Source organism: Rhodococcus sp. 2H158 (assembly GCF_053764755.1).
The window spans coordinates 1-41943 of the sequence record NZ_JBSNCE010000042.1 but is presented as its reverse complement, the minus strand read 5'-3'; the positions used below and the strand labels follow the sequence as shown (position 1 = coordinate 41943).

Annotated in this window: 42 protein-coding genes and 1 pseudogene; 23 read left to right on the top strand and 20 right to left on the bottom strand. The window is 71.8% G+C overall.

Translation table 11 applies throughout. The features are described from left to right. Positions 1-184, bottom strand: a 184-nt coding sequence (locus ACWPOB_RS27025; protein WP_455402706.1) for a hypothetical protein, incomplete at its 3' end; no start/stop codon positions are given. A 107-nt stretch (positions 185-291) separates the two neighbouring features. On the opposite strand from ACWPOB_RS27025, the gene ACWPOB_RS27020 reads away from it, so the two are divergent. Both ACWPOB_RS27020 and guaA read left to right on the top strand, forming a co-directional pair. Continuing rightward, complete coding sequence (locus ACWPOB_RS27020) at positions 292-2025, top strand: FAD-dependent oxidoreductase (RefSeq protein ID WP_100058350.1); 1734 nt, start codon at positions 292-294, stop codon at positions 2023-2025. A 48-nt stretch (positions 2026-2073) separates the two neighbouring features. After that, a complete protein-coding gene (guaA, locus tag ACWPOB_RS27015) occupies positions 2074-3645 on the top strand; it encodes a glutamine-hydrolyzing GMP synthase (protein WP_100058351.1) in 1572 nt (523 codons plus the stop codon). A gap of 60 nt (positions 3646-3705) precedes the next feature. Here guaA and ACWPOB_RS27010 read toward each other — a convergent pair whose 3' ends face one another. Together ACWPOB_RS27010 and ACWPOB_RS27005 are read right to left on the bottom strand one after the other, a co-directional pair. Further along, positions 3706-3939: a hypothetical protein gene (locus ACWPOB_RS27010; protein ID WP_006934962.1), complete on the bottom strand. Its 234-nt coding sequence runs from the start codon at positions 3937-3939 to the stop codon at positions 3706-3708. Next, positions 3932-5251: a PspC domain-containing protein gene (locus tag ACWPOB_RS27005; RefSeq protein ID WP_455402704.1), complete on the bottom strand. Its 1320-nt coding sequence runs from the start codon at positions 5249-5251 to the stop codon at positions 3932-3934. Before ACWPOB_RS27005 ends, ACWPOB_RS27010 begins: the two co-directional genes overlap by 8 nt. A gap of 133 nt (positions 5252-5384) precedes the next feature. Between ACWPOB_RS27005 and ACWPOB_RS27000 the strand changes: the two genes are divergently transcribed. Then, positions 5385-6659: an ATP-binding protein gene (locus ACWPOB_RS27000; protein ID WP_455402703.1), complete on the top strand. Its 1275-nt coding sequence runs from the start codon at positions 5385-5387 to the stop codon at positions 6657-6659. Beyond that, positions 6656-7318, top strand: coding sequence for a response regulator (locus tag ACWPOB_RS26995; protein WP_006934956.1), 663 nt, complete (start codon positions 6656-6658; stop codon positions 7316-7318). Before ACWPOB_RS27000 ends, ACWPOB_RS26995 begins: the two co-directional genes overlap by 4 nt. Before the next feature lie 92 nt (positions 7319-7410). On the opposite strand, the gene ACWPOB_RS26990 is transcribed toward ACWPOB_RS26995, so the two are convergent. Further along, positions 7411-8472: a DNA polymerase III subunit beta family protein gene (locus tag ACWPOB_RS26990; RefSeq protein WP_455402702.1), complete on the bottom strand. Its 1062-nt coding sequence runs from the start codon at positions 8470-8472 to the stop codon at positions 7411-7413. 39 nt (positions 8473-8511) lie between these two features. Continuing rightward, a complete protein-coding gene (locus tag ACWPOB_RS26985; protein WP_455402701.1) occupies positions 8512-9702 on the bottom strand; it encodes a serine/threonine-protein kinase in 1191 nt (396 codons plus the stop codon). Between the two features lie 164 nt (positions 9703-9866). Between ACWPOB_RS26985 and ACWPOB_RS26980 the strand changes: the two genes are divergently transcribed. From ACWPOB_RS26980 to ACWPOB_RS26970, 3 genes are read left to right on the top strand one after another with little or no spacing between them, the layout of a single operon-like run. Continuing rightward, on the top strand, positions 9867-10655 hold the full coding sequence (locus ACWPOB_RS26980; RefSeq protein WP_455402700.1) for a hypothetical protein: 789 nt from the start codon (positions 9867-9869) through the stop codon (positions 10653-10655). After that, on the top strand, positions 10652-12220 hold the full coding sequence (locus ACWPOB_RS26975; RefSeq protein ID WP_455402699.1) for a DNA polymerase Y family protein: 1569 nt from the start codon (positions 10652-10654) through the stop codon (positions 12218-12220). The genes ACWPOB_RS26980 and ACWPOB_RS26975 overlap by 4 nt, the downstream gene beginning before the upstream one ends. A gap of 15 nt (positions 12221-12235) precedes the next feature. Then, on the top strand, positions 12236-12991 hold the full coding sequence (locus ACWPOB_RS26970) for an alpha/beta fold hydrolase (RefSeq protein ID WP_100058466.1): 756 nt from the start codon (positions 12236-12238) through the stop codon (positions 12989-12991). 89 nt (positions 12992-13080) lie between these two features. Here ACWPOB_RS26970 and ACWPOB_RS26965 read toward each other — a convergent pair whose 3' ends face one another. Continuing rightward, complete coding sequence (locus ACWPOB_RS26965; RefSeq protein WP_100058465.1) at positions 13081-13383, bottom strand: nucleoside triphosphate pyrophosphohydrolase; 303 nt, start codon at positions 13381-13383, stop codon at positions 13081-13083. 32 nt (positions 13384-13415) lie between these two features. Between ACWPOB_RS26965 and ACWPOB_RS26960 the strand changes: the two genes are divergently transcribed. The 5 genes from ACWPOB_RS26960 (at position 13416) to ACWPOB_RS26940 (ending at position 17297) form a co-directional block, all read left to right on the top strand. Beyond that, positions 13416-14522, top strand: a complete 1107-nt coding sequence (locus tag ACWPOB_RS26960) for an HNH endonuclease (protein ID WP_100058464.1) — start codon at positions 13416-13418, stop codon at positions 14520-14522. Between the two features lie 29 nt (positions 14523-14551). Continuing rightward, the gene (locus tag ACWPOB_RS26955) at positions 14552-15019 is read left to right on the top strand and encodes a DIP1984 family protein (protein ID WP_100058467.1); all 468 of its coding nucleotides are present in this window, start codon (positions 14552-14554) and stop codon (positions 15017-15019) included. 271 nt (positions 15020-15290) lie between these two features. Next, the gene (locus ACWPOB_RS26950; protein WP_455402698.1) at positions 15291-15812 is read left to right on the top strand and encodes a hypothetical protein; all 522 of its coding nucleotides are present in this window, start codon (positions 15291-15293) and stop codon (positions 15810-15812) included. Positions 15813-15814: 2 nt separating this feature from the next. Then, entirely contained in the window at positions 15815-16390 is a 576-nt protein-coding gene (locus tag ACWPOB_RS26945; protein WP_455402697.1) for a YdeI/OmpD-associated family protein, read from the top strand. Positions 16391-16412: 22 nt separating this feature from the next. Continuing rightward, entirely contained in the window at positions 16413-17297 is an 885-nt protein-coding gene (locus ACWPOB_RS26940) for a sucrase ferredoxin (protein ID WP_455402696.1), read from the top strand. A 60-nt stretch (positions 17298-17357) separates the two neighbouring features. Here ACWPOB_RS26940 and ACWPOB_RS26935 read toward each other — a convergent pair whose 3' ends face one another. The 5 genes from ACWPOB_RS26935 to ACWPOB_RS26915 are packed head-to-tail and all read right to left on the bottom strand — an operon-like array spanning position 17358 to position 25609. Beyond that, entirely contained in the window at positions 17358-19346 is a 1989-nt protein-coding gene (locus ACWPOB_RS26935) for an SDR family oxidoreductase (protein WP_455402695.1), read from the bottom strand. Positions 19347-19378: 32 nt separating this feature from the next. Further along, a complete protein-coding gene (locus ACWPOB_RS26930) occupies positions 19379-21502 on the bottom strand; it encodes an MMPL family transporter (RefSeq protein WP_455402694.1) in 2124 nt (707 codons plus the stop codon). 57 nt (positions 21503-21559) lie between these two features. Further along, positions 21560-23143, bottom strand: coding sequence for an ABC transporter permease (locus ACWPOB_RS26925; protein ID WP_455402693.1), 1584 nt, complete (start codon positions 23141-23143; stop codon positions 21560-21562). After that, positions 23140-24057 carry an ABC transporter ATP-binding protein gene (locus ACWPOB_RS26920; protein WP_050035508.1) on the bottom strand — a complete coding sequence of 306 codons (918 nt, stop codon included), beginning with the start codon at positions 24055-24057 and terminating at the stop codon, positions 23140-23142. The genes ACWPOB_RS26925 and ACWPOB_RS26920 overlap by 4 nt, the downstream gene beginning before the upstream one ends. A gap of 10 nt (positions 24058-24067) precedes the next feature. After that, complete coding sequence (locus ACWPOB_RS26915) at positions 24068-25609, bottom strand: multicopper oxidase family protein (RefSeq protein WP_455402692.1); 1542 nt, start codon at positions 25607-25609, stop codon at positions 24068-24070. 271 nt (positions 25610-25880) lie between these two features. Here ACWPOB_RS26915 and ACWPOB_RS26910 point away from each other — a divergent pair, with 271 nt between their 5' ends. Further along, the gene (locus tag ACWPOB_RS26910) at positions 25881-26477 is read left to right on the top strand and encodes a dihydrofolate reductase family protein (protein ID WP_455402691.1); all 597 of its coding nucleotides are present in this window, start codon (positions 25881-25883) and stop codon (positions 26475-26477) included. A 9-nt stretch (positions 26478-26486) separates the two neighbouring features. Here the strand turns inward: ACWPOB_RS26910 and ACWPOB_RS26905 are convergent, their stop codons facing one another. The 3 genes and pseudogenes from ACWPOB_RS26905 to ACWPOB_RS26895 all read right to left on the bottom strand — a co-directional run. After that, entirely contained in the window at positions 26487-27188 is a 702-nt protein-coding gene (locus ACWPOB_RS26905) for a ScbR family autoregulator-binding transcription factor (protein WP_455402690.1), read from the bottom strand. A 225-nt stretch (positions 27189-27413) separates the two neighbouring features. Further along, positions 27414-27944 (bottom strand): SRPBCC family protein, encoded by a 531-nt coding sequence (locus tag ACWPOB_RS26900; protein ID WP_455402705.1) that lies wholly within the window; start codon positions 27942-27944, stop codon positions 27414-27416. An 18-nt stretch (positions 27945-27962) separates the two neighbouring features. Further along, positions 27963-28262, bottom strand: a pseudogene (locus ACWPOB_RS26895) (ArsR/SmtB family transcription factor); the annotation flags it as partial. Between the two features lie 93 nt (positions 28263-28355). On the opposite strand from ACWPOB_RS26895, the gene ACWPOB_RS26890 reads away from it, so the two are divergent. The 7 genes from ACWPOB_RS26890 (at position 28356) to ACWPOB_RS26860 (ending at position 36132) form a co-directional block, all read left to right on the top strand. After that, positions 28356-28778 (top strand): ArsR/SmtB family transcription factor, encoded by a 423-nt coding sequence (locus tag ACWPOB_RS26890; protein ID WP_072635646.1) that lies wholly within the window; start codon positions 28356-28358, stop codon positions 28776-28778. Next, a complete protein-coding gene (locus ACWPOB_RS26885; protein WP_455402689.1) occupies positions 28775-29818 on the top strand; it encodes a cation diffusion facilitator family transporter in 1044 nt (347 codons plus the stop codon). Before ACWPOB_RS26890 ends, ACWPOB_RS26885 begins: the two co-directional genes overlap by 4 nt. Before the next feature lie 368 nt (positions 29819-30186). Continuing rightward, positions 30187-30765, top strand: coding sequence for a carboxymuconolactone decarboxylase family protein (locus ACWPOB_RS26880; RefSeq protein WP_029544755.1), 579 nt, complete (start codon positions 30187-30189; stop codon positions 30763-30765). After that, complete coding sequence (locus ACWPOB_RS26875) at positions 30762-31625, top strand: RNA polymerase sigma-70 factor (protein WP_455402688.1); 864 nt, start codon at positions 30762-30764, stop codon at positions 31623-31625. Before ACWPOB_RS26880 ends, ACWPOB_RS26875 begins: the two co-directional genes overlap by 4 nt. 82 nt (positions 31626-31707) lie before the next feature. After that, the gene (locus tag ACWPOB_RS26870) at positions 31708-34968 is read left to right on the top strand and encodes an error-prone DNA polymerase (protein WP_455402687.1); all 3261 of its coding nucleotides are present in this window, start codon (positions 31708-31710) and stop codon (positions 34966-34968) included. Between the two features lie 11 nt (positions 34969-34979). Continuing rightward, entirely contained in the window at positions 34980-35831 is an 852-nt protein-coding gene (locus ACWPOB_RS26865) for a DUF4349 domain-containing protein (protein ID WP_455402686.1), read from the top strand. Then, positions 35824-36132, top strand: coding sequence for a rhodanese-like domain-containing protein (locus tag ACWPOB_RS26860; RefSeq protein ID WP_006945846.1), 309 nt, complete (start codon positions 35824-35826; stop codon positions 36130-36132). Before ACWPOB_RS26865 ends, ACWPOB_RS26860 begins: the two co-directional genes overlap by 8 nt. A 22-nt stretch (positions 36133-36154) precedes the next feature. On the opposite strand, the gene ACWPOB_RS26855 is transcribed toward ACWPOB_RS26860, so the two are convergent. Next, positions 36155-37201 (bottom strand): DICT sensory domain-containing protein, encoded by a 1047-nt coding sequence (locus ACWPOB_RS26855; protein ID WP_455402685.1) that lies wholly within the window; start codon positions 37199-37201, stop codon positions 36155-36157. Positions 37202-37211: 10 nt separating this feature from the next. Further along, the gene (locus ACWPOB_RS26850; protein WP_455402684.1) at positions 37212-37412 is read right to left on the bottom strand and encodes a hypothetical protein; all 201 of its coding nucleotides are present in this window, start codon (positions 37410-37412) and stop codon (positions 37212-37214) included. A 225-nt stretch (positions 37413-37637) separates the two neighbouring features. On the opposite strand from ACWPOB_RS26850, the gene ACWPOB_RS26845 reads away from it, so the two are divergent. Continuing rightward, complete coding sequence (locus ACWPOB_RS26845) at positions 37638-38192, top strand: sigma factor (RefSeq protein ID WP_455402683.1); 555 nt, start codon at positions 37638-37640, stop codon at positions 38190-38192. Positions 38193-38196: 4 nt separating this feature from the next. On the opposite strand, the gene idi is transcribed toward ACWPOB_RS26845, so the two are convergent. Together idi and ACWPOB_RS26835 are read right to left on the bottom strand one after the other, a co-directional pair. Continuing rightward, positions 38197-38718: an isopentenyl-diphosphate Delta-isomerase gene (idi, locus tag ACWPOB_RS26840; protein WP_044476485.1), complete on the bottom strand. Its 522-nt coding sequence runs from the start codon at positions 38716-38718 to the stop codon at positions 38197-38199. Positions 38719-38843: 125 nt separating this feature from the next. Further along, positions 38844-39308 carry a tRNA (cytidine(34)-2'-O)-methyltransferase gene (locus ACWPOB_RS26835; protein ID WP_043802582.1) on the bottom strand — a complete coding sequence of 155 codons (465 nt, stop codon included), beginning with the start codon at positions 39306-39308 and terminating at the stop codon, positions 38844-38846. Between the two features lie 174 nt (positions 39309-39482). Between ACWPOB_RS26835 and ACWPOB_RS26830 the strand changes: the two genes are divergently transcribed. Together ACWPOB_RS26830 and ACWPOB_RS26825 are read left to right on the top strand one after the other, a co-directional pair. Further along, positions 39483-40337 (top strand): bifunctional methylenetetrahydrofolate dehydrogenase/methenyltetrahydrofolate cyclohydrolase, encoded by an 855-nt coding sequence (locus ACWPOB_RS26830; RefSeq protein ID WP_455402682.1) that lies wholly within the window; start codon positions 39483-39485, stop codon positions 40335-40337. A gap of 3 nt (positions 40338-40340) precedes the next feature. Further along, positions 40341-40643, top strand: a complete 303-nt coding sequence (locus tag ACWPOB_RS26825; protein WP_029544738.1) for a DUF3017 domain-containing protein — start codon at positions 40341-40343, stop codon at positions 40641-40643. A 36-nt stretch (positions 40644-40679) separates the two neighbouring features. On the opposite strand, the gene metX is transcribed toward ACWPOB_RS26825, so the two are convergent. Both metX and ACWPOB_RS26815 read right to left on the bottom strand, forming a co-directional pair. Beyond that, positions 40680-41807 (bottom strand): homoserine O-acetyltransferase MetX, encoded by a 1128-nt coding sequence (gene metX, locus ACWPOB_RS26820; RefSeq protein ID WP_455402681.1) that lies wholly within the window; start codon positions 41805-41807, stop codon positions 40680-40682. Beyond that, positions 41804-41943: PLP-dependent transferase (locus ACWPOB_RS26815; protein WP_202916636.1), on the bottom strand; the 140-nt coding region annotated here is incomplete at its 5' end. The genes ACWPOB_RS26815 and metX, both read right to left, overlap by 4 nt.

Sequence of the window (41943 nt, the reverse complement as noted above, 5' to 3'; positions counted from 1 at the left end):
CACCGCGGAAGGCAAAAGCACCCGCGAGATCATCCGCTGCCTCAAACGTGCCGTTGCCCGCGAAGTCTTCCGCCTGCTCACCACCACCGGAACCCCAAAACCCCTTGACGGAACATAGGAGCATCATCGCTTCGATCCGATCGACGTGATGTGACATTCGGCCACAGCCGTTTTCGGCGCCCACCTGCAGTTTCTGGAACCTGAGGTTACAGTTAGGGCACCCTTGTGGCAGTGGTCACAGCGAGTCTGTGCATACTGGTGAGTAACAACCAGCGTCATGGAGGTGTTTCGGTGGGTGAGCAGCGCGCGACGGACTACGACGTCCTCATCGTCGGATCGGGGTTCGGCGGAAGTGTGACGGCCCTGCGGCTCGTGGAGAAGGGGTACAAGGTCGGCATCCTCGAGGCCGGCCGGCGCTTCGCCGATGCGGACTTCGCCAAGACCAGCTGGGATCTCAAGCGCTTCCTGTGGGCGCCCAAGCTGGGGTGCTTCGGCATCCAGCGGATCCATCTGCTGCACGACGTCCTCATCCTCGCCGGCGCCGGGGTCGGCGGCGGATCCCTCAACTACGCCAACACTCTCTACAAGCCGCCTGCCCCGTTCTTCCAGGACAGCCAGTGGGCGCACATCACCGATTGGAACGACGAGCTCAGCCCGTTCTACGACCAGGCCCGTCGCATGCTCGGCGTGGTGCAGAACCCCCACATGACCCCCGCCGACGAAATCGTCAAGTCCGTCGCCGAGGACATGGGCGTCGGGGACACCTTCATCCAGACCCCGGTGGGCGTGTACTTCGGTGAGCCCGGCCGCACCGTCGCCGACCCGTACTTCGGTGGTGTCGGCCCCGACCGCACGGGCTGCATCGAATGCGGCGAGTGCATGACCGGTTGCCGGCACGGTGCCAAGAACACACTGCTGAAGAACTACCTCGGGCTCGCCGAACGCGCCGGCGCCGAGATCGTCCCCCTCACCACGGTCACCGGCCTGCGCCAGGCCGCCGACGGCACATGGGACGTCGATACCGAGCGCACCGGCGCATGGAAGCGGAAGAACCGTCGCACCTACACCGCCGGGCACGTGGTGCTGGCCGCCGGCACCTGGGGCACCCAGCACCTGCTGCACCACCTCAAGGACACCGGCGGCCTGCCGCAGCTGTCCGACCGGCTCGGGCACCTGACCCGCACCAACTCCGAATCGATCGTCGGTGCCGGCAAGATGCGCGTCGATCCGGAACTCGACCTCACCCGCGGGGTGGCGATCACCTCGTCGTTCCATCCCACCGCGGACACCCACATCGAACCCGTCCGCTACGGCAAGGGCTCCAACGCGATGGGGCTGCTGCAGACCCTGATGACCGACGGCGGCGGCCGCGTCCCGCGGTGGCTGAAGTTCCTCGGCCAGGCCGCGAAGAACCCCGTCCAGATGGGGAGGATGCTCAGCGTCAAGGACTGGAGCGAGCGCACCATCATCGCCCTGGTCATGCAGAACCTGGACAACTCGATCGTCACCTACACCAAGAAGGGCCTGCTCGGCCGCCGCAAGGTCACCAGCCGGCAGGGCCACGGGCACCCCAACCCGACGTGGATTCCCGTCGGCAACGAGGCCACCCGCCGCATCGCCGAGAAGATCGACGGCGTCCCCGGCGGCACCTGGGGGGAGATCTTCAACATCCCGCTCACCGCACACTTCCTCGGCGGCTGCGTGATCGGGACCGACCCCGAGCACGGCGTCATCGACCCGTACCACCGCGTGTACGGATACCCGACGCTGAGCGTCGTCGACGGAGCCGCCGTCTCGGCGAATCTCGGGGTCAACCCGTCGCTGACGATCGCCGCGCAGGCCGAGCGCGCGGCTGCGCTGTGGCCGAACAAGGGGGAGCAGGACCTGCGCCCCGCCCAGGGTGAAAGCTACCGTCGGCTGGACCCGATCGCCCCGAAGAAGCCGGTGGTGCCCGCGGGCGCTCCGGGCACGTTGTCGCTGCCGATCGTCGAGGTCCGCAGCGGCTCCACCTCCGGCGTCGCCTGACCCGAACCGCCGTTCGTTGGACGAGGACCGGGCCTCTAGACTGTTCGGGTGTCGCAAACCCAGCAGTCCAGGCCGGTCCTCGTCGTCGACTTCGGAGCCCAGTACGCGCAGCTGATCGCCCGCCGCGTCCGCGAAGCGAAGGTCTACTCCGAGGTCGTGCCGCACACCACGACGGTGGAGGAGATCGCGGCCCGTGAGCCGCTCGCCGTGGTGCTCTCCGGCGGCCCCTCCAGCGTTTACGCCGACGGGGCGCCGCAACTCGACCCGAAGCTGTTCGATCTGGACGTCCCGGTATTCGGCATCTGCTACGGCTTCCAGGCCATGGCCCAGGCGCTCGGCGGCACCGTCGCGCACACCGGCAACCGCGAGTACGGGCGCACCGAGATGTCCGTCACCGGCGGTGTCCTGCACGACGGCCTGCCCGCGACGCAGCCGGTGTGGATGAGCCACGGCGACGGGGTCACCGCCGCGCCGGCCGGCTTCGAGGTGACCGCCACCAGTGCCGGCGCTCCCGTCGCCGCGTTCGAGGACCGCGCGCGCCGTCTCGCCGGCGTGCAGTACCACCCCGAGGTGCTGCATTCCCCGCACGGCCAGCAGGTGCTCAGCCGGTTCCTGCACGACATCGCCGGAATCCCCGCCGCCTGGACGGCCGCGAACATCGCCGAGGCCCTGATCGAGCAGATCCGCGAGCAGGTCGGTGACGGCCGTGCCATCTGCGGCCTGTCCGGCGGGGTGGATTCCGCGGTGGCCGCGGCCCTGGTGCAGCGCGCCATCGGCGACCGCCTGACCTGTGTGTTCGTCGACCACGGCCTGATGCGCGAAGGTGAGCGGCAGCAGGTCGAGAAGGACTTCGTCGCCGCGACGGGGGCCCGGCTCGTCACGGTGGACGCCGCCGAGACCTTCCTGCGGGAACTGGCCGGCGTGACGGATCCGGAGACCAAGCGCAAGATCATCGGCCGCGAGTTCATCCGCAGCTTCGAGGGCGCCGTGTCGGAGGTGCTCGGCGAGAACGCCGCCCACGGCGAGACCGTCGAGTTCCTGGTCCAGGGCACCCTGTACCCGGACGTCGTCGAGTCCGGCGGCGGCACCGGCACCGCCAACATCAAGAGCCACCACAACGTCGGTGGTCTGCCCGAGGATCTGCAGTTCGCGCTGGTCGAGCCGCTGCGCCTGCTGTTCAAGGACGAGGTGCGGGCGGTGGGCCGCGAACTCGGCCTGCCCGAGGAGATCGTCGGCCGCCAGCCCTTCCCCGGACCGGGCCTGGGCATCCGCATCATCGGTGAGGTCACAGGCGAACGCCTCGCGATCCTGCGCCGCGCCGACTCCATCGCCCGAGAGGAACTCACGGCGGCCGGCCTCGACGGCCAGATCTGGCAGTGCCCGGTGGTGCTGCTCGCCGACGTGCGCAGCGTGGGCGTGCAGGGCGACGGCCGCACCTACGGCCACCCGATCGTGCTGCGCCCGGTCTCCAGCGAGGACGCGATGACCGCGGACTGGACCCGCCTGCCGTACGAGACCCTCGAGCGGATCTCCACCCGCATCACCAACGAGGTCCCCGACGTCAACCGTGTCGTCCTCGACGTCACGAGCAAGCCGCCGGGCACCATCGAGTGGGAGTGAGACGCGGCTGCGCCCTTCGGATCCGATCCGAAGGGCGCAGTGCGTTCCGGGGCAGGGGTGTCAGCGCTTCTTCTTGCCCGGCGCGAACACCAGGGCCGCGCCGACGACGACGGCGAGCGCGACGAGCAGCCAGCGGAATTCGACGTTCGCGAGCGGCTCGAGGGAGAACGGCCCGATCAGCGCCCACCCGCTGACCGCCAGCGCCGCGATCGCGGACAGCAGCATCAGGATCGACGGGCCCCGCCGGCGGGTGCCGGTCGTGGGGTCGGTGGGGTCGGTGTCGAAGTCAGCCACGGCGCACCTCCGAGTTGCCGAATGCGGTGTCGAGGTTCAGGGTCAGGACCGGTCCGCCGACGCCGTCGTCGCCGCCGTCGAGGCCCTGCATCGTGCACGGATTCGAGGCCCGCTCGGTGCAGACGACGTCGACGTCGAGGTTCTTCGGCAGCATGATCTCGGTGGCACCGAAGCGGGTCTCGACGGTGACGGTCTCGTCCTCGGTGAGTTCGAGCCCGCGCAGGTCCAGTTGCAGAGCGCCCATCTGCACCGCGTACGCCGGCTGCAGTTCCGCGGCGGTGCGGGGCGAGTACAGCTGTTCCCCCCACGACGAGGTGTCGATCGGCCCGACGAGCGAGGCCAGCACCACGAACCCGAGCAGCGGGCCCGTCACCACCAGCAGTCCGTAGCCGCGGTGCAGGAACGCCCCGAACAGCAGGCCGAGTCCGATCACTGCGAGCGCGATCGCGCCGATCCGCGCCGGTGTGAGCCAGGCGACCTCACCCGCGGAGGCCACCGCGCCGGCGGCCGCCGCGGCGAGCACCGCCAGGCCCAGCACCGTCGTGGTCAGCCGTGAGCGGGGCTGTTTCGCCGGCACGACCGACGGCGCGGGCGCCGGCTCGGGCAGGTCCCAGGCGAACGGTGCGACGCCGAGCGGATCCCAGGACGGCGGCGTCGGGCGCTGCAGCAACGGATCCTGCGGGGGCTCCGGGTTCGCCTCGGGGGACTCCGCGCCGGCGGCCCGGGGCGAGTCCGGTTCCGGCTTCGTCCAGAAGTTCGGATCCGCCGGCGCGGGCCCGGTGGCGGCGGTGTGCTGCGCGAAGGGTGCCTGCTGGTACTGGCTCTGCTGGAACGGGGCCTGGAAGGGGTTCTGTGGGAACAGCTGCGGCGCCCCGGGCAGCGCCGGGGGTTCGGGCCGGCGCTGGTACAGCAGCCACAGGCCGCCGAGCATCAGCACCATGCTCACGAACCCGGAACCGCCGACCCCGGGGCCCATCGGGCCGAAGGCGCTGGCCGCGACCGCCAGCACCACCAGCAGCACCACGGCCTTGGTGCTCGATTCGGAGCTGTGCCCCCGGCCGACGAGGGACTCGGCGGGGGAGACCTGATCGCCGTAGCGCGGCAGCAGCAGCCAGCACGCCAGATACAGCACCAGGCCGGCGCCGCCGAAGAACGTGGACACCACGAACGCCACGCGGATCAGCACCGGATCCACGTCGTACCGCACGCCGATGCCCGCGCACACCCCGGCGACGTGGCCCTGCCGTGGCAGCCGGACGGGACGGGTGCGCCACATGTCCGAGAGCTGCTCGGGGAAGCTTCGCGTGTTCATGCTGCACATCCTTCTCGACCGCCGCCCCGCCGCACATCAGGGACCGACCCTGAATTCTGCGGCTGCGCGCGGCCGTCGGCTCAGGGTTCGTCCCCGATGCCCGGGGCGGGGTGCGCGTGCCAGTATCGAAGGTATGCAGCCGGTTCCCTACCCGCACCTGCCCACCCCCCGCCTCGAGCGCCGGGTCGGCGGCCGGGTCGTGGGCGGCGTGGCCGGTGGTCTCGCCGACCACCTCGGGGTCGACGTGCTCAAGGTGCGGGTGGCGTTCACGGTCCTGGCGGCGCTCGCCGGCCTCGGCATCGTCGCCTACGGGTTGCTGTGGGCGCTCACGCCGCAGGGCTCGGACACCGAACCGCCGTCGCCCACCGAGCGGCGCCGGGCCCTGGGCCTGGCGGTCATCGGACTGGGCCTGGCCGTGGGGCTCTCGTGGCTGCTCAACGGCGGCGTGGGCTCGGTGATCGCGCCCGTCGTCGTGGTGGCGGTGGGCGCCGCGCTGGTCTGGCGCGAGTTCGACGCCGAGGGACCGCGTTCGGTGCTGGGCCTGCCCGCCCGGCCGACGGTGCTGACCTGGGCGCGGGTGGTCGGCGGCGCCTCGCTCATCGTGATCGGGCTCGGTGTCGTGATCCTCGCCCAGGTCGACGTGGCGGCCCTGCGCTCGTCGGTGCTGGCGGTGCTGGTGACGCTGGTCGGGGCCGGCCTGCTGTCGGTGCCGCTGTGGGTGCGGATGTGGCGCGCGCTCGAGGAGGAACGCGCCGCCCGCGTCCGCAACGAGGAACGCGAGGAGATCGCGTCGCACCTGCACGATTCGGTGCTGCAGACGCTCGCCCTGATCCAGAAGCAGGCCGACAACTCGCAGGAGGTGCTGCGCCTGGCGCGCAGCCAGGAACGCGAGCTGCGCCGCTGGCTGTTCGGCGGCGGCGAGACCCCGCACACCAGCCTGGCCGAGGCGCTGCGCACCATCGCCGGCGAGGTGGAGGACCAGTACGGGGTCTCGGTGGCGCCGGTGATCGTCGGCGACGTGGTGCCCGGCGACGACGAGGACCTGACCGCCGAGTCGTTCACCGCCCTGCTGGGCGCCACCCGGGAGGCACTGGTCAACGCGGCCAAGCACGCGCGGGTGGACAGCGTGGACCTGTTCGTCGAGGTCGAACCCGAGCAGGTGAGCGTCTTCGTCCGGGACCGTGGCGTCGGCTTCGACGAATCCGCGGTGCCGGAGGACCGGCAGGGCCTGGCCCGTTCGATCCGGGGTCGTGTGGAGCGTCGCGGCGGCCGGGTCGGTGTGCGCTCGAACCCGGGCAAGGGCACGGAGATCCGCATCCACATGCCCCGTGCCGGTGCCGGACCGGAGCGGACGACGACCCTAGAGTGGGAGGGCACCGACGCCCATCCAGAGGAGCAGCCCACTTGACGTCACTCGACGCCTCCCGCCGTTTCCGTGTGTTCCTGGTCGACGACCATGCCGTGTTCCGGTCGGGGGTGCGCGCCGAACTCGGCCGGGAGAGCGACATGGAGGTCGTCGGCGAGGCCGGCACCGTCGCGGAGGCGGTCGCGGGAATCGACGCCACCCGCCCCGACGTGGTCCTGCTCGACGTCCACATGCCCGACGGGGGCGGGGTGGCGGTGCTCGGGCGGATCACCGAGGGCCCGGTGTGCCTGGCGCTGAGCGTTTCCGACGCCGCCGAGGACGTCATCGCGGTGATCCGGGCCGGCGCCCGCGGCTACGTCACCAAGACCATCTCGGGGGCCGAGCTGGCCGACGCGGTGCGCCGCGTCGCCGGCGGGGACGCGGTGTTCAGCCCGCGCCTGGCCGGGTTCGTCCTGGACTCGTTCACCGGCCGCTCGAGCGTCCCCGAGCCGCCGCTCGACCCCGAACTCGATTCGCTCACCCCGCGGGAGCTCGAGGTGCTGCGCCTGCTGGCGCGCGGCTACACCTACCGCGAGATCGCCGAGGAACTGGTGATCTCGGTCAAGACCGTCGAGACGCACGCGTCGAACGTGCTGCGCAAGACCCAGCAGTCCAACCGCAATGCGCTCACCCGGTGGGCGCACCGGCGGCGGATCGACTGACCGGAGTTCAGTGCGTGGGCAGCCGCTCGGTCGAGCCGGCCGCAAGCGCCGCGGTCATCGCCCCGGCGACGGCGGTCATGATCGGGTCGCGGTCACGGGTGTTCCTCTCGGCGGACGGGCATGGCCAGGGTGGTCAGGTCGCCGGCGGCGGCGGAACGGATCACGACGGGCCGGTCGTCGGAGGCGATGTCCAGCAGCACCTCCGGGCCGACGGCGGTGTCGAGGGCGGCTCCCAGCCCGTCCCGGTCGAAGGAGAGATCCAGGTCGGCGCCGGTGACGTCGGCGGGCAGCACGCGGTCGCGCCCCCGGTGGCCGACGGTGAGTGCCGCCGCCCGCACGCGCAGGTCGATCGTGCCGGCCGCGGCGTCGCGCACGGCCCCGGCCAGGGCGTCGCGGTGCACGATCACCCGCGTGACCGGCGGGTCGAGGGCGACGAGCATGCTGCCGTAGTCGGGGAAGGTGCCCCCGACGGCCGGGCAGCTGTGCCGCTCGCCGTCCGCGCCGGTGAGGGTGAGCGCGCCCGAGTCGTCGTCGAGGGCCAGGCCGACGTTCTCGTGTTCCCGCAGCCACGCGGCGGTCCCGCGGAGCGCGGAGCCGTCGGCGACGGTGCGGAACGGGTCCCCGGTGCGGGCCTCGGCCGTCACCGAGCCGGTGGTCAGCCGGTAACGGTTCGTCGCCGTCAGGACCACCGCCCCGGCGTCCACCTCCACGAGAATTCCTGTCAGACAAGGAATTTCCGAATCCGTGGCGATGGACGGAAGGACGCGTTCGACGGTGTCGGCGAGGAGCCGGCCCGGCACGACGATCGCCGGCGGCGCCACGAGGCGGGCCTTGACGGCGGAGGCCAGCCGGGTCGCGCGCTCGGCTCGGCGATGCAGCTCGGCGACGTGTTCGTCGAGCAGCGCGGCACCGGACTCGGCATCGCCGTCGAGGATCCGGCCGACGTCGTCGAGCGAGACGTCGAGTTCGCGGAGCTGACGGATCGTCACCGCTCGTTCGCGCTGGTCGACCGTGTAGTACCGGTAGCCGGTGACGGGATCGACCACGGCGGGCACGAGCAGCCGGCAGTCGCCGTAGAACCGCAGCGCTCCCGGAGTGAGCCCGCTGAGCCGGGCCATGGTGCCGATCGTGATCAGGTCTGGGGAGGTGGTCACGGCCCCATCATCGAGCTTCGGCCGACCCGAAGGTCAAGCTCAGCTCACGGCGACCGCGATGATCAGGGCCACGATCAGCGCGAGAACGAGCACGGCCACCATGACCGCCATCGCCATCGGCGCGAACGCCACGATCTTCTCCTGCGGGGTGCGCGGCGGGGGACCGGTGGGCCGCAGCCGGCGCAGCAGCTCCGCGGGGCGGGGCACGCCCCGCAGCGGCGTGGGCTGGGGAGCGGCGGGCAACCCGGTGAGGGTGCCGCCGGTGCCCGCCGTGCGCCGGGAACCGACGAGGGTCGTGGTGCGCCGCGCCCACACGGGGACGGTGCCGTCGGCGGACAGGATCGGCCGGCCGCGGAGCAGTGCCGGATCGGCGTCGGGACCGAAGGCGACCGCGGCGAGACGGTCCCGGGCCTGCTCCATGGTCGGGCGGCGGGCGGGGTCCGGTTCCAGCATCGCGAGGAGGACGTCGGTCAGCGGGCCCGTCCGGGTCGGCGGGATGATCTCGGCGCGGGCGACGCGGTGCAGCAGGGCGATCGAGTCGGGGTCGATGCCGAACGGTGGCTGACCCTCGATCGCGGTGTAGAGGGTCGCGCCGAGGGAGAAGACGTCGCTGGCCTCGGTGGGATCGCTGCCGCGGGCGACCTCGGGTGCGAAGAAGGCGGGGGTACCGGTGATCACGCCGGAGCGGTCGTGGTCGCCCTTGGCGCGGGCGATGCCGAAGTCGCTGATCTTCACGGTGCCCAGCTCGCGGCCGCGCTCGGCGACGAGGATGTTGCCCGGCTTGATGTCGCGGTGCACGATCCCGGCGGTGTGGGCGGCGGCGAGCGCGTCGGCGATGTGTGTGCCGATCTGCGCCACCTCGAGCGGCGGCAGGGTGTCGGCGATGTTCATCACCTGGGCGAGGCTGCGGGAGGGCAGATGCTCCATGACGAGCCACGGCTCGCCGGAGTGGAGGGCGACGTCGTACATCGAGATGGCGTGCTCGTGGGTGAGGCGGGCGGCGATCCGGCCCTCGCGCAGCGTGCGGCGGCGGATCTCCTCGGCGGCCTCCGTGGGCAGGCCCACGGTCGAGGTGACCTGCTTGACGGCCACGTCCCGGTCGAGCAGGGTGTCGTGCGCGAGCCAGACCGCGCCCATGCCACCGCCGCCGAGTTTGGAGACGAGCCGATAACGTCCGGCCACCAGCTGATCCGGGCCGACGACGCTTGCCGCTCGCTCCTGTTCCGCCACCTTGACGAGGGTAGTGGATGCCACGGTGGGCCATCGCTTGACGGGCGCCCCCGGCGTCGGGTCTACTGAACCTGTTCGAATACGTGTTCGAACAATCGCGTCTTCCCCGCGGTTTGTCGGTGGGCCGTGCTATACGCGGCCGGCGCAGGGTGAGGGGAGTTCGTGTGGGTGAGGTGGCCGAGTTTCCGGTCGAGGGCGGGTCGCAGGCCCCGGCGGGGCTCCCCCGGCAGGAACGGCTCGAGGCGTTGCGGCGGCAGATCGCCGCGATTCCTGCGAGAGGGGAGAGCGCTCGTCCCGGCCCCGCCGAGCCCGCGGCGTCCCCGGTGCCGGTCGACCGGCTGCTTCCGGTGCCCGAGCCGCTCGCACGGCTGCTCCCGGACGGTGGCCTGGTCCGAGGATCCGTCGTAAGTTTCTCCGGGGCAATGTCTTTGCTGATCGGTGTGCTGGCCTCGGCCACCGCCGCCGGTGGGCACGCCGCCGTCGTCGGTCATCGCCGCCTCGGCCTGCTCGCCGCCGCCGAGATGGGGGCCGAACTGAGCCGGATTGCGCTGATCCCCGAGCCCGGACCGGATCCGGTGGAGGTGGCCGCCGTCCTGCTCGACGGCATGGACCTCGTCGTCCTCGGCCTCGGGGGCGCCGTGGTGCCGCCGTCGCGGACCCGGGCGGTGGTCGCGCGGGCCCGCAGCAAGGGCGCGGCCCTGGTGGTCACCGACGGCCGGTGGGACGGAGCGCACGTGCGGCTCGAGGCTGCGGTGCACGGCTACCGGGGACTGTCGGCCCCGGCCCGGGGCAGGCTGTGCGGCACCGGGCTTTCCGTGCGCGCGCAGGGCCGTGCCTTCCAGCCCCGTGCGGCGCGAATAGACTTGTGTGCCGGGCGAACCGGAGTGGAGTGGCGGCCCGGCGAACCGGCGCGGGTGGGGAGTGCGCCCCGCCCGGCCGAGGTGGCGCGGTGAGCGAATCCGGTCCGGCCCGGGTGGTGGCCCTGTGGTGCCCGGACTGGCCGGCGATCGCCGCCGCCGCGGCTGCCGACCTGCCGCCCACGGCGCCGGTGGCGGTGATCTCGGCCAACCGCGTGGCGGCCTGTTCCGTGCCGGCCCGGGCCGCCGGCGTGCGACGGGGCCTGCGTCGACGCGAGGCCCAGGCTCGGTGCCCGGATTTGTATGTCGCCCAGGATGATCCGGACCGCGACGCCCGGTTGTTCGAGCCGGTGGTGGCGGCGATCGACGCGGCGGCACCCGGCGTGGAGGTGCTGCGCCCCGGTCTGGTGGTGCTCGCTGCACGCGGCGTCGTGCGCTGGTTCGGTTCCGAGGAGGCGGCGGCCGAGCGGCTGCTCGACGAGGTGGCCGCCACCGGCGTCGAATGCCAGGTCGGCATCGCCGACGAGCTGTTCACCGCGGTGCTCGCCGCCCGCCACGCCCGCCTCGTCCCACCCGGCGGGGACGAGGAATTCCTTGCACCCCTCAATATTTCGGAGATCTGCGTGGAGCCGTCCCTGGCCGCGCCGGACCGCGTCGACCTGGTGGACCTGCTGAAACGGCTCGGTCTGCGCACGATCGGGGCGTTCGCCGCGCTGTCGCCGGCCGACGTCGCCTCCCGCTTCGGTGCGGACGCCGTCGCCGCGCACCGCAGCGCACGGGCACGGCCGCAGCGACCGCCGTCCGGTCGTGCCCTGCCGCCCGATCTGGTGGTGGAGCGCCCCTGCGATCCGCCGCTCGAACGGGTCGACTCGGCCGCCTTCGCCGGCCGGGCGCTTGCCGCGCTGCTGCACACCCGGCTGGCCGCGGCGGGGGTGGCCTGCACCCGGCTGCTGGTGGCCGCCCGCACCGGCAACGGTGAGGAGCTGGCCCGGACGTGGCGCTGCGCCGAACCGCTGACCCCGGACGGCACCGCCGACCGGGTGCGCTGGCAGCTCGACGGCTGGCTCACCGGGCACAGCGCGGCCCGCCCCACCGCCGGGATCGTGCTGCTGCGGCTCGAACCGGTGGAGGTGGTGGCGGCGGGGGCGCTCCAGCTGGGCCTGTGGGGTGGGGTCGGCGACGAGGACGAACGGGCCCGGCGCGCCCTGGTGCGGGTGCAGGGACTGCTCGGTGGCGAAGCCGTGCTCGTGGGGGTGCTCAGCGGCGGACGTGGCCCACTGGAACGGGTGACCCTTGTGCCGCTGGGGGAGGAGCGGGTGCCGGCGACGGATCCGTCGGCGCCGTGGCCGGGTCGGCTGCCCCCGCCCGCCCCGGCGGTGGTGCTCACCACCCTGCCCCCGATCGCGCTCGAGGACGCGTCGGGCACCCCGGTGACGGTGACCGAGCGCGGTCTGCTCAGCGGCGATCCCGTCCGGCTGAGCTGGGGCAGCCGCAGCTGGCGGGTGCACGCCTGGGCCGGGCCGTGGCCGGTGGACGAGTACTGGTGGGACCCGGCCGCGGCACGGGCGGCGGCGCGGCTGCAGGTGCGGCTCGAGGAGTCCCGGGCCCTGCTGGTGATCCACGTCGGCGACCGCTGGCATGTGGAGGGCGTCTACGAGTGAGTACCCTCGGTTGACGTGGAGACTAGTGTGCTGACGGCCGCGCCGAACGGTGTGGCGATCGCCTACCGGGATTCGGCTCCCAGGACGGGCCACCACCCGGTGCCGGTGATGCTGGTGCACGGGATGGGCGGCGACGGACGCACGTGGGACCGGTTCGCCCGGTCCCTGCTCGCGGCCGGCCGGCGGGTCGTCGCGGTGGACCTGCGCGGCCACGGGCGCAGCGCTCGCGCCGCGTCCTACCGCTTCGACGAGTTCGGCGCCGACGTGCTCGGGCTCTGCGAACACCTGGGCCTCGAGACGGTCGACCTCGTCGGGCATTCCCTCGGCGGGCACACCGGATCCCTCGTCGCGCAGCAGCGCCCGGGCCTGGTGCGGCGCCTGGTGCTCGAGGAGGCGCCGCTGCCGCTGCGCCCGGGCGATCCGCCGCAGGTGCTCGGCGGGCGCCTGCCGTCGCCGGCCGAGCTGTGGCACGCCTCGACGAGCCTGCTGCGTAATCCGCGCGCGACGTTCGCCTTCGACCGCTCCATGACCGGCTCGGCGCTCACCCAGTTCCGCGCGCCGAATCCGCGGTGGTGGGAACATCTTCCGCGGATCACCGCACCGACGATGATCCTGCGGGGCGGGCCGGGCAGCATGGTCGATCCGACCCGGCTCGAGGCCGCGGTGGACGTCCTCGGCGACGTCGCGGTCCACGACTTCACCTGCGGTCACAGCATCCACCGCGATCGGCACCGCGAGTTCGAGGCCGCCGTGCTGCCCTTCCTCGCCTGAGCACTCGTTCCGCAACGACAGAGCTTCCGGACGGCGACAACCGTCGCGACGGTTGTCGCCGTCCGGAACCTGTTGCCGGTGTACCGACGCTATTCCAGCCAGATGCGGCGATCGAAGCCGCCGCGCTCGGCGCGCTTGGCGGTGGCCGCGGCAGCCACCTCGTCGGCGGCGATCCCGAATGCGGCGAGCAGGGACGTGAACACCTCGTGCACGTCGGCGAGTTCGCCGAGCCGCTCGTCGCCGTTGTGCGCCTCCCGCAGCTCGTGTGCTTCCTCGACCAGCTTGTCGAGCAGGGCGCTGCGGTACTCGTCCCGATCGAGTACACGGGTGCGCGCCACCCGGCCGTCGGCCTCGATGATGTCGGGAATCCGGTCGCGGACCAGCTTGCCCATCATGATTCCTCCCGCTGCGCTACCGTGGCGGGGTGGACGGTACCGGACCACCCACGGACGCCCTCGCGCTCGGTCAGCGCGTCGTCGCCGTCCTCGAGACCGGTGCCCGGACCGCCACTTACAAGCTTGCGACCCTTTCGGCACTCGTCGGCTTCTGCGTCGAACATCTGCCGGCGGACCCGGCCGCGGCACTCGACGTGCCGATCGACGCCCTGGCCGAGCGGGTGATCGACCTGTACTGGCCCCAGGTCCGTCCGTTCGACGGGCACCGGTTGCGCCAGTCCTCGCAGCCGAAGGCTCGGATCCTGGCGGCGGTGGAGGTGCTGCGCGGCGCGGCGAACGCCGGCGGGGTGGTCGGCCTGTCCATCGCGAGGCTGCGGATGCCCGACTTGTACCGCGAGACCGTCGCGGAGGTCGCGCTCACACTCGCGCAGCAACCGCTGTACCGGCTGCAGCGGCTGCCGGGCGGACGTGGCGAACCGTTCCTCTACGACGACTCCTGGTTGCACTCCGGAATCACCCGAGCGGCGATTGCCCGGCACGGTGGCGTAATCCGCCTGTTTCCGGGGGTCGCGGCGGCGCTGGCCCGCCTGTCCGGTCTGCTCACCCCGACACTGGAGATCCTGTGGGTTCAGGACGTGCGCCGCTACAACGCCTTTCTCGACGAGGACGTTCCCGACATCGCGGGGCACCTGTTCGGCCGTGACCGCGTCTCGCTCACGAAGCCGCGAGTGGCGCTTGGCGAGGCCTTCGGAGCGCGTTGCTTCTACTGCACCACAAGGCTTTCCGACAGTGATCCGGTTGACCACGTGCTACCGTGGTCCCGGGTGCCCCTCGACGGGCTGGCGAATCTCGTACTCGCCTGCGGAGGTTGCAACACCGACAAGCGGGACTCGCTGCCCGCGCTGGCACACACCGAGCGGGCGTTGAGCCGAGATCGCACCGTCCTCGAGCAGCTCGCCGCCGACATCGGCTGGCCGACCCAGTACGACCGCACTCTTGCCGCCGCCCGCGGCCTGTACCGCAGCTCACCCCCGGGCACGCCGACGTGGCAAGGCCGTTCGCGGACCGGAACGTGGGACACGGTATTTCCGCCCGGCTGGGTGGTCTCGACGGTGCCGGAAACCGGGTTCACATGAACACGACCGGTCGTCTACGATTCGACGCCATGCGGCTGGCAGAGGCACTCGCCGAACGAGGCGAGCTGAAACGGCGGATCGAACAGCTCGGCACCCGGATCGTGGCCAACGCCCGGTACCAGGAGGGCGAGGAGCCCGCCGAGAATGCCGGCGAGCTCCTCGACCAACTCACCGACGCCATCGATCGGCATGCGCTGCTGATCGCTCGGATCAACAAGACGAACACCGCCACCCGCGTCGGCGACCGCACCCTCACCGACGCGCTGGCCGAACGGGACGCCTTGCAGGCACGGCACCGTGCGCTGACCGCCGCCGCGGACGCGGCCTCGGGCAGCAGGGACCGATACGGGCGACAACTCCGGTCCGAACTGGCATACGTCTCGGCGCTGTCGGTCCGGGACCTGCGGCGCACCGCCGACGACCTGGCCCGCCGGATCCGGCAGGTGGACGTGGAGATCCAGCGCGTGAACTGGGAGGTTGATCTGATCGACGAGTGATCGTGGGCAGCGGGTACCCGAATCGGAAGCGAGCACACGCCGTGGGTCGCGGTGAATCGACCTTTTTGTATCCTCAGGCGCGCGGAGGGCAGCGCCGCGGGTTCGACTCCCGCACACAGGGCAGCCCTGCACGACGCACGAGGGCACGGTGCACGCCGGCACAGTTCATCACCACGTGCTGATCCGAGTCGGGGAGGGCGGGAACGGGGCACCCACGAGCCGTCGGCCCGACAGGGCGCTCGTGCTGCGGCGCAGCCGCTAGGATCGCCGCATGACATGGACCGCGTCCGACCGTCGACTGTTGGCCGCCGCCGCGGTATTCGTGGTGTCGCAGGCCAATATCGCCCGCGTGCTCGGTCCCGCCGCGCCGGCGGTGGGACGGATCCAGACCGCCTTCTCCGCGGCGACATACCGCAACGTTCTCGACGGACTCGACGCGGACACCGCCCCGCGGTATCGCCGGCACTACTACTGGGATCTGGTGCATCCCTTGACCTTTGCCATCGCGCTGCAGGCCGGTGCGCGATCGCTCGCCGAGCACCGGCCCATGCCCGCGCGCATCCGCCTGGTCCTCGCCGTCGCTCCGGCGGTGGCCGCGGCGGCGGACTACGTCGAGAACGCCGCGGGCCTGTATCTGCTCGACCACCGTGACCGCATCACCGACACCACCGTCCGGGCGGCGACGACGGTCAGCACCGTCAAGTGGGTGCTCGCGCTCGGCTCTCTCGCCTACCTGTCCCAGGGTTTCCTGGGCCTGTGGACGCGGGCGGGCCTGCGCCGGCTGGGGAGATGATCATGGCCGACGAGTTGCCCGTCGAGTACTTCCCGGACCGGGAGTCCTTCGCCGCCTGGCTGCGTGAGCACCACACCGACTCGCCCGGTATCTGGGTCAAGCTCGCCAAGAAGGGATCGGCGCATCCGTCGGTGACCTACGCCGAGGTGGTCGAGGAACTGCTGTGCCACGGCTGGATCGACAGCCAGGCACGCAGGCTCGACGACGACTTCCGGCTGCAGCGCATCACCCCGCGCCGGGCCCGCAGCCCCTGGTCGCAGCGCAACCGGGCGCTCGCCGAACGGTTCGAGGCAGAGGGCCGGCTCGCGGCGGCCGGGGCCGCCGAGGTCGCCCGCGCCCGCGCCGACGGCCGCTGGGAGCGCGCCTATGCCGGCCAGGCGACCGCGCAGGTGCCGCAGGACTTCCTCGACGCCCTCGCGGGCAATCCCGCGGCGCAGGCCTTCTACGGCACGCTCGACGGCCGCAACCGGTACGCGATCGTGTACCGGCTGCAGGCCGCGAAGCGCCCGGAGACCCGGGCACGCCGCATCGAGGCCTTCGTGCAGCAGCTCGCGGAGGGCCGCCGCTTCCACGACTAGCCCGGACGGACACAATGGGCGGGTGAGCCTTGCCTTTCCTCCTGCCTGCTCGGCGGCCTCCGCGCTGGACGAGCCCCTGCCCGGCACCGCGGCGACGGCCCCCGGCTGGGTGTGCCTCGAGATGCCGTCCGGCTGGGGGCGCGACGTCCTCGACGGCACCGCTCTCGGCCCCGGCCTCGCCGGCGAGATCTCGGCCGCGGCCGACGCCGCCGGAGTGCGGTTCCTGTTCGTCCGGCGGCCCGGTCGTGACACCGCCCGCCGCGGCGACGGCCGCACCGTGCTCCTGGCCCGCTCCGATCCGGGCGGCAGCTGGTGCGAGCGGCTGGAGGTCGGGGAGCCGAAGGAACTGCTCGACCTGATCCCGCGCGTCGTCGCCGGCCCGGCGCCCGGCCTCGGCCGTGCGCAGGACCGGCCCGTCGCGCTGGTGTGCGCCCACGGCAAACGGGACCGGTGCTGCGCCGTGCTGGGGCGCCCCGTGGCGGCGGCGCTGGCTGCGGAGTTCGGCGACGACGTGTGGGAGTGTTCGCACACCGGCGGGCACCGCTTCGCCCCGTCGCTGATCCTGCTGCCCACGGGCTACACCTACGGCCGGCTCGACCTCGCGCAGAGCCGGGACGCCGTGGCGGCCGCCGCTCGCGGCGAGGTGTATCTGCCGGGGTTGCGGGGGCGCAGCAGCTGGTCCGCGGCCGGGCAGGTCGCCGAGATCGCCGTGCGGGGGCAGGTGCCCGCGGATGCGGACGCGCTCGTCGTCGACGAGGGCGACGCCGGAACGGTGGTGCGGCACCGCGACGGTCGCCGCTGGCGCGTGCGGGTCGAGACCCGGCAGTTGCCGCCGCGTCCGGTCAGCTGCGGCGCCGATCCGAAGCCGGTGCGACCGCTGATAGCGACGGAGACAACTGCGCTCTAGTGCGGTTTGTCCTTCGGTCAGCTCCGGCCCCCCGAAGGACACACCGGCGGCGCAGCCGCCTCACCAGTGCACGCCGGGCAGCAGCCGGCCGATCCGGCGCAGCACCGCAGGGTTCGGCAGCACCGGACGGGGCAGCGCCCGCGGCTGCGGGGGTGCGTCGGCGGAGGCGCACTGCTCGCCGCGCGCGGCGGGTGCGTCGGGGTAGGCGTGGTAGTAGAGCGAGAACATCCGGTCCCGCAGGCCCGGCGCGAAGATGCCGCCGAGCTCGCCGAGGGTGCCGATCGGCACGTCGATGCGCTTGGGCCGTTCGACGAGGGCCCGGACCACCATCCGCGCGGCGTCCTCCGGGCTGATCGCCGGACCCGGGTTGTACGCCCCGCTGGGCTCGATCATGGGGGTGCGCACGAGCGGCATGTGAATGGTGGTGAAAGTGATTCCGTCGTCCCGGGTTTCGGAGGCGGCGACGTCGGCGAACCCCTCGAGCGCGGACTTCGAGGCGATGTACGCGGCGTATCGCGGGGTGCGGGCCTGCACCCCGGCGGTGCTGATGTTCACGATGTGCCCGAACCGCCGTGCGCGCATGTGCGGCACCAGGGCCAGGGTCAACCGCACCGCACCGAAGTAGTTGACCGCCATGGTGCGTTCGAAGTCGTGCAGCCGGTCCGTCGAGTGGTACAGCCCGCGCCGGATGGAGCGTCCCGCGTTGTTGACGAGCATGTCGATGTGGTCGTGCTCGGCGAGGACCGCCTGCACGGTGCGCTCCACCGCCGCCGAGTCGGTGAGGTCACACGGATACGCGTACGCGCTGCCGCCGCCCGCGCGGATCGCGGCGACGACCGCGTCGAGTTCCTCGGCGCGACGGGCGAGGGCGAAGACCACGGCACCCTCGCGGGCCGCGGCGATCGCGCTCGCCCGTCCGATCCCCGAGGAGGCACCGGTGATCAGCACGTGCCGTCCCACGAGCGGTCCACGCGGATCGTCGCGGCGGGCACGGTCGGGGTCGAGGTGCTCGCGCCAGTAGCGCCACAGCACCGGGGCGTAGCCGGCGAACTCGGGCAGCGTGATGCCGCTGCCGCGCAGGGCTTCCCGGGTGCTGCGGTCGGCGAACCGGCTCGGGAAGGTCAGCTGGCCGAACACGACCGGTGGGATGCCCGTCCGTCGCAGTGCGAGGCGTCGGGCGGTCTTCAGGCCGGGAAGCGCGGTGATCGACAACAGCGGACGTACCAGCGCGCCGGGCACGCCGGCGACGGGAACGGGGGCCCCGGCCGCGGCGGCCAGCGCCGCGAACACCTCGCGGACCGGTTGCGGGCGGGAGACGAGGTGGAAGGTGCGCCCGTCCAGTCCGGGACGATGCATCAGTTCGACGATTGCGGCCGCGACGTAGTCGACCGGCACCAGGTTGGTGTCGCCGAGGTCGGGCAGGACCAGCGGCAGCCGCGACGGCAGCGCCGCCAGCGCGGCCAGGGCGGGAAAGAAGTAGTAGGGGCCGTCGATCTTGTCGATCTCGCCGGTGGTGGAGCTGCCCACGATCGCGGACGGCCGGTAGATACGCCGGCGCACCCGGCTCGCCCGGACCGCCTTCTCGGCCTCGAACTTGGTGCGGTGATAGGGCGACGGGAAGTGCTGGCCCAGGTCGAGGTCGTCCTCGGCGAACGTGCCGCGGTGATCACCGGCGACGGCCACGGACGAGACGTGGTGCAGGGTCGCGCCCAGCTTCTCCGCGAGGGCGATCACTGCGCGGGTGCCCGCCACGTTCGTGGCGGCCTGCTCCTCTCCGGCGGTGAGGTCGTAGATGGCGCCGAGGTGCAGGACGTGCTCGGCCGGCGGAATCGTCGCGGCCTCGAGTCCGAGTCCCGGCTCGGTGAGATCGCCGAGCAGCGGGTGCAGCCGGGTCGCACCCTCCAGGCGCGCGGCGAGGGCCTCGAACTTCGGCAGCGACGCCGGCCGGACCAGCACATGGACGTCGGCGTCCGGGTGGGTCGCGAGCAGTCGCCCGAGCACGTGCGTGCCGAGGAAGCCGGTGCCGCCCGTGACGAGGTACGTGGCCATGGCCCGAACCTACTGCAAGGTAAGAACGGATTCTAGTGTCCGATGCCGACCTTCGCGTGCGCCCGCTTCATCCACGCCGGCGCCCACCAGTTCGCCTCGCCCATCAGCTTGACCAGCGACGGCACCAGCAGCATCCGCACCACGGTCGCGTCGATGATCAGCGCGAGGATCATCCCCACACCCAGGAACCGCATGATCGACAGGCCCGAGATCGTGAAGGCGCCGGTCACCACGATCAGCAGCAGCGCCGCCGAGGTCACCACCCGGCCGGTGCGTTCGGTGCCGAACCGCACCGCCTCCTCCGTGCTCGCCCCGGCGGCCCGTGCCTCCACCATGCGCGACATGAGGAACACCTCGTAGTCGGTGGACAGGCCGAACACCACCGCCAGGATCAGCACCACGAAGCTCGGCTCCAGCGGGCTGGGGGTCACGCCGAGCACCTCCGCTCCGTTCCCGAGCTGGAACACCCAGGTGAGCACGCCGAACGTGGCCGCCAGGCTCAGGCCCGCCATCGCCACCGCCTTGAGCGGCAGCACCACGGACCCGAATGCCAGGAACAGCAGCACGAGGGTCGAGAGCACCATGATCGCGATCATCGCCGGCATCGACCGCGCTATCGCGGCGTTGCTGTCGTCGACCATCGCCCGGCCGCCACCGACGAGTAGGTCGGTGCCCGGCGGGGGCGGCAGATCCCGCAGTTCCCGGACGATCTCGCCGGCCCGCGGCGTCTCCTCCACGCCCTGTGCGTACAGCGCCTGCAGCACCACGACGTCGTTCCGCGAGGCGACGGTGACGGTCTGCGCTACGCCGTCCACGTCCGCCGCCGCGCGGGACACCGACGTGACCGCGGCCGGGGCGGGTCCGGAGCCCTCGTCGCCCCTCAGCACGAGCGTGACGCCGTTGCCGGTGGAGGGGAATTCGTCGAGCAGCGTCTGGGTGGCGGCACGCGCCGGGTCGCCCGCCGGCAAGGCCGTGTACTCGATCTCCCCGAAGGAGGCGCGCAACAGCGGCGTGGCGAGCAGCAGCAGGCCGGCGGTGATGGTCACCGCGACCAGCGCCGGCCGGCGCATCACCTTCGTCACCACCGCCCCCCAGAAGCGCCGGGCCCGGGCCTCGCCCCGCCGCGCGGCGCCCTCCCGCCACGTCAGCGCGTTGATCCGGTGCCCGAGTATCGCCAGCAGCGCGGGGATCGCGGTGAGCGAGAGCACCGCCGCGCTGAGCACCGCGGCGATCGCGCCGAGGCCCAGCGAGCGCAGCAGCGCCTGCGGGAAGACGAGCATTCCGGCGAACGCGCACATCAGCAGCAGCCCCGAGAACATCACCGTGCGGCCCGCGGTGAGCACGGTGCGACGGGTCGCGGTGGCCGGGTCGGCACCCGAGTCGAGTTCCTCCCGGAAACGGCTGACGATGAACAGCCCGTAGTCGATCGCCAGGCCCAGCCCGATGAGGGACGTGACGTTCAGCGCGAAGGAGCTCACGTCGGTGTACATCGTGAGCAGGCGCAGCGTCGCCAGGGCACTGAGGACGGCGAGGACCCCGACGAACACCGGGACCGCCGCCGCGACGAGACCGCCGAAGATGAACACCAGCAGCACCAGCGTCACCGGCAGCGCAATCGCCTCCGCGAACAACAGATCGCGCTCGAGCCGGGTGGTGAACGCGACGCCGACAACCGAGTTCCCCGCGAACTGCGCGTCGACGCCGGGGACCTCGAGCTTCGGCAGCAGGCCCTGGAACGTGGTGACGGTGATCTCCGAGCCGGGCTCGAGGGTGACGGCCGCCGCCGCGCTGCCGCCGTCCTTCGACAGCAGCAGCTGCTTCGCCGGCGGCGCGGCCGACCAGTAGGAGTTGACCGCATGGGTGGGAACCTCGGCGGCGAACCGGTCGAGCACCGCGGTCACCTCGGGTCCGATGTCGGCGACGGTGCGCCCGGGCGGCGGGGTGTAGATCGCGATGATGTCGGCGGTCTGCGGACCGAAGTTGTCGTCCACGATGCGCTGCACCTCGGCCGATTCGCTGCCGGGGTCGTAGAACCCGCCCTGCGAGAGCCGCCCGAACACCCCGGTGCCCCAGACCCCGGCGAGCACGACGACGAGGACGGCCAAGCCGAGCACCCACCAGCGCCGGTCGACGACGAATGTGGCCCAACGGTTCATGCGGTGCTCCGTTCGCGGTGAGACCCGATGCTCCGCGACTGTAGTGGGGGTCGGTCCTCAGCCGACGTCCCGGCGCCGGAACCCCGCGAACCCCGCCGCGACGAACAGCGCGGCCACGGCGGTGAGCACGGCGAACCCGAGCCACTGCGGCGGCGCCGCCGTCACCACCGGCACGTGCCGGAACGGGCTGATCCCCAGGATCCAGTTCCACAACCGGAACAGCGGACCCAGGATCGTCAGCGCGAACGCGGCGACCACACCGAGCCAGCCGAGCATCCGCGCCTGGGGCCGGGCGCCGATCACCGCGACCGCCAGCCCGACCAGCACCCACACCGCCGGAATCGTCGCGAGTGCCTGCCGGATCAGATCCCCGGCCGGAATCTGTCCACCCCGCGCCGACGAGACGTACGCGAACAGCGTCGCGCCCACGAGCAGCGCCGCCGCGGGTGCGAGCAGCGCGATCCCGGCGTGCGACGCGAAGTACCGGGTCCGGGTCAGCGCCCCGGCCAGCACCGGTTCGACCCGCAGCGCCAGTTCCTCGGCGCGCAGCCGCATCATCACCTGGACCCCGAACACCGCGGCGACGATGCCCATCAGCTGCAGCATCGTCACCACGAAACCGAACACGAGAGAGCCGCGGCCGCTCCCGAGCAACGATCCGAGCGCCGGGTTGTCGGCGAAGACATCGGCGAACGTGGTGGACATGAATCCGAACACCACCCCGAGCGCCACGAACACCGTCGCCCACGCGGCGAGAGCACCACGGTGCAGCCGCAGCGCCAGGCCCCACACGCTCGTCCCCGCGCCGCCCCCCGCAGGCCCGGGCGACGGCGCGATCACGCCGACTCCGAAGTCCCGTCGCGCCTGCACGACGAACGCGACCAGCAGCAGCACCGCCGTCAGCGCCAGGCAGGCCGCCAGCGGCCACCAGTCGTTTCCCGACGCGGGACGGACCTGCTGCACCCAGCCGAGCGGGGTCGTCCAGATCGCCCATCCGTCCGGAGTGGTCACGTCGACGTAGGCGCGGATCAGCAGGCAGGCTCCGAGGATCCCGATCGCCAGGGTATTGGCGGTGGGGGCGTAGGAGCCGAGCTGGGCGGTGACCGCCGCGAGCGCACCGAACACCAGCCCGGACGCGGTGAACGTCGCGGCCAGCGTGATCGAGTTGGCGACACCGCCGCCGACGAGGATCGTCGCGCCCGCGCAGACGACACCGAGCGCGACGGAGGCCAGCGCCGCCCAGGCGACGGCCGTCGCCAGCCGGGCCTGGCGGCCGACGACGCCCGAGGCGATGAGCTCGGCCTGGCCTGAATCCTCGTGCGCGCGGCTGTTGCGGGTGACGGCCAGGATCGCCATCAGGGCCGCGAAGAACGCGCCGAGCGCCCCGGCCCGCCACGCGTTGAACCCGTCCGCGTACGTCAGGTCGCGAGCCGGACCGAACACGACCCGCAGAGCCGGGTTCGCGCCGAGCGTGGCATCGAGGGTGCGCCGGCTCGCCGCGTCCGGGAACACCCAGCCGTAGGCGAGGACCGACGACACCGACAGCGCCGTGATGAGCACGATCCACGGCGCGACGTTGCCGCGGTCCTGCTCGGCGGTGGCCCGCAGCAGCGGCCGCATCCCCGTCAACGATGCCGTCACGTCGGGGCCTGCCCGTCCCGGCCGTGCCGGTGATAGTGCCGCAGGAACAACTCCTCGAGCGACGGCGGCGAGACGGTGACGCTGCGGATGTCGTAGCGGCCCAGCGCCGCGAGCACCGGGCCGGCGCGGCCGTGCTCGACCGCGCAGTGCACGCGCGGGCCGTCGATCCGCACGTCGTGGATCCCGGGCAGCGCCGTCAGCGCCGTCGGGTCGGCCACGGGCGCGGCGAGGACCGCGTCGATCGTGGACCGCAGGTCCGCGCGCATGTCCTCGAGGGTGCCGGTCTCGACGACCCGGCCGTCGCGGATGATGCTCATCCGGTCGGCGAGCGCCTCGACTTCGCTGAGAATGTGGCTCGACAGCAGCACCGTCCGCCCGCGCTGCTTCTCCCGGGCGATCTCGTCGTGGAACACCGCGGACATGAGCGGATCGAGTCCCGCGGTCGGCTCGTCGAGCAGCAACAACTCCACGTCCGAGGCCAGCGCCGCGACGAGCGCGACCTTCTGCCGGTTGCCCTTCGAATAGGTGCGGCCGCGCTTGGTCGGATCGAGTTCGAACCGGTCGAGCAGGTCCGCGCGGCGGCGCCGGTCGAGCCCGCCGCGTAACCGGCCGAGCAGGTCGACGGCCTCGCCGCCGGTCATGCCGGGCCACAGGCTCACGTCGCCGGGCACGTAGGCGAGCCGCCGGTGCAGGCTCACCACGTCGCGCCAGGGGTCGCCACCGAGCAGTTCGACGTGCCCGGCGTCGGGGCGGAGCAGTCCCAGCAGGACCCGCAGCGTGGTGGACTTGCCGGCGCCGTTGGGGCCGAGGAAGCCGTGCACCTCGCCGGTGGCGACCTCGAGATCGAGGTCGTCGAGCGCGGTGAATCGTCCGAATCGCTTGACCAGTCCCTCGATCCGGATCGCGGACGTCATGGGACGAACGCTACTCGTGGACTGCGGTGTGGGCGGCCGGTTCGTGCGGCACGTTCGGCTCCTCGCCCGGGGCAACGACGACGAACTGTCCCATCATGCCGTTGTCCTCGTGCCGGAGCAGGTGGCAGTGGTACATGTACGGCGTCGCCGGGCCGGGGCGGCCGGCGAACCGCATCAGCAGCCGGACGGTGTGCCCCGGCGCGATGTACACGGTGTCCTTCGGTCCGGACAGCGCGGGATGGCCGTCGCCGAGGACGCGGAAGCTCGTGCCGTGGATGTGGAAGTTGTGGATCGCGCCGCTGCTGTTGCGGACCTCCCACACCTCCGTGGCGCCGGCGGCGACGGTCTGGTCGAGGCGCGCCATGTCCATTTCGCGGCCGTCGATGGTGCCGGAGCCGGTGAGATCGATGCGTCGCGTGACGGTGGGTGTGCCGAGATCCTCGTGGGTGGTCGGTTCCCCGGGCACCGGCGCGCTGGGCGCGAGGGTCTGCGCGGCACGCAGTTCGAGGACGTCGAACTCGTCGTCACCGCCGGAGAACCGGGTCTGCCAGAAGTCCGCGCCCAGGTCCGGCGCCGTGCTGCGGAGCACGGTCGTCGTGCCCGCGGGCAACGCGACGACGATCTCGGCGCGCTCGCCGGGGGAGAGCTGGATGCGGCGCATCGGCGCCGGACGTTCGAGCAGGCCGCCGTCGGTGCCGATGAGCAGGAACGGCAGGCCGGCGTCGAAGGAGAAGTTGTAGACGCGGGCGTTGGAGGCGTTCAGCAGCCGCAGTCGGACCCGCTCGGTGGCGACGTCGAGGTAGGGCCGTGGGGTGCCGTTGACGACGATCTCGTCGCCGAGGAGGCCGACGGCGGCGAACATCGCGCCGCCGGTGTCGAGCTGGTCGCCGTCGAACCGCTTGTCCTGCACCACGAGTGGGATGTCGTCGATCCCGTATCGATCGGGGAGGGACGGGCCGCCGGCCGGGTCGTCGAGCAGGAACATCCCGGCGACCCCGCGATAGACGTGGTCGGCGGTGGCGCCGTGCGGGTGCGGGTGATACCACAGCGTCGCGGCGGGCTGGTCGATCGTCCACTGCGGACTCCACGTCGCCCCCGGGGCGATCGGCTGGTGCGGGCCGCCGTCCATCGCGGCCGGCAGGTGCATGCCGTGCCAGTGCAGGGTGCCGGTCTCGCCGAGATCGTTGGTGACGTTCACCCGCACCTGCTCGCCGCGCCCGGCACGCAGCGTCGGCCCGAGGTACGACCCGTTCACGCCCCAGGTCCGGGTACCGGGACCGCGACCGATGTCCGTGGTCCCCCGCTGCATGGTCAGGTCGAACACGCGGACCCCGTCGGGCGTGACCGTGCTGTCCGCGAGCGGTGGGATGTTCAGCGGACGGTCGAAGGTGACCTGCCCGGTGGTGTCGACCACCGTCGAGTTCCAGGCGTGCACGACGACGCCGGCAGCGATCGCGGTGAGGACGACGATCACGGCGACGACGGCGCCGGACAGTTGCAGCAATACCCGCTTCACGAGATCGATACTGCTGGGGCGGGCGCGGCCGCACATCCGGGCGCACACCGGAAATCGGAATGGGGGACAACCCCGAAGGGACCGGCGCGCCTGGGTACTCCCGGCGGACCGAACGGGAGGTTCCTGCGACGAGCGGGCGGTTGCCGGGCGTGCTACTCGGCCGATGCCGCGGGAACCGCCCTCTCGTCGCGAGTTCCTCCCGGTTCGAGGCCGAAGGTGCGCACGAGGGACGGGAGAGGCGATGATTTCGGGGTGACGCGCTGGTCTGTATCGCTGTACACCCCGTCGAGGAACAGGAGCGAGTCCCGTGCGCATCGTGGTCAGTGAGTTCATGAGCTTGGACGGCGTCGTGCAGGCGCCGGGTGGACCGGAGGAGGACACCGACGGGGGCTTCGCCCACGGCGGCTGGTCGTTCCCGTTCTTCGACGAGGAGGTGATGGGGGCGGCCATCGACGAGGCGATGGGCCGTACCGAGGCTCTGCTGTTCGGGCGGCGCACGTGGCAGACGATGGCCGCGGCGTGGCCCGAGCGGGCCGGCGACCCGTTCGCGGATCGGATGAACGCCGTCCCGAAGTACGTCGTGTCCCGGACGTTGCGGGACGAGGATCTGACGTGGAACAACACCACGCTGATCCCCGGCGACGAGGCCGTCGCAACCGTGCGGAAGCTGCACGAGAGCGACGGCGGCGACCTCATGGTCATGGGAAGCCCCACTCTCGTCCGGACCCTGCTCCACGAAGGGCTGGTCGACGAGCTGAGGCTCATGATCGAGCCGGTGATTCTCGGCGGCGGAAAGACGATCTTCCCGGGCGACGGTGTTCAGCGCACGCTCGCGCTGGTCTCCACGGTCACCAGCGGGACGGGCGTGCACGTCTGTACCTACCGCCCCGTCGCCGACGGGTAGGGGAACGCGTCAGCGCGCTGTGCGGATCGCCGGGATCCGGTCGTGCCGGTCGGCACGGACGATGCCGGGCAGCAACAGCTCCCACATCTGGTCGAGGCGGACCTCGAGGTCCGCGCGGCCGGCGAGGACCATCGACAGGAGATACACCCCGGCGACGGCGGAGACGAGGAACCGGGCATGCGCTGTCGGGTTCAGTCGGGTGCTCAGCTCGCCTTCGGCTGCGGCGCGTCGGAACAGGCTCTCGAACACTGTGATCCAGCCCCGGTACGCCTCGGGATCGGCGCGTTCGTATTCGCCGGTCAGCCGCAACCCGGCCTGGACGACCAGGTCTTCGGTGAACAACCGGCCCAGCGCATGGGTGAGCGCGACCAGCTGCTCGAGCGCCGGGGCGTCGGTGTGCAGGACCGCGCCGATCGTGGCGAGGGTGCGCTGTTCCTGTTCGGTGATCAACGCCTGGACCAAGTCGTCCTTGGTGGGGAAGTGGAAGGTCAGTGCGCCCTTGGTCACTTCGGCCGAGGCTGCGGCCTCTGCCAGGGCCGTGCCGTGGATACCGTTGTCGGCGAACAACTGCGCGGCGGCGAGGAGGATCTGTTGTCGTGTCCGGATCGCGCGCTGCTGGGCCGGGCGCCCGGCAGGGTAAGTCGCGGCCGGCGCGTTTGCGTCGGCCGCTGCCGATTCGGCGGTCGGTGCACCGACGGAGTCCCGGGGCATCACCACTCCTCGCTTCGTTGTCCGCCCCCACAGCATGCGTGACCAGGTGCGGACGGGGGTGTTCCGTTCGGGCCGGCCCCCCGAGCCTGCCCGAACGGAACATCACCCTCCGCTCCCTGCGGTGCAACCAGAGGCCCGTCCGTGCCGCGGCGCACGCCACGTTCCGGAGGTCTGTCCCTGGAAGCGCTCTCAGCATACCATCGAAAAACCAGTCGTCCGGTTTTGTTAGCGCATCTGCGTCGGTGGGCGGTCGACCTCGTGATCGGCGCCCTCAGTGCGGTCGCTCTCGACGGCGTCGTGATAGCGCTGCAGGTAGAGCGGCCACCCGGCGTCGTGCCCGACACCGTCGCGGACGGCTTCCCAGCCCTCGCCGTGGCGCTCCAGGTTGCGATGCTCGAGCTCGACCCGGGTGCGATCGGCGGATTCGGCGATGAACCGGACCTCCACCTCGCTGGTCCTGGCCGGGTCGGTCTCGATCTGCCAGCGCCCGTTGATGTCCCAGCTGAACACCACCCGGTTCGGCGGCTCGTAGACCAGCACCCGCGCCCACCGGCATTCACTGCCGTCCACGGCGCGGTCGTAGATGGTGCCGCCCACCCGGGGCTCGAACACGGTCTCGGCGATCGGGACCGCCATGATGTTGTGCTCGCGCGGCTTGATGGCATCGAATCGCTCGACGAACAGCGAGAACGCGCGCTCCAGTCCTGCGTTCACCACGATCTGCTGCCGCACCGCCCCGGCCTGTGTTTGTGTCATGACCCCTCCTGCAGGTTGTTCGACCGCTTCCTTGTAGGCGGTCAGGGCCTGTCCCCAGAACCGGTCGAGTTGCGAGCGCAGCGCGCTGAGGCCGGCCGGGTCGAGGTGATAGATGCGGCGCGTGCCGACGGCCCGGTCGCGGACCAGCCCGGCGTCCTTGAGCACCTTCAGGTGCTGCGAGACCGCCGGTCGGCTGATCGGCAGCTCGCGGGCGAGCTCACCGACCGCGCACGGGCCCTGGGCCAGGCGCTCGAGGATCGTGCGCCGCGTTCGATCGGCGAGCGCACCCCATTCGTCTCCAGCTTGGTAAGTGTCTACGAACGGTAAGTTTTCGCTTACGCAGCGTGGTTGTCAAGGGGGGTGTCTTGTGCTTTCGTGGAGTCCATCACCCGTATTGGGTACTATCTGCGTATGAATGCAGATAATGATTCATGTCGGCGGCGGTTGCCGAACGATCAGGTCGATCTCGTGGTCGAGGTCTTCCGTATGCTGGCCGATTCCACCCGAGTCCAGGTGTTGTGGGCGTTGGTGGATCGAGAGTTGTCGGTCAACGACCTTGCCGAGCATGTGGGGAAGCCCGCCCCGTCGGTGTCGCAGCATCTGGCGAAGCTGCGGATGGCGCGGCTGGTGCGCACTCGGAAGGAGGGCACCCAGGTGATTTACCGGTTGGAGAACGATCACGTCCGCCAACTGGTGACCGACGCGGTGTTCAATGCCGAGCATGCCGGGCCCGGCGTTCCCGGTCATCACCGCACCGGCGACGATCTGCGGATTCTGCATCCCGAGCGAGGTGTCGATCCCGCACCGGCACGCACGGAAGGTGGCCGAGCATGAGCCACGCGCCGAAACCGCCAACCCACACCCACGGTCACGGGCACGGGCATGGGCACGAACGCGGTGGCAGGTGGGGTGCCGCGGTGCGGGAGGTGTTCGCTCCGCACAGCCACGACGCGGCGGACAGTGTCGACGATGCCCTCGAGTCCAGCGAAATCGGTATCCGGGCGGTCAAGATCAGCCTGGTCGCGCTGGTTATCACCGCGGTCGCGCAGTTGGCTGTCGTCGCCGTCTCCGGGTCGGTCGCGCTGTTCGCGGACACGGTGCACAACTTCTCCGACGCGTTGACGGCGATTCCGCTGTGGATCGCGTTCGCGCTCGGCCGCCGGGCCGCCACCCGTCGCTACACCTACGGGTTCGGGCGGGCCGAGGATCTGGCCGGGATGTTCGTGGTCGCGATGATCACCCTGTCCGCGGTGGTCGCCGGGGTCGAGGCGGTGCGTCGGCTGATCGACCCCGTCCCGATCCAGCAACTCGGATGGGTCGCCCTGGCCGGGCTCGTCGGATTCGTCGGCAACGAACTCGTCGCGCTCTACCGCATTCGCGTCGGCCGCCGGATCGGCTCCGCCGCTCTCGTCGCCGACGGGCTGCATGCTCGCACCGACGGTTTCACCTCCCTGGCCGTGTTGCTCGGCGCCGGCGGCGTGGCCCTCGGGTTCCCGCTGGCCGACCCGATCGTCGGACTGGTCATCACCGTCGCGATCCTCGCGGTCCTGCGCACCGCGGTGCGGGATGTGTTCCGGCGGTTGATGGACGGGGTCGATCCCGACCTCGTCGATATCGCCGAAAGATCGTTGTCCGAAGAGCCCGGCGTGCGCAGCGTGCGCAGTGTCCGGATGCGGTGGATCGGGCACCGGTTGCATGCCGACGTCGAACTCGACATCGATGCCGACACGAGCCTGGCCGCCGCGCACCGGTTGGCGCACGAGGCCGAACACACCCTCACCCATGCGGTGCCGAAACTGACCACTGCGCTCGTCCACGCCTATCCGGCGCACAACCCCGTCGCCGCCGGCAAGTCCTCACCGCATCGGCGGTGACGGACCACCCAGGGAACAACCAGATGGGACTCGGTGGGAGACTGCTGGGCCGCCCGCATGGTCATGCCGATGACCAGGGCCGAGGCCTGATTCGGCGGGCCCGGTTGTATGAGTGGTTCTCCGCGGTGGGGTTCGGCGGCTTCCTTCAGCGAGTCCTCGACGGCCTGGCGACACTGTCCGGCGCGAACCTGGGCGATGAGGTGCTCGATGGTGTCCTCTTCGCGGTGGTTCGATCGGCTTGCGGCCGGCCGCGTGCATATTCGTCCTCCTCGGTTCGGCCGCCCGCGGCAACGATTTCCGGCTCGGATGTCACATTCGATTCGTGGCCGGTGTCTCCATGCCGAGAGCACGTAACCGAAGGAGGAATCATGACCAGCAGCACCAGGATCCCGAAGGCGGAGCTGACCGGCATCTACGGCGCGCTCGTCAAGCGGATGTCCCGAAGGATGCTCGGCGACGTGCCCGAGGCGGTGGGGGTGATGTGGCACAACCGGAAAGTGCTGAACTTCAGCTTCGGGGTCGGTCGCCGGATTCAGAAGTGGGACCGGTGTGACGAGAACCTGAAGTCGTTCGCCCACATGGCGGTGGCCAGCCTGGTCGGATGCAGCTTCTGTCTGGACCTCGGCTACTTCCATGCCCACAACAAGGGGCTGGACGTGGCGAAGGCGCGTGAGGTGCCGCGGTGGCGTGAGTCGGATGTCTTCACGCCGCTGGAGCGCGACGTCATGGAGTACGCCGAGGCGATGACGCAGACCCCGCCGACGGTCACCGACGAATTGTCGGCCCGGCTGCTGGAGGCGCTCGGCCCGGCCGCGATGGTGGAGCTGACCGCGTACATCGCGCTGACGAACTTCATGACCCGCTCCAACACTGCACTCGGCATCGAGTCGCAGGGGTTTTCCGCCGCCTGCAACCTCGCGCCGCTCGCCGTAGCGTCGAAGGCATGACGGACGACCCGTTCGTCGCCCACCGCAACCTGCTCTTCACCGTCGCCTACGAGATGGTCGGCTCTGCTGCCGACGCCGAGGACGTCGTCCAGGAGGCGTGGCTGCGGTGGGCCGACGTGGACCGGACGGAGGTGCGGGACGCACGGGCCTATCTGGTCCGGATCGTCACTCGGCTGGCGCTCAACCGGCTGCGGGCATTGGCGCGGCAACGCGAAAAGTACGTCGGGGAATGGCTGCCCGAGCCGCTGCTCACCAGTCCCGATGTGGCCGAGGACGCCGAGCTCGCCGAGAGCGTCTCGATCGCGATGCTCACCGTGCTGGAGACCCTCGGTCCGGTCGAGCGGGCAGTGTTCGTGCTGCGTGAGGTGTTCGATACGCCGTACGACGAGATCGCCGAGGTGGTGGGTAAGACCCCGGCCGCGGTCCGGCAGATCGCGCACCGTGCCCGCCGGCATGTCACGGTGCGGCGGCCGCGGATGCGGGTGGACCCGGCCGAGCAGCTGGCAGTCGTCGAGACGTTCATGACTGCCCTCTCGACGGGCGACATACAGGCTCTGATGGAGGTGCTCGCCCCGGACGTGGTGGCGATAGCCGACGGCGGCGGGGTGGTACCGGCTGCCCGGAAGCCGATCGCCGGAGCCGAGGAACTGGCGGCGTTGCTGATCCGCTTGGCCAAGGCCCCGGGCTTCGTGGCGGCCGGCACCTGGCTCAACGGAATGCCGGGCGCACGATTCGAGGTCGAGGGCGCTGCCGCTGCAGTGAGTCTGGTGGTCGAGGACGGTCGGATCACCCGCCTCTACGCGATCAACAACCCACACAAACTGGGGCGGCTGGAAACGTCGGCGGAACTGCGGCGGTGACCGTCGTCCGCAGACGGGCGGCCGGCAATCAATCGAACATATGTACGATGAGCGCAGGAGGTCGACCCGAAGGCGGTGACGGATGGGGTGGGGGAGTGGCCCGCCGACCTGGTCGGAGCTCGAACGCGTGTTGTCGGGCCGGCCCCGGCGCGACGTGGAGTTCCCCGGTGACGGCAGCGACAGTCCCGCCTGGTCGCGCACCCGGGGGGAGTACGAACCGCGCGTCCGGCCGCCCGAGGGGCCTACCGTGCCCTACGCCGAACTGCACGCCCACTCGGCGTTCAGCTTCCTCGACGGCGCTTCCGGCCCCGAGGAGTTCGTGGAGGAGGCGGTGCGTCTCGGCCTCGAAGCCGTTGCGCTCACCGATCACGACGGCCTCTACGGCGTCGTGCGCTTCGCCGAGGCCGCCCGCGAGCTGGGGATGCGTACCGTGTTCGGTGCCGAACTCTCCCTCGAGGCCGGATCGGCGGACGAGACGCACCTGCTGGTCCTTGCGCGGGGGCAGGAGGGGTATCGGCGGTTGTCCCGCGAGATTGCCGCCGCGCACCTGGCGGGCGGGGAGAAGGGCAGGCCCCGCTACGACTACGACGCGCTCACCGGTGCTGCCGGCGGGCACTGGCAGATTCTCACCGGCTGCCGCCGCGGACACGTCCGCCGGGCCCTCGACGTCGGGGGGCCCGAGGCGGCCGGGACGGCACTGCGCGACCTCGTCGAGCGCTTCGGCGCCGATCGTGTCACGGTCGAGCTCACCCACCACGGCCTCCCCGAGGACGACGAGCGCAACGCGCTGCTTGCGGAACTTGCCGACAATCAAGGCCTTTCATGTATCGCCAGCACGGCGGCCCACTACGCCACGCCGCACCGCCGGCGTCTGGCGACGGCACTGGCCGCCATCCACGACCGGCAGAGTCTCGACGAGGCCGCGGGGCGGCTCCTCCCGACCGGTGGCGCCCACCTGCGTTCCGGCGCCGAGATGGCACGACTGTTCGCCGCCCACCCCGGCGCCGTCCGTCGTGCCGCCGAACTCGCCCGCGACTGTGCCTTCGACCTGCGACTCATCGCCCCGAACCTGCCCCCGTTCGACGTACCCGAGGGGCACACCGAACTCAGCCGGCTGCGCGAACTCGCCCTGAGCGGGGCGCGGCACCGCTACGGCGCCCCCGAGGACAACCCGGCGGCCTACCGGCAGATCGAGCACGAGCTCGACGTCATCGGCCGGCTGAACTTCCCCGGCTACTTCCTCGTGGTGCACGACATCGTCACCTTCTGCAAGGACAACGACATCCTCTGCCAGGGGCGGGGTTCGGCCGCCAACTCCGCCGTCTGCTACGCCATCGGCATCACCAACGTCGACCCGGTCCGCAACGAGCTGCTCTTCGAACGGTTCCTCTCCCCGGAGCGCGACGGCCCCCCCGACATCGACATCGACATCGAATCCGACCGCCGCGAGGAAGCCATCCAGCACGTCTACGCCAAGTACGGGCGCATGCACGCCGCCCAGGTCGCCAACGTCGTCACCTACCGCGGCAAGTCCGCCGTCCGCGACATGGCGCGGGCCCTCGGCTATGCGCAGGGCCAGCAGGACGCCTGGAGCCGGCAGGTCACCCGGTGGCACGGCGTGGAACAGGAGACCGACACCGACATCCCCCCGCCCGTCCTCGAACTCGCCGCCCAGGTCGAGGGCCTGCCGCGCCATCTCGGCATCCACTCCGGCGGGATGGTGATCTGCGACCGTCCCGTCGCCGACGTGTGCCCCGTCGAATGGGCCCGCATGGCGGGCCGCACCGTGCTGCAGTGGGACAAGGACGACTGCGCGGCCGCGGGACTGGTCAAGTTCGACCTGCTCGGACTGGGCATGCTCTCCGCGCTGCACTACATGATCGACCTCGTCGCCGAGCACGAGGGGATCACGGTGGATCTCGCTCGTCTCGACCTCGCCGAGGAGGGGGTGTACGAGATGCTGCGCCGTGCCGACGCCGTCGGGGTGTTCCAGGTCGAGTCCCGCGCGCAGATGGCCACCCTCCCGCGCCTGAAGCCGCGCGTCTTCTACGACCTGGTGGTCGAGGTGGCGCTCATCCGGCCCGGTCCCATCCAGGGCGGGTCCGTGCACCCGTACATCCGGCGCCGCAACGGGCTCGAGCCCGTCACCTACGACCACCCCTGCCTCGAGAAGGCCCTGAAACGCACCCTCGGGGTCCCGCTGTTCCAGGAACAGCTGATGCAGATGGCTGTCGACGCCGCCGAGTTCACGGCCGCCGAGGCCGACCGGTTACGGCGCGCGATGGGGGCCAAGCGTTCCACCGCGAAGATGGAACGGCTGCGCGGCCGGCTCTACGACGGCATGCGCGAGCGGCACGGCATCACCGGCGACGTTGCCGACCGCATCTACGAGAAGCTCTACGCCTTCGCGAATTTCGGTTTCCCCGAAAGTCATTCGCAGAGTTTCGCCGCCCTGGTGTTCTATTCCGCATGGTTCAAGCTGCATCATCCGGCGGCGTTCTGTGCGGGCCTGCTGCGCGCGCAGCCGATGGGGTTCTACTCGCCGCAGTCCCTCGTCGCCGACGCCCGCCGTCACGGTGTCGTGGTCCACGGGCCCGACGTGAACGTGGGCCTCGCCCACGCCACCACCGAGAATCGGGGCCGGGAGGTGCGTCTCGGCCTCGGCGCGGTCCGCCACCTCGGTGACGCGCTCGCCGAACGGATCGTCGCCGAGCGCACGGCGCACGGCCCGTACACGTCGTTCCCGGACCTGTCCCGGCGCGTCGAGCTGAGCACCGCCCAGGCCGAGGCCCTCGCCACAGCCGGCGCCCTCGGGTGCTTCGGCATCACCCGCCGGGAGGCGCTGTGGTCGGCGAGCGCCGCAGCGGCGCAGCGGCCCGACCGGCTGCCCGGCGTCGGCGCTTCCACGCAGGCCCCCGCACTGCCCGGCATGAGCGATGTCGAACTGGCCGCCGCGGACGTGTGGGCGACGGGGGTCTCCCCGGACAGCTACCCCACCCAGTTCCTGCGGCCGCAGCTCGACGCGCTCGGCGTGGTGCCGGCGGCGCACTTGCTGCAGATACGGGACGGGGCCCGGGTGCTCGTGGGCGGCGCGGTCACGCACCGACAGCGACCCGCGACCGCCGAGGGCGTGACGTTCCTCAATCTCGAGGACGAGACCGGGATGGTGAACGTGGTGTGCTCCGTCGGCCTGTGGGCGCGGTACCGCACGCTCGCGCACACCGCACCGGCACTGCTCGTGCGCGGACGGGTGCAGAACGCGGAGGGAGCGGTGACGGTGGTGGCGGACCGGTTGCAGCGCATGGATCTGCGCATCATCGGAAAGTCCCGCGACTTCCGTTAGCATCCTGCGGCATGCGACGCCCCCTGGTGCTCCTGCTCGCCCTGCTCGCGTTGTTCCTGGCCGGATGCGCCGGAGGCGGCGAAGGGCCGGGTGACGGTGGGCCAGGTGACGGGGCGCCACCGCAGCCCTCCCCGTCCGACGGCACCCGCGAATCCGCACCCGCGGACGCGCAGGCAACCGCGCGCAAGGAGATCGTCACCGGGCACCTGGTTCTGCGCGCCGACGATCCGGTTGCGGCCGGACGACAGGTGGTGACGCTCGTCGAGGCCGCGGGCGGACGGGTGGATTCGGTCACCGAGCAGCCGGGCGCCGGCAGCATGCTGACCGTCCGGGTGCCGACGGACCGGCTCACCGGAACGATCGAGGACATCCGCGGTCTCGGCGAGGTGACCAGCCTGACGACCACCCGCGAGGACGTCACGCTCCAGTACACCGACCTCGAGGCGCGGATCGCGGCCCTGCAGTCGTCGGTGGACCGGCTGCGCGCACTGATGGCCTCGGCCGCGAGCACCGCCGACCTCATCGAGGCCGAGAACGCGCTGGCGCAGCGCCAGAGCGAACTCGACGGCCTCGTCGCCCAGCAGCGCTACCTCGCCGACCAGATCGAGCTGTCCACCCTGACCGTGGACATCTCGACGGAGCGCCGCGCGGACCGGGACAGCTTCTGGGACGGAGTCCTCGCCGGATGGGACGCATTGCGCTCGGCGCTGGCCGGGTCGGTGGTCGCTCTGGGGGTGGCGTTACCGTGGGTGGGGTTTCTCGCCGTGTGCGCGGCCGTCGTCTACGTGGTAGTCCGGCTCGTCGCACGGCGCGGCAAACCGGAACCAGCCCCGAACCCGGAGAGGAACGACCAGGATGCGTGAGGTCGGCCTGGCCGCACTGGACACCGCGCTTGCCGCCGGTGCCCCCGTCATCGACGTCCGTGAGCGCGACGAGTACCTGCAGGTGCGGGTGCCCGGCGTGACGCTCATCCCGCTCAGCGAGTTCGTCGCCCGCGCCGACGAGATCCCGGACGCCGACACCGTCTACGTGATCTGTGCGGTCGGTGGCCGCAGTTCGCAGGCCGCCAGCTATCTCGCCGGACGCGGCATCAACGCCGTGTCGGTGGCCGGCGGCACCGTGGCGTGGCAGCAGTCCGGCCGCGACATCGAAGCCGGGGTCTGACCGGGCCGTCGCCCGGAGGCGGTCACCCGGTCCCGCGCCGAGCGGCGGGGGAGGGGCCGCGCCGCAGGATCGAGCGGGCGCAGCGCACCACGGTCGGACGGTCGTAGGACACGACGTAGTCGAACTCACGGTCCCCTGCGGGATGCCGATGGTGGGTTCTCACCGCGGAGAGCACGCCCGCGAAGTGGGCCCCGAGGACCACGACGTTCCACTCCTCGGCCAGCGGGTCCGCCGGGTCGAGGGGCGTGTGGACGACGCCGGACTCCACACCGGTCCTCATCCCCACGGCGTAGGCGCCGGCGTGGGCGACGCCCCCGGCCATGTCCGACCAGCGGGATCGGGTGGGGGCGCAGAAGTGGTCGACGTGCCGGAACGTGCCGAGCACCAGGGTGTCCGGACCGGCGGTGGCGGCGTGAGCTTCCAGGGTGGCGGTCATCCGGGCCAGCAGATGCTCGGTGCTGCGCACCGGGACGCGGCCGGACGCCACGGTGGCGTAGGGGGTCGGCGTCTCCACGTCGGGTGTGCTCCACGTCGGACTCGGCGGGAAACACTCGGCGGGCTCGGCTCGCAGCGCGGGCGGATACAGCCGGCCGAGGCCGTGGGTGGCCCCGAGTTCGAGTGCCCGCCGCCGGTGCCGGGGTGAGTCGACCCCGTCGGCCACCAGGACGGCGCCCGTACGTTCGACGTGCGCGGCCACGGCATGGAGGGTGGGCGCGACGTCGCTGTCCGGCCGCCGGGTCAGCATCCCGGACGCGAGGATCACGATCTCCGGTTCGAGCAGCGCCAGCAGCGCCGAGGCCCGCGGATCGGCCCCCACCTCGTCGACCGCTACGAGACGCCCGGCGCGGCGGGATTCGGCGGCCGCGCGCACGGCGTGGCCGAGGGCGTCGCGCGCGCCGGAGTCCGGTCCGAGGTGGACGGGGACGAGTACGGAGACGTCGGCAGCCGGAACCGCGCGGTGGGACGGCCGGCGGCGGGGGGACGGGCGGGGGGCGCGCACCAGTGATGCCGCGAGCAGTCCGTCGTCGAGGCGCCGGATCGGTACTTCGACGGCGTCGAGCGTCTCCACCTCGTCGCCGTCAGATCGCGGCGGCGACGACCGCCACCGCACCTGCCACGATGGCCGTGAGGGCGACGGCCAGCAGCGCGGAGCCGGCCAACGCCACGGCGGCGAGCGCACCCACGACCGTGAAGACGCCGGCGAGGACCATGCCTGCGTGCGGGCCGTCGAGCAGCGCCGAGGGGCCCTTCGGGCGGTGGGGGATCCGTGGTGCCGTCATGTCTGTTCTCCGAGTCGTTCGCCCGACAGCCGGTCGGCGAGCGTGTCGCCGGGTGTACCGGATCGGTCCGAGTACCGAGCATCCCCGTCGCCGGTGTCGGGCCCGACGCAGGAAGATCACGGAAGCGTAACGACGTATAACGAATTGATACGAAATCCGATCTTCCTGCAACACAAGGGAAAACGAACCCGTCGACGGGAGGGTGGGATGTCTACAGTCATTCGTGTGACTGTGACGACGGGCTCGCCGACGCCCCCGGAGCGCGCGCGGGACGCGGGGACCGAGCGGTCCGGTCCGGTCGAGGACGACCGCCTCCGGCCCCTCCTGGCCCGGGTCGCCGGTAAGGACCGTGCCGCCTTCGCGGCGCTCTACGACCTCACCGTCGCGCAGGTGCACGGCATCGTCCTCCGAGTCGTGCGCGGCGACACGGACGCCGAGGACGTCACCCGCGAGGTGTTCGAGCAGGTATGGCACACGGCCGACCGCTATGCCCCGCAGGTCGGATCCCCCCTGGCCTGGCTGTCGGCGCTCGCGCACCGCAGCGCGGCCGACCGGATCCGCTCACGGACCGGCGGGCCGCACGCCGGGGTCCCGGCCGCGGCCGAGGCGGCGCCGCCCGGGTGCGGGCACGGTGAGCCGCTGTATCTCGCCTACTACGAGGGAATGACCTGCGGGCAGATCGCCGAGCGCCTCGATCTGCCCGTCGCGACGGTGCGGGCCCGCATCCGGGCCGGTGTGGCCCGGATGCGGGTCACCGCCACGGACGTGCCCTCCGGCTGACGGCCTATCGGGTCAGCGCCGGCAGTACCGCGCCGAGGACATGCGGCATCCAGGGCGCGAACACCTGCGGGGTCTGTTCCACTTCGCGTACGACCTCGGCGAGGGACTGGAACCGCACCTCGGCCACTTCGCTCGGAACGGGACGAGGAGCCGTGGTGACGCGTCCGACGACCACGTGGTCGAACTCGTGCTCCATCAGCGACGAGTCCGGATCGTGGGCGGAGTAGACGACCGAGGCCACCTCCTGCAGGTCCGACGGGCGCACGCCCAGTTCGTCCCAGCTGCGCCGGGCCGCGGCGTCGAGCACGCTCTCGCCCGGCAGCGGGTGCCCGCAGCAGCTGTTGGCCCACAGGCCGGCGAAGTGGTACTTGTCCAGGCTTCTGCGCTGCAGCAGCACGTTGTCGTCGGCATCGAGCAGGAACGCCGAGAATGCGCGATGCAGCGGGGCCGGGGGGCGGTGCGCCGCCACCTTCTCGGCCGTCCCGACTTCCCGACCGTCGCGGTCGACCAGCACGACTAGAGTCACGACGTCTCACCTCCCCGTTCCACGTTCCCACAGTTGCGGCGTTTCCCCACGACGAGGCTCCGCACGCGGCGTCGGTGGGCATTCGGAGCGGCCACCGGAGTGGATGGGTTCGCTGCCGGACCGGCTCAGACCGCGCCCGCGAAGCCGTGCTGGCGCCACGCCTCGTACGTGACCACCGCCGCCGCGTTCGACAGGTTCAGCGAGCGCCGGCCCGGCAGCATCGGAATCCGCACCGTGGCGGTGACGTGCGGGTCGGCGAGCACCTCGTCGGACAATCCGGTCGGTTCCGGCCCGAAGAGGAACACGTCACCGGGCCGGTACTCGAGCGCGGCGTACGACACGCTCGCGTGCGCGGTGAACGCGTACACCCGCTCCGGCCGCAGCGCGGCCCAGGCGGCCTCGAGGTCCTTGTGCACGGACACCGACGCCAGATCGTGGTAGTCCAGGCCCGCGCGCCGCAGCTTGGGTTCGGAGAGATCGAATCCGAGCGGCTCCACCAGATGCAGCTCGCATCCGGTCCCGGCGACCATGCGGATCGCATTGCCTGTGTTGGGCGGGATACACGGCTCGTGGAACATCACTCGGAACACCGATCCAGCTTGCCAGTCGGTGTCTCCGGGTCGTTCGCCGGCAGCCGCTTCCGGGTCGGACCGTCGCGCGCGTCCGTCCGATCGAGTCGCGGATGCGGCGTGCCCGGCCCGGGCGGGACCGGCTGTGGTGAGGCTGTCTCCGCCCCGGCTGGACGACCTGAGACAATGGCGGTCGTGACTGCGACGATCCTGGACGGCAAAGCGACCCGCGACGAGATTTTCGAGGACCTGAAGGCCCGCGTGGCCGCGCTGAAGGCGAAGGGCATCACCCCCGGCCTCGGCACCGTTCTGGTCGGCGACGACCCGGGATCCGCGGCGTACGTGCGCGGCAAGCACAACGACTGCGCCAAGGTCGGCATCACCTCCATCCGCCGCGACCTGCCCGCCGCCACGACGCAGGAGGAGCTCGAGGCGGTCATCGACGAGCTGAACGCCGACCCCGCCTGCACCGGCTACATCGTGCAGCTGCCGCTCCCGAAGCACCTCGACGAGAACGCTGCGCTCGAGCGGATCGACCCCGACAAGGACGCCGACGGGCTGCACCCGATCAACCTCGGGCGCCTCGTCCTCGGCAAGGAGGCGGCGCTGCCGTGCACCCCGCGCGGCATCGTGCACCTGCTGCGCCGCTACGAGGTCCCGATCGCGGGCGCCCACGTGGCCGTCGTGGGCCGCGGCGTCACCGTCGGCCGGCCGATTGGGCTGCTGCTCACCCGGCGCAGCGAGAACGCCACCGTGACCCTGTGCCACACCGGCACGAAGGATCTCGCCGCGGAGGTGCGGCGCGCGGACATCATCGTCGCCGCCGCCGGTGTGCCGGGACTGATCACCGCCGACATGGTCAAGCCGGGTGCGGCGGTCCTGGACGTGGGTGTGAGCCGGACGCCGGAGGGCCTGCGCGGCGACGTTGCCGACGACGTCCGCGAGGTCGCCGGGTTCCTCTCGCCCAATCCCGGCGGTGTCGGCCCCCTGACCCGTGCGTTCCTGCTGGCGAACGTGGTCGAGCGAGCCGAACAGCTCGCCGGCCGCTGACCGGTGGTGCAACTGGCCGGCGCGGAGCGCTGGGTGCGTCTGGCCCGGCGGAATCTGCCGCTGCTGGCGGTGACGGTCGTCATCGCCGCGGCGGTGATCCTCGTCGTGGCGGATCGGTGGCGCCGCGGTGCGTTCGTCTTCGGCAGCGCCACCCTGCTCGCCGGCCTGCTGCGCCTGTGGGTGCCCGAGGACCTGGTCGGCGTGCTCGCCGTGCGCAGCCGGACCTTCGACGTGTCCGCGCTCCTCGTCGTGGGCGGGCTCATCATCGCCCTGGCGGTCTCGATCGATCCTCTCGGCACCGGCTGAGCCGCCGGGCCTCGGCGGCCCGGCGGCACGCGGTTCTCAGCCCCGCGCGAGGGTGACGAGCTCGGTCAGGAGCTTGGCGACGGCGTCGGCCTCGGTGAGGAAGCCGTCGTGACCGTCCCGGGACTCGAGGACGCGCAGCCCGTCGCAGCCGGGCAGCCCGTCGGCGATCTCCTGCTGCAGCCGCAGCGGGTACAGGCGGTCGGAGTCCACGCCGGCGACGATCGTCGGTACCGGGGTGGATCCGAGCGCGGCGGCCACGCCGCCCCGGCCGTGCCCGACGTCGTGCCGGTTCATCGCCTGGGTGAGCGCCACGTAGGTACCGGGATCGAAGCGGGCGACGAGCTTGTCGGCCTGGTGCTCCAGGTAGCTCTGCACCGCGTATCGTCCACCGTTCCAGGGGTTTTCGCTCCCCTGGGGGGAGTTGGCGAAGCGGGTGTCGAGCTCGCCCTCGGTCCGGTACGTCAGGTGCGCGATCCGCCGTGCAATGCCCAGTCCGGCCCGCGGCACCCGTCCGGTTCCGTAGTAGTCCCCGCCTTGCCAGTCCGGGTCGGCGGTGATCGCGGCGATCTGCGTGGTCTGGGTGCCGATCTGGTCGGCGGTGGCGCGGGCGCCCACCGCCAGGACCAGGGCTGCCCGCACCCGTTCCGGATATCCGACGATCCACTCGAGCGTCCGCATGCCGCCCATGGACCCTCCGGTCACGGCGGCGAACCTGTCGATGCCGAGCGCGTCGGCGAGGGCGACCTCGGCGGCGACCTGGTCGCGCACCGTGATGCCGGGGAACCGGGAGCCCCACGCCTTGCCGTCCGGGGCGGGCGAACCGGGCCCGGTGGTGCCGCGGCAGCCGCCCAGCACGTTCGTCGCCACGACGCACCACCTGTCGGTGTCGATCGGCGCACCCGGACCGACCATCCCGGACCACCAGCCCGGCGACGGGTGTTCGGGCCCGGCGGGGCCGGTCACGTGCGAGTCCCCGGTGAGGGCGTGTTCGACGAGGACGACGTTGTCGCGCGTCGGCGACAGCCTGCCCCACCGTTGCACCGCCACCGTCACGTCGGGCAGGGTCGCGCCGCTCTCCAGCGTCAGCGGCCCGATGTCGACCGTGCTCAGACGGCCGTCCTCCGGCGGCAGCTCCACGTGGCGCCGGTCGACGCGCGCCGTCAAGATGCGACCGCCTCGAGGCCGGTGGTGATGTCGGCGAGGATGTCGTCGATGCCTTCGATGCCCACGGCGAGGCGGACCTGGCCGGGGGTGACGCCGGCGGCGAGTTGCTCGGTGGCGGTGAGCTGGGAGTGGGTGG

What these genes read in the sequence shown, in the direction of transcription:
- ACWPOB_RS27005 (WP_455402704.1), bottom strand. Translation starts at nt 5,251, where the DNA reads ATGAACACGCGAAGCTTCCCCGAGCAGCTCTCGGACATGTGGCGCACC.
- ACWPOB_RS27000 (WP_455402703.1), top strand. Translation starts at nt 5,385, where the DNA reads ATGCAGCCGGTTCCCTACCCGCACCTGCCCACCCCCCGCCTCGAGCGC.
- ACWPOB_RS26965 (WP_100058465.1), bottom strand. Translation starts at nt 13,383, where the DNA reads ATGGGCAAGCTGGTCCGCGACCGGATTCCCGACATCATCGAGGCCGAC.
- ACWPOB_RS26955 (WP_100058467.1), top strand. Translation starts at nt 14,552, where the DNA reads ATGCGGCTGGCAGAGGCACTCGCCGAACGAGGCGAGCTGAAACGGCGG.
- ACWPOB_RS26950 (WP_455402698.1), top strand. Translation starts at nt 15,291, where the DNA reads ATGACATGGACCGCGTCCGACCGTCGACTGTTGGCCGCCGCCGCGGTA.
- ACWPOB_RS26945 (WP_455402697.1), top strand. Translation starts at nt 15,815, where the DNA reads ATGGCCGACGAGTTGCCCGTCGAGTACTTCCCGGACCGGGAGTCCTTC.
- ACWPOB_RS26935 (WP_455402695.1), bottom strand. Translation starts at nt 19,346, where the DNA reads ATGGCCACGTACCTCGTCACGGGCGGCACCGGCTTCCTCGGCACGCAC.
- ACWPOB_RS26930 (WP_455402694.1), bottom strand. Translation starts at nt 21,502, where the DNA reads ATGAACCGTTGGGCCACATTCGTCGTCGACCGGCGCTGGTGGGTGCTC.
- ACWPOB_RS26920 (WP_050035508.1), bottom strand. Translation starts at nt 24,057, where the DNA reads ATGACGTCCGCGATCCGGATCGAGGGACTGGTCAAGCGATTCGGACGA.
- ACWPOB_RS26915 (WP_455402692.1), bottom strand. Translation starts at nt 25,609, where the DNA reads ATGTGCGGCCGCGCCCGCCCCAGCAGTATCGATCTCGTGAAGCGGGTA.
- ACWPOB_RS26905 (WP_455402690.1), bottom strand. Translation starts at nt 27,188, where the DNA reads ATGCCCCGGGACTCCGTCGGTGCACCGACCGCCGAATCGGCAGCGGCC.
- ACWPOB_RS26900 (WP_455402705.1), bottom strand. Translation starts at nt 27,944, where the DNA reads ATGACACAAACACAGGCCGGGGCGGTGCGGCAGCAGATCGTGGTGAAC.
- ACWPOB_RS26890 (WP_072635646.1), top strand. Translation starts at nt 28,356, where the DNA reads ATGAATGCAGATAATGATTCATGTCGGCGGCGGTTGCCGAACGATCAG.
- ACWPOB_RS26885 (WP_455402689.1), top strand. Translation starts at nt 28,775, where the DNA reads ATGAGCCACGCGCCGAAACCGCCAACCCACACCCACGGTCACGGGCAC.
- ACWPOB_RS26880 (WP_029544755.1), top strand. Translation starts at nt 30,187, where the DNA reads ATGACCAGCAGCACCAGGATCCCGAAGGCGGAGCTGACCGGCATCTAC.
- ACWPOB_RS26875 (WP_455402688.1), top strand. Translation starts at nt 30,762, where the DNA reads ATGACGGACGACCCGTTCGTCGCCCACCGCAACCTGCTCTTCACCGTC.
- ACWPOB_RS26870 (WP_455402687.1), top strand. Translation starts at nt 31,708, where the DNA reads ATGGGGTGGGGGAGTGGCCCGCCGACCTGGTCGGAGCTCGAACGCGTG.
- ACWPOB_RS26865 (WP_455402686.1), top strand. Translation starts at nt 34,980, where the DNA reads ATGCGACGCCCCCTGGTGCTCCTGCTCGCCCTGCTCGCGTTGTTCCTG.
- ACWPOB_RS26860 (WP_006945846.1), top strand. Translation starts at nt 35,824, where the DNA reads ATGCGTGAGGTCGGCCTGGCCGCACTGGACACCGCGCTTGCCGCCGGT.
- ACWPOB_RS26850 (WP_455402684.1), bottom strand. Translation starts at nt 37,412, where the DNA reads ATGACGGCACCACGGATCCCCCACCGCCCGAAGGGCCCCTCGGCGCTG.